Source organism: Dactylosporangium sp. NPDC000521, assembly GCF_042898305.1.
Lineage (GTDB): Bacteria > Actinomycetota > Actinomycetes > Mycobacteriales > Micromonosporaceae > Dactylosporangium.
In genome coordinates this window covers 1-57244 of the sequence record NZ_JBIAYW010000016.1, presented here as the reverse complement: position 1 = coordinate 57244, position 57244 = coordinate 1, and the positions used below count along the sequence as shown (strand labels likewise).

Annotated in this window: 51 protein-coding genes (1 of these 51 cut by a window edge); 26 read left to right on the top strand and 25 right to left on the bottom strand. The window is 73.4% G+C overall.

The annotated features are described in order from the left end of the window. Positions 1-374, bottom strand: the start of a protein-coding gene (locus ACFY3L_RS38760) for a hypothetical protein (RefSeq protein ID WP_389336168.1). The gene continues 970 nt to the left of window position 1, outside the view; the window shows 374 of its 1344 coding nt (coding positions 1-374); the start codon lies at positions 372-374; the stop codon falls past the left edge of the window. After that, positions 371-1636 (bottom strand): ROK family transcriptional regulator, encoded by a 1266-nt coding sequence (locus tag ACFY3L_RS38755; protein ID WP_389336166.1) that lies wholly within the window; start codon positions 1634-1636, stop codon positions 371-373. The genes ACFY3L_RS38760 and ACFY3L_RS38755 overlap by 4 nt, the downstream gene beginning before the upstream one ends. A gap of 294 nt (positions 1637-1930) precedes the next feature. On the opposite strand from ACFY3L_RS38755, the gene mmsA reads away from it, so the two are divergent. The 5 genes from mmsA to ACFY3L_RS38730 all read left to right on the top strand — a co-directional run bounded on the left by mmsA (position 1931) and on the right by ACFY3L_RS38730 (position 8704). Further along, positions 1931-3511 (top strand): multiple monosaccharide ABC transporter ATP-binding protein, encoded by a 1581-nt coding sequence (gene mmsA / locus ACFY3L_RS38750; protein ID WP_389336163.1) that lies wholly within the window; start codon positions 1931-1933, stop codon positions 3509-3511. Continuing rightward, positions 3508-4806 (top strand): multiple monosaccharide ABC transporter permease, encoded by a 1299-nt coding sequence (gene mmsB, locus ACFY3L_RS38745; RefSeq protein ID WP_389336160.1) that lies wholly within the window; start codon positions 3508-3510, stop codon positions 4804-4806. Before mmsA ends, mmsB begins: the two co-directional genes overlap by 4 nt. A gap of 55 nt (positions 4807-4861) precedes the next feature. Beyond that, positions 4862-5974, top strand: coding sequence for a substrate-binding domain-containing protein (locus ACFY3L_RS38740; protein ID WP_389336157.1), 1113 nt, complete (start codon positions 4862-4864; stop codon positions 5972-5974). A gap of 131 nt (positions 5975-6105) precedes the next feature. Next, on the top strand, positions 6106-7329 hold the full coding sequence (locus ACFY3L_RS38735; protein WP_389336154.1) for an ROK family protein: 1224 nt from the start codon (positions 6106-6108) through the stop codon (positions 7327-7329). Positions 7330-7489: 160 nt separating this feature from the next. Further along, complete coding sequence (locus ACFY3L_RS38730; RefSeq protein WP_389336151.1) at positions 7490-8704, top strand: M48 family metalloprotease; 1215 nt, start codon at positions 7490-7492, stop codon at positions 8702-8704. Positions 8705-8755: 51 nt separating this feature from the next. On the opposite strand, the gene ACFY3L_RS38725 is transcribed toward ACFY3L_RS38730, so the two are convergent. Beyond that, entirely contained in the window at positions 8756-9634 is an 879-nt protein-coding gene (locus ACFY3L_RS38725) for a hypothetical protein (protein ID WP_389336148.1), read from the bottom strand. Next, a complete protein-coding gene (locus ACFY3L_RS38720) occupies positions 9631-10023 on the bottom strand; it encodes a hypothetical protein (RefSeq protein ID WP_389336146.1) in 393 nt (130 codons plus the stop codon). Before ACFY3L_RS38720 ends, ACFY3L_RS38725 begins: the two co-directional genes overlap by 4 nt. A 143-nt stretch (positions 10024-10166) precedes the next feature. Here ACFY3L_RS38720 and ACFY3L_RS38715 point away from each other — a divergent pair, with 143 nt between their 5' ends. Then, positions 10167-10523 (top strand): YciI family protein, encoded by a 357-nt coding sequence (locus ACFY3L_RS38715; protein WP_389336143.1) that lies wholly within the window; start codon positions 10167-10169, stop codon positions 10521-10523. A gap of 71 nt (positions 10524-10594) precedes the next feature. After that, positions 10595-11746, top strand: coding sequence for an RNA polymerase sigma factor (locus tag ACFY3L_RS38710; protein WP_389336523.1), 1152 nt, complete (start codon positions 10595-10597; stop codon positions 11744-11746). A gap of 6 nt (positions 11747-11752) precedes the next feature. Here ACFY3L_RS38710 and ACFY3L_RS38705 read toward each other — a convergent pair whose 3' ends face one another. The 9 genes from ACFY3L_RS38705 to ACFY3L_RS38665 all read right to left on the bottom strand — a co-directional run bounded on the left by ACFY3L_RS38705 (position 11753) and on the right by ACFY3L_RS38665 (position 23508). Further along, complete coding sequence (locus tag ACFY3L_RS38705; RefSeq protein WP_389336140.1) at positions 11753-14302, bottom strand: glycoside hydrolase family 2 protein; 2550 nt, start codon at positions 14300-14302, stop codon at positions 11753-11755. 114 nt (positions 14303-14416) lie between these two features. Beyond that, entirely contained in the window at positions 14417-15493 is a 1077-nt protein-coding gene (locus ACFY3L_RS38700) for a LacI family DNA-binding transcriptional regulator (RefSeq protein ID WP_389336137.1), read from the bottom strand. A gap of 172 nt (positions 15494-15665) precedes the next feature. Beyond that, positions 15666-16937 carry an LLM class flavin-dependent oxidoreductase gene (locus ACFY3L_RS38695; RefSeq protein WP_389336134.1) on the bottom strand — a complete coding sequence of 424 codons (1272 nt, stop codon included), beginning with the start codon at positions 16935-16937 and terminating at the stop codon, positions 15666-15668. After that, positions 16934-17755: an LLM class flavin-dependent oxidoreductase gene (locus ACFY3L_RS38690; protein WP_389336131.1), complete on the bottom strand. Its 822-nt coding sequence runs from the start codon at positions 17753-17755 to the stop codon at positions 16934-16936. Before ACFY3L_RS38690 ends, ACFY3L_RS38695 begins: the two co-directional genes overlap by 4 nt. Then, positions 17755-18447, bottom strand: a complete 693-nt coding sequence (locus ACFY3L_RS38685) for a GNAT family N-acetyltransferase (protein ID WP_389336128.1) — start codon at positions 18445-18447, stop codon at positions 17755-17757. Before ACFY3L_RS38685 ends, ACFY3L_RS38690 begins: the two co-directional genes overlap by 1 nt. A gap of 22 nt (positions 18448-18469) precedes the next feature. Then, the gene (locus ACFY3L_RS38680) at positions 18470-20065 is read right to left on the bottom strand and encodes a dipeptide ABC transporter ATP-binding protein (RefSeq protein ID WP_389336125.1); all 1596 of its coding nucleotides are present in this window, start codon (positions 20063-20065) and stop codon (positions 18470-18472) included. A gap of 1 nt (position 20066) precedes the next feature. After that, positions 20067-20945: an ABC transporter permease gene (locus ACFY3L_RS38675; RefSeq protein WP_389336122.1), complete on the bottom strand. Its 879-nt coding sequence runs from the start codon at positions 20943-20945 to the stop codon at positions 20067-20069. 5 nt (positions 20946-20950) lie between these two features. Beyond that, the gene (locus tag ACFY3L_RS38670) at positions 20951-21871 is read right to left on the bottom strand and encodes an ABC transporter permease (RefSeq protein WP_389336119.1); all 921 of its coding nucleotides are present in this window, start codon (positions 21869-21871) and stop codon (positions 20951-20953) included. A 14-nt stretch (positions 21872-21885) separates the two neighbouring features. Beyond that, entirely contained in the window at positions 21886-23508 is a 1623-nt protein-coding gene (locus ACFY3L_RS38665) for an ABC transporter substrate-binding protein (RefSeq protein ID WP_389336116.1), read from the bottom strand. A gap of 237 nt (positions 23509-23745) precedes the next feature. On the opposite strand from ACFY3L_RS38665, the gene ACFY3L_RS38660 reads away from it, so the two are divergent. The 6 genes from ACFY3L_RS38660 to ACFY3L_RS38635 are packed head-to-tail and all read left to right on the top strand — an operon-like array spanning position 23746 to position 30298. Then, positions 23746-24588 carry a glutathione S-transferase C-terminal domain-containing protein gene (locus ACFY3L_RS38660; protein ID WP_389336113.1) on the top strand — a complete coding sequence of 281 codons (843 nt, stop codon included), beginning with the start codon at positions 23746-23748 and terminating at the stop codon, positions 24586-24588. After that, the gene (locus ACFY3L_RS38655; protein WP_389336110.1) at positions 24585-25742 is read left to right on the top strand and encodes an LLM class flavin-dependent oxidoreductase; all 1158 of its coding nucleotides are present in this window, start codon (positions 24585-24587) and stop codon (positions 25740-25742) included. The genes ACFY3L_RS38660 and ACFY3L_RS38655 overlap by 4 nt, the downstream gene beginning before the upstream one ends. Further along, complete coding sequence (locus tag ACFY3L_RS38650) at positions 25739-27064, top strand: NtaA/DmoA family FMN-dependent monooxygenase (RefSeq protein ID WP_389336107.1); 1326 nt, start codon at positions 25739-25741, stop codon at positions 27062-27064. Before ACFY3L_RS38655 ends, ACFY3L_RS38650 begins: the two co-directional genes overlap by 4 nt. 2 nt (positions 27065-27066) lie before the next feature. Then, positions 27067-28149, top strand: a complete 1083-nt coding sequence (locus ACFY3L_RS38645; RefSeq protein ID WP_389336104.1) for an LLM class flavin-dependent oxidoreductase — start codon at positions 27067-27069, stop codon at positions 28147-28149. Further along, the gene (locus tag ACFY3L_RS38640; RefSeq protein ID WP_389336101.1) at positions 28146-29186 is read left to right on the top strand and encodes an LLM class flavin-dependent oxidoreductase; all 1041 of its coding nucleotides are present in this window, start codon (positions 28146-28148) and stop codon (positions 29184-29186) included. The genes ACFY3L_RS38645 and ACFY3L_RS38640 overlap by 4 nt, the downstream gene beginning before the upstream one ends. Further along, the gene (locus ACFY3L_RS38635; RefSeq protein WP_389336098.1) at positions 29183-30298 is read left to right on the top strand and encodes an LLM class flavin-dependent oxidoreductase; all 1116 of its coding nucleotides are present in this window, start codon (positions 29183-29185) and stop codon (positions 30296-30298) included. Before ACFY3L_RS38640 ends, ACFY3L_RS38635 begins: the two co-directional genes overlap by 4 nt. 136 nt (positions 30299-30434) lie before the next feature. Here the strand turns inward: ACFY3L_RS38635 and ACFY3L_RS38630 are convergent, their stop codons facing one another. Beyond that, the gene (locus tag ACFY3L_RS38630; RefSeq protein ID WP_389336095.1) at positions 30435-31196 is read right to left on the bottom strand and encodes a sulfite exporter TauE/SafE family protein; all 762 of its coding nucleotides are present in this window, start codon (positions 31194-31196) and stop codon (positions 30435-30437) included. Positions 31197-31226: 30 nt separating this feature from the next. Between ACFY3L_RS38630 and ACFY3L_RS38625 the strand changes: the two genes are divergently transcribed. Both ACFY3L_RS38625 and ACFY3L_RS38620 read left to right on the top strand, forming a co-directional pair. Then, a complete protein-coding gene (locus tag ACFY3L_RS38625) occupies positions 31227-31550 on the top strand; it encodes a PadR family transcriptional regulator (RefSeq protein WP_389336092.1) in 324 nt (107 codons plus the stop codon). 9 nt (positions 31551-31559) lie between these two features. Then, entirely contained in the window at positions 31560-32264 is a 705-nt protein-coding gene (locus ACFY3L_RS38620) for a hypothetical protein (RefSeq protein WP_389336089.1), read from the top strand. 39 nt (positions 32265-32303) lie between these two features. Here the strand turns inward: ACFY3L_RS38620 and ACFY3L_RS38615 are convergent, their stop codons facing one another. The 8 genes from ACFY3L_RS38615 to ACFY3L_RS38580 form a co-directional block, all read right to left on the bottom strand. Continuing rightward, on the bottom strand, positions 32304-33062 hold the full coding sequence (locus tag ACFY3L_RS38615) for an SDR family NAD(P)-dependent oxidoreductase (protein WP_389336086.1): 759 nt from the start codon (positions 33060-33062) through the stop codon (positions 32304-32306). A gap of 58 nt (positions 33063-33120) precedes the next feature. Continuing rightward, entirely contained in the window at positions 33121-33972 is an 852-nt protein-coding gene (locus ACFY3L_RS38610; RefSeq protein WP_389336083.1) for an RNA polymerase subunit sigma-70, read from the bottom strand. A gap of 190 nt (positions 33973-34162) precedes the next feature. Then, a complete protein-coding gene (locus tag ACFY3L_RS38605) occupies positions 34163-34582 on the bottom strand; it encodes a glutaredoxin domain-containing protein (protein ID WP_389336080.1) in 420 nt (139 codons plus the stop codon). 10 nt (positions 34583-34592) lie between these two features. Further along, a complete protein-coding gene (locus tag ACFY3L_RS38600) occupies positions 34593-34865 on the bottom strand; it encodes an SCO0607 family lipoprotein (RefSeq protein ID WP_389336077.1) in 273 nt (90 codons plus the stop codon). Between the two features lie 4 nt (positions 34866-34869). Then, entirely contained in the window at positions 34870-35706 is an 837-nt protein-coding gene (locus ACFY3L_RS38595; RefSeq protein ID WP_389336074.1) for a TauD/TfdA dioxygenase family protein, read from the bottom strand. Beyond that, positions 35703-36494 (bottom strand): ABC transporter ATP-binding protein, encoded by a 792-nt coding sequence (locus ACFY3L_RS38590; RefSeq protein WP_389336071.1) that lies wholly within the window; start codon positions 36492-36494, stop codon positions 35703-35705. Before ACFY3L_RS38590 ends, ACFY3L_RS38595 begins: the two co-directional genes overlap by 4 nt. Further along, a complete protein-coding gene (locus ACFY3L_RS38585; protein WP_389336068.1) occupies positions 36478-37509 on the bottom strand; it encodes a glycine betaine ABC transporter substrate-binding protein in 1032 nt (343 codons plus the stop codon). The genes ACFY3L_RS38590 and ACFY3L_RS38585 overlap by 17 nt, the downstream gene beginning before the upstream one ends. 21 nt (positions 37510-37530) lie before the next feature. Beyond that, positions 37531-38319, bottom strand: coding sequence for an ABC transporter permease (locus tag ACFY3L_RS38580; RefSeq protein WP_389336065.1), 789 nt, complete (start codon positions 38317-38319; stop codon positions 37531-37533). Between the two features lie 1386 nt (positions 38320-39705). Here ACFY3L_RS38580 and ACFY3L_RS38575 point away from each other — a divergent pair. Further along, positions 39706-40101, top strand: a complete 396-nt coding sequence (locus tag ACFY3L_RS38575; protein WP_389336062.1) for a hypothetical protein — start codon at positions 39706-39708, stop codon at positions 40099-40101. Positions 40102-40426: 325 nt separating this feature from the next. Here the strand turns inward: ACFY3L_RS38575 and ACFY3L_RS38570 are convergent, their stop codons facing one another. Continuing rightward, positions 40427-42871 carry an Hsp70 family protein gene (locus tag ACFY3L_RS38570; RefSeq protein WP_389336059.1) on the bottom strand — a complete coding sequence of 815 codons (2445 nt, stop codon included), beginning with the start codon at positions 42869-42871 and terminating at the stop codon, positions 40427-40429. Between the two features lie 259 nt (positions 42872-43130). Between ACFY3L_RS38570 and ACFY3L_RS38565 the strand changes: the two genes are divergently transcribed. From ACFY3L_RS38565 to ACFY3L_RS38550, 4 genes are all read left to right on the top strand, one after another. After that, positions 43131-43661 carry a flavoprotein gene (locus ACFY3L_RS38565; RefSeq protein ID WP_389336056.1) on the top strand — a complete coding sequence of 177 codons (531 nt, stop codon included), beginning with the start codon at positions 43131-43133 and terminating at the stop codon, positions 43659-43661. Continuing rightward, complete coding sequence (locus tag ACFY3L_RS38560; protein WP_389336053.1) at positions 43658-44275, top strand: adenylate kinase family protein; 618 nt, start codon at positions 43658-43660, stop codon at positions 44273-44275. Before ACFY3L_RS38565 ends, ACFY3L_RS38560 begins: the two co-directional genes overlap by 4 nt. Then, positions 44269-45048 (top strand): alpha/beta fold hydrolase, encoded by a 780-nt coding sequence (locus ACFY3L_RS38555; RefSeq protein ID WP_389336050.1) that lies wholly within the window; start codon positions 44269-44271, stop codon positions 45046-45048. The genes ACFY3L_RS38560 and ACFY3L_RS38555 overlap by 7 nt, the downstream gene beginning before the upstream one ends. A gap of 77 nt (positions 45049-45125) precedes the next feature. Then, complete coding sequence (locus ACFY3L_RS38550; protein ID WP_389336047.1) at positions 45126-46277, top strand: serine hydrolase domain-containing protein; 1152 nt, start codon at positions 45126-45128, stop codon at positions 46275-46277. 70 nt (positions 46278-46347) lie between these two features. On the opposite strand, the gene ACFY3L_RS38545 is transcribed toward ACFY3L_RS38550, so the two are convergent. Beyond that, positions 46348-47013, bottom strand: a complete 666-nt coding sequence (locus ACFY3L_RS38545; protein WP_389336044.1) for a class I SAM-dependent methyltransferase — start codon at positions 47011-47013, stop codon at positions 46348-46350. Positions 47014-47146: 133 nt separating this feature from the next. On the opposite strand from ACFY3L_RS38545, the gene ACFY3L_RS38540 reads away from it, so the two are divergent. The 3 genes from ACFY3L_RS38540 to ACFY3L_RS38530 all read left to right on the top strand — a co-directional run bounded on the left by ACFY3L_RS38540 (position 47147) and on the right by ACFY3L_RS38530 (position 49661). Then, on the top strand, positions 47147-48046 hold the full coding sequence (locus ACFY3L_RS38540; protein WP_389336042.1) for an ADP-ribosylglycohydrolase family protein: 900 nt from the start codon (positions 47147-47149) through the stop codon (positions 48044-48046). A 119-nt stretch (positions 48047-48165) separates the two neighbouring features. Continuing rightward, entirely contained in the window at positions 48166-48621 is a 456-nt protein-coding gene (locus tag ACFY3L_RS38535; protein ID WP_389336520.1) for a SigE family RNA polymerase sigma factor, read from the top strand. Then, positions 48621-49661: a hypothetical protein gene (locus ACFY3L_RS38530; protein WP_389336039.1), complete on the top strand. Its 1041-nt coding sequence runs from the start codon at positions 48621-48623 to the stop codon at positions 49659-49661. Before ACFY3L_RS38535 ends, ACFY3L_RS38530 begins: the two co-directional genes overlap by 1 nt. Positions 49662-49668: 7 nt before the next feature. Here ACFY3L_RS38530 and ACFY3L_RS38525 read toward each other — a convergent pair whose 3' ends face one another. Beyond that, entirely contained in the window at positions 49669-49965 is a 297-nt protein-coding gene (locus ACFY3L_RS38525; protein ID WP_389336036.1) for a hypothetical protein, read from the bottom strand. A 122-nt stretch (positions 49966-50087) separates the two neighbouring features. On the opposite strand from ACFY3L_RS38525, the gene ACFY3L_RS38520 reads away from it, so the two are divergent. The 3 genes from ACFY3L_RS38520 to ACFY3L_RS38510 are packed head-to-tail and all read left to right on the top strand — an operon-like array spanning position 50088 to position 56934. After that, positions 50088-51602, top strand: a complete 1515-nt coding sequence (locus ACFY3L_RS38520; RefSeq protein WP_389336033.1) for a hypothetical protein — start codon at positions 50088-50090, stop codon at positions 51600-51602. Further along, on the top strand, positions 51599-52528 hold the full coding sequence (locus ACFY3L_RS38515) for a hypothetical protein (protein ID WP_389336030.1): 930 nt from the start codon (positions 51599-51601) through the stop codon (positions 52526-52528). The genes ACFY3L_RS38520 and ACFY3L_RS38515 overlap by 4 nt, the downstream gene beginning before the upstream one ends. Positions 52529-52554: 26 nt before the next feature. Continuing rightward, complete coding sequence (locus ACFY3L_RS38510; RefSeq protein WP_389336027.1) at positions 52555-56934, top strand: hypothetical protein; 4380 nt, start codon at positions 52555-52557, stop codon at positions 56932-56934. Positions 56935-57244 lie beyond the last annotated feature (310 nt).

Here is a 57244-nt window from a genome sequence, read left to right as displayed (position 1 = left end):
ACCAGATCCTCCAGCACGGCCCGGGCCTGCTCGGACGCGCCGTGGCGGATGAACGCGTCACCGGGCCAGGCGCCGCGCGGCCAGCGGGGGACCACCCGGCTCCATTCGGCCGGGAACTGCCGCTGCCACTGTACGAACAGCAGCGCGTACGGTTCGAGCGCGCGCAGCTCGCCGGCGGTCAGGCCGGTGGTGTACGCGGCGTACGCGGCGACCGGGTCGGCGAGGGTGCCCGTCGGGTGGGACTCGTAACGCCGCCAGAGCAGCGCGACGTGGCGCTCCACCGCGGCGGCCCGGGCGGCGGGGTCGGTGGAGACGAGGTCGAAGACCCACGCGTACGCGGGCAGGGTGCGCAGGTCGAACCGGCCCTCGGTCACTCCGACAGCAGGGCGGAGACCTGCGGGGAGAACGTCGCGTGCAGGACCAGCGCCGCACCGCCCACGACGGCGGCGTCGACGCCGAGGGGGGACAGGGCGACGTCGACGACACGGATGTGGCGGGCCAGGGGACGGGTGGCGAGGGCGCGGACGACGGCGTCGCGGAAGTGGTCCTCGACGTGGCGGATGCCGTGGCCGCCGAGGATGACCAGGTCGACGTCGATGATGTTGACGACGTTGACGACGACGGTGGCGAGGTGCTCGGCGGCGGCGTCGATGACGGAGGCGGCCAGGGGATCGCCCGCGGCGGCGGCGAGGCAGATCGCTGGATGGTCGACGGCGGACGGGTCGGCGCGGAACGCGGCGGCGAGCGACGACTCGGCCACCGAACCGACGGCGGGCGGCGCTCCGGCAACAGCACCAGCGGGCGACGACCCGGCAACAGCACCCGCAGCGGGCGATGACCCGGCGGCGAGGAGGCGGTGCGCGGCGGCGACGATCGCGGGCGGGTTGACCAGGCTCTCCAGGCAGCCGCGGTTGCCGCAGTAGCAGCCCGGCCCGTCGTCGGCGACGGTCGTGTGGCCGAACTCCGCGGCGTTCATCGAGCCGCCGCGGAAGACCTGGTGCCCGAGGACCAGGCCGCCGCCGACGCCGGTGCCGAGGTGGAAGTAGGCGAAGTTGGCGACGCCGCGGCCGGCGCCGGCCCAGCGTTCGCCGACGGCGGCGGCGGTCGCGTCGTTGTCGAGCGTGACGTCGAGCCCGGTGGCGGTCGCGAGCATCTCCTTGATGGGCACGCGGGTCCAGTTGGCCAGCTGCGGCGGTGAGATGACCATGCCGACGTGCTGGTCGATGGGGCCGGGGGCGGCGAGGCCGAGGCCGAGGACCTGGTCGCGCTCGACGCCGGCCTCCCGCAGGACCTCGTCGACGAGCTCGGCCATCGCGGCGGTCACCACGGCCGGCTCCGCGGGGCGCGGGGTGGGGCGGCGGGCCGTGACCAGGGGACGGCCGAGGAGGTCGACGACGACCGCGGCGAGCTCGACCGGGTCGAAGTGCAGGCCGACGGCGCGGCCGGCGTCGGCGTTGATGCGCAGGACGGTGCGGGGCTTGCCGCCGCTGGAGGAGCGGGCGCCGTCCTCGTGCACGATGCCCTCGTCGATCAGCCGGCGGACGATGCCGGAGACGGTCTGCGGAGTGAGCCCGGTGTGCTGTGCGATCTCCACGCGGCTGACGCCGTCGGCGAGCTGAATCTGATCCAGCACCACAGCCCGGTTGTATTGCCCTACTTTAGGGAGGTTGGTCCCTACCTGTCGCACCCGCTACCGCCTTCGCACCCGTTGCTGATCACATCCTCTCCCAGGACGTTGACTTTGTAAAACAATTTGATTTACGCTCGGACACACGCAGCTCACCGCCCAGACACGAGACCGTGCCTCGCGAGGCAGCGTCATTACCGGATTGTTACCAACCAGTCCAGCTGGCAGCTTTGCAAAGTCTGCGATCTGAAATAAGTTGGTCGCCACAACAAATGTGCCAACTGGCGTTCCCCCGGAGGCAACATGACGAGCAGCGCTCCGGTCTTGCTGGAGATGCGGTCGATCACCAAGGAGTTCCCCGGCGTCAAGGCGCTGTCCGACGTCAACCTGGTGGTCCGGTCCGGCGAGATCCACGCCATCTGCGGCGAGAACGGCGCCGGCAAGTCCACTCTGATGAAGGTGCTCAGCGGTGTCTACCCGTATGGCTCCTACACCGGAGACATCGTTTACCAGGGGCAGGAGACGCGCTTCTCGGACATCCGGGCCAGCGAGCACGCCGGCATCGTGATCATCCACCAGGAGCTCGCACTCGTCCCGGGGATGTCGATCACCGAGAACCTGTTCCTGGGCAACGAGCCCCGCAGGTTCGGCGCGATCGACTGGCAGGCCGCCAACAAGAAGGCCTACGAGCTCATGGCGCTGGTCGGCCTCAAGGAAGACCCCGACACCCTCATCAAGGACATCGGCGTCGGCAAGCAGCAGCTCGTGGAGATCGCCAAGGCGTTCGCCAAGGACGTGAAGCTGCTGATCCTCGACGAGCCGACCGCCGCGCTCAACGAGAACGACTCCCGCCACCTGCTGGACCTGCTGCTCGGGTTCAAGGAGCGGGGCATCACCTCGATCATGATCTCGCACAAGCTCAACGAGATCGAGGCGATCGCCGACACCATCACGATCCTGCGCGACGGCAAGACCATCGAGAGCCTCGACGTCAAGGGCGACGGGGTCAACGAGGACCGCATCGTGCGCGGGATGGTCGGCCGCGACCTGAGCAGCCGGTTCCCCGACCACACGCCCAACATCGGCGAGGTGTTCTTCGAGGTCCGCGACTGGACGGTCCGGCACCCGATCTCCGCCGACCGCCTCGTGTGCAAGGGCTCGAACTTCACCGTCCGGCGCGGCGAGATCGTCGGCTTCGCCGGCCTGATGGGCGCCGGCCGCACGGAGCTCGCGATGAGCATCTTCGGCCGTTCCTACGGGCAGTGGCTGTCCGGCCACATCTTCAAGGACGGCCAGGAGATCCAGCTCAAGTCGGTCGCCGACGCGATCAAGGCGGGCCTGGCCTACGTCAGCGAGGACCGCAAGGCGATCGGCCTCAACCTCCTCGACGACATCAAGACGTCGATGGTGGCGGCCAAGCTGTCGAAGATCTCCCGGCACGGCGTGCTCGACCAGGTCAAGGAGCACACCTACGCCGAGGAGTACCGCAAGAGCCTGCGGGTCAAGACGCCGACGGTGGACGAAGGCGTCACCAAGCTCTCCGGCGGCAACCAGCAGAAGGTCGTCCTGGCCAAGTGGATGTTCACCGACCCGGACCTGCTGATCCTCGACGAGCCGACCCGCGGCATCGACGTGGGCGCCAAGTACGAGATCTACGGCATCATCCAGCAGCTCGCCGACCAGGGTAAGGGCGTCATCGTCATCTCGTCCGAGCTGCCCGAGCTGATCGGCCTGTGCGACCGCATCTACACGGTGTTCGAAGGCGCCATCACCGGCAACATCGACCGCCGCGACGCCAACCCGGAACTCCTCATGAAGCAGATGACCTCCGCGAAGAACCAGCCGACCACGAAGCCGACCATGAAGAAGATGCCGACGTCATGAGCCGATTCAAAGACCTGCAGAAGAACCTCTTCGGGGGCACCACCTCCAACGCCCGGCAGTTCGGGATGATCTTCGCGCTCCTGGCGACCATCCTGTTCTTCCAGTTCAAGACCGACGGGCTGACGCTGACGTCCGGCAACCTCATCAACGTCGTCAGCCAGTACTCGTACATCCTGATCCTGGCCATCGGCATGCTGATGGTCATCGTCGCCGGCCACATCGACCTGTCCGTCGGGTCGGTCGCCGCCTTCGTCGGGATCATCGTGGCCAAGGTCATGAAGGAATGGGACCTGCCCTGGTGGGCGGCCATCCTCTTCGGCCTCGGCGTCGGCGCGCTGGTCGGGGCGTGGCACGGCTTCTGGGTCGCCTACATCGGCGTGCCCGCATTCATCGTGACCCTGGCCGGCATGCTGCTCTTCCGGGGCGCCAACCAGTACATCGGCAACGCCGACTCGGTGCCGGTGCCGGAGGCGTTCAAGAAGATCGGCGCCGGCTACCTGAGCGAGATCGGGCCCGACACCGGCTACAACAACCCGACACTGCTCCTGGGTTTGGCCGCCTGCCTCGCCGTGGCCTACCGGGAGTACCGGTCCCGGCAGGTCCGCCTCGCGATGGGCGCCGAGCCGACCCCGGTGTGGGTGTCGCTGATCCGCCTGGCCGTCATGCTCGGTGTGATCGTCTTCGCCACGCTGCGCTTCGCCGGCGGCCGGGTGGGCACCAGCTTCCCGATCTCCGGCATCATCCTGGCGGCGCTGGTCCTCGCGTACTCCTTCTACACCCGCAACACGGCCGGCGGCCGCTACATCTACGCGGTCGGCGGCAACTCCCGCGCCGCCGAGCTGTCCGGCGTGAAGCTCAAGCGGGTCAACTTCTTCGTCATGATGAACATGTCGGTGCTCGCCGCACTCGCCGGCATGATCTTCGTGGCCCGTTCCGGGGCCTCCGGCCCGCAGGACGGTCTCAGCTGGGAGCTGGACGCCATCGCGGCCGTCTTCATCGGCGGCGCGGCGGTCTCCGGCGGCCTCGGCACCATCAGCGGCTCGATCGTCGGCGGTCTGGTCATGGCCCTGCTCACCAACGGCCTCCAGCTGCTCGGCACCGGTGCGGACAAGACCCAGATCATCAAGGGTCTGTTCCTGCTCGCCGCCGTCGCGTTCGACGTCTACAACAAGAGCCAGGGTCGCTTCTCGATCATCGGATCGCTGAGCAAACCCTTCCGCCGGGAGTCAACCGGAGGTCCGTCCGCACCATCCGGAACCGGACAAGAGGCCGCCAAGACCCCGGTGGCCGGCTGACGCCCTGTCCCGCCCCAACACCCGCACCTCCATCCGAAGAAAGGCAATCCAGAACATGCGCAAGTTCCTCACCAGGAGCCTCGCCGTCAGCGCGGTCGCTCTGCTCGCACTCGGCACCGCCGCCTGTGGCGACTCGGAGCGCGAGGGCAGCAGCAGCCCGAGCGGTGCCGCCGCCAAGGGCTTCGCCGCCGACTCGCTGATCGGTGTCGCGCTGCCGTCGAAGACGTCGGAGAACTGGGTGCTCGCCGGTGACCTGTTCACCAACGGCCTCAAGGACGCCGGCTTCAAGTCCGACGTGCAGTACGCCGGTGCCTCGACCACGGTCGCGGACCAGCAGGCGCAGATCTCCGCCATGGTCACCAAGGGCGCGAAGGTCATCGTCATCGGCGCGACCGACGCCGCGCAGCTCTCGACCCAGGTCAAGGCGGCCAAGGACGCGGGCGCCAAGGTCATCGCCTACGACCGGCTCATCACCCAGACGCCGGACCTGGACTACTACATCGCGTTCGACAACTTCAAGGTCGGCCAGCTTCAGGGCCAGGCCCTGCTGGACGGCATGAAGGCCAAGAAGGCGACCGGCCCGTGGACCATCGAGCTGTTCTCCGGCTCGCCGGACGACAACAACGCCGGGGTGTTCTTCAACGGCGCGATGGACGTGCTCAAGCCGCTCATCGACAAGGGTGACGTCATCGTCGGCTCCGGCCAGAAGGACGTCAAGCAGACCGCGATCCAGGGCTGGAAGGCCGAGGGTGCGCAGCAGCGCATGGACTCCCTGCTGACCTCGACCTACACCGCCGGCAAGACCCTCGACGGCGTGCTCTCCCCGAACGACACCCTGGCCCGCGCGATCATCACCTCGGTGAAGGCCGCCAACAAGCCGATCCCGGTCGTCACCGGCCAGGACTCCGAGGTCGAGTCGGTCAAGTCGATCATGGCTGGCGAGCAGTACTCCACGATCAACAAGGACACCCGCAAGCTGGTCGCCGAGACGATCAACATGGTCAAGGCGCTGCAGGCCGGTAACGAGCCGACCATCAACGACACCAAGTCGTACAACAACGGCGTCAAGATCGTCCCGTCCTACCTGCTCCCGCCGGTCATCGTGACGAAGGCCAACGCCGCCGAGGCGTACGCCAACGACCCGAAGCTGTCCCCGCTCACCAAGTAAACCGAGCGATCCGGTAACACAGCGATCGCTGTACACGGCGATCAGGTAACACGAGGCAACTCACCGTCGTGGGCCCCCGGAACACGGTTCCGGGGGCCTGCGGCCGCTCTAGGGAGCGAAGGGAGCGATCCGTGTCCACGAGCCCCCAGCGAAGCACCCCGACCCAGGAATCGGTCCGGCGACAGAACCTGGGCGCGCTGCTGCGATACGTCCACGTCAGCGGCGACACGTCCCGCGCCGAGCTGACCAACCAGCTCGGCCTCAACCGCAGCACCATCGGCGCGCTCACCGCGGACCTCGCCGGCGCCGGGCTCATCGACGAGGGCGCCCCGCAGGAGACCGGCCGGGCCGGTCGGCCGTCGCTGGTCGTGCGGCCGAGGTCGTCGCGGGTGTACGGCTACGCGATGAGCATCGAGGTCGACCGGCTGCGCGCGGCGCGGGTCGGGCTCGGCGGCAAGGTCCTCGACAGCCGCGAGCTGCCCCGCCCGCACGGCACGGCGGTCCGGGACACCGTCGCGACGCTCGCCGGGTTCGTCCGCGACATGCAGCGCACCGTGTCCGCGTCAGGGTCCGCGTCAGGGTCCGCGTCAGGGTCCGAGGCCGCGTCTGGGTCCGGCGACGCGGTCTTCGTCGGCAGCGGCATCGCCGTGTCCCGCATGATGCGCCACACCGACGGCACCGTCCGCATGCTGCCCGCCGGGGCGCGGCTGGGGTCCGATCCCGACCAGTGGTCGGAGCTGGGTCTGGGCAGGGCGCCGCTCGTCGGCAACGTGGCGGACCTCGCCGCGCTCGCCGAGCACACCCGGGGCGCCGCCGCAGGCCTCGACAACGTCGTGTACCTGCACGGCGACGCCGGGATCAGCGCCGGGATCATCGCCGGCGGCCGGCGCGTCACCGGGCACGGCGGTCACGGCGGCGAGGTCGGGCACATGGTCGTCAACCCGCAGGGCCGCGACTGCGGCTGCGGATCGCGGGGCTGCTGGGAGACGGAGATCGCCCGGCACGTGCCGCTGGACCGCGACAGCGTCCGCGCGGCGGTCGAGGCGGCCCGGCGCGGTGACCCGCCCGCGCGTGCCGCGGTGCGCCAGGCCGCGGACTGGCTCGGCTTCGGGGTCGCCAACCTGGTCAACATCTTCAACCCGACGGCGGTCGTCTTCGGGGGCGCGCTGCGGGAGCTGTACCTGACGGGCGCCGCCCACGTCCGGGGCCGCCTCTCGACGATGGCGCTGCCCGCCTGCCGGGAGCACGTCCGGCTGCGGACGCCGCTGCTCGGGGACGACGCCCCGCTGGTCGGCGCGGCCGAGCTCGCCTTCGAGCGCCTCCTCGCCGACCCCCTGGAAACCGCCGACAACTGACCCGGAAACCGCCGACCGCGGACCTGGAAGCCGCCGACTGCCGACCCGGAAGGCGTCGGCAGCCGACCCGGAAGCCGCCGACCGCTGACCTCTGGAATCGGGCTACGGTGGCCGTCCGGGGGGCAACAGGATCGTCGCCGCTGCCGCAGAATGATCCGCCGTGACCCTCGAACGGTGCCCGCACTGCGACCACGACCTCGTCACGACCGGCACGGCGCCCGTGTGGTGCCCCGCGTGCGAGTGGAACCTCGGCGCGTTCGACGGGCGCCGGGCGCCGCGGACATGGGGGCTGCGGGCCGGCGACCGGGCCGACCACTGGCTGGCGTTCCGTCTCAACCGCCGCCTGTACGACTCCCTCGCCGGCCACGACGTCGGCGGGCGCGGCAACCCGGTGGCCCGCATCGCGATGCTCCTGCTCGCCGCCCCCCTCGCGCTGGTCCCGCCGCTGGTGCTCGTCGCCGGCGTCTACCTCACGGTCGGCGGCGTCCCGTTCGGCCCGATCATCGGCCCGGTCCTGCTCATCGGCCTGATCTCGGCGGCCTGGCCGCACCGCCGCGACCAGCATTGGCAGCCGTGGATCGTCGACCGGGCCTCGGCACCGGCGCTGTTCGGCCTCCTCGACCGGGTCGCCGCGGCGGCCGGCGCGCCGATGCCGCACGAGGTGCGACTGGACCACGACCTCAACGCGTACGTCAGCGTGCGCGGACTCCGCAGGCGCCGGACGCTGTGCATCGGGCTGCCGCTGTGGGCGTCCCTCGAGCCGCAGGAGCGGATCGGGCTGCTCGCGCACGAGTTCGGGCACTTCGTGAACCACGACGCCCGCCGGGGGCTGGTCGTCCGCACCGCCATCCGGGTCCTGCGGAACCTGCTCGACACGCTCGCCGCCGCCCTCCGGATGAGCATCTGGACGCTGCCGCTGGTCGTCGTCGTGAGCCCGGTGCTGTGGCTGCTGTCCACGGCGCTGCTGGTCCTGTCCGGCCGGGACAGCCAGCGCGCCGAGTACCTCGCCGACCAGATCGCCACCCGGGTCGCCGGCTCCGCGGCGATGGAGGGCCTGTTCGACGGCCAGGTCGTCGCCGGCGGCCTGCCGGCCGCGATGACGGCCGGGCACCACCGCCACGCCGACCCCCACGCCTGGCAGGCCGCCGCCGGCCGGCTGCGCGGCGCGGCGACCCTGGACACCGAGCGGACGCTCACCCTCAGGCACCAGGCGGCGCTGCTGTACTCGCACCCGCCGACCGGGCTGCGCCGGCGGATGGTCCGGTCCTGGGCCGTCCAGGAGCCGCGGGTCGCGCCGTCCGAAGCGGAGTGGACGGCGATCGACCGCGACCTGAGCCCGTGGTACGCGAAGCTGGCCGCCCGCATCCGCGGCTGAGGTCATGCGTGACCGGACGGCGGTGGCCCGGCCGGACGAAGCGGCAGGGGACTAGGTGACCACCGCGGTCAGGGAGTCGAAGTCGTCGGCGTCGGCGGCGTCCATGTCCGCGGGTTCGGTGGTGAAGAGGGTGACGGTGGCGCCGGCCGTCAGTGACTCCCGCAGCGCCGTCAGGTCCTCCCCGGGCTGGACGCGGTGCCAGCGGCGCTGCCCGCCCGAGCGCTCCAGCAGCGGCAGCGCCGTGCCCGCCGCGGCCACCCGGTCGGCCACCTCCGACCACCACGCGTCGCCCGCGACGGGCCGCGGCGGCACGACGGGGACGGCGCGTTTCGACATCTCGAGCAGGCTCGCCCGCTCCTGCGGCCGGCTCCGCCGCGGCGCCAGGCCGGAGCGCAGCAGCGCGGCGTACATCCGGCGGCGGACCCCGAACACGGCCACGCCGAGCAGCACCACCAGCGCCAGCCGGGCCACCAGGATCGGGATCATCCACCGCAGGCGCACCTCGAAGTCGTGCGGGGTCAGGAGATACGCCCGGGGCAGCGTCGCCCCCGCCACGAGGGTGGCCGCGGCGCCGACCTGGAACGCGGTCAGCGTGCTGGTGCGCAGGACCGCGGCGGGCTCCTCGCCGAGCTCTCGCACGGTGGCGGCGCCGAGCAGGAACCAGCCGACGACGGCGGCGAGCAGGACGAAGAACAGCACCATCTCGGCCGTGCCGAGCCTCTGCCCGGCCACCAGCGTGTGCAGGTCGGGCGCCGGCAGCGCGGCGCGGATCCGCAGCACGTAGGCCAGGTCGTCCGCGGCCACGGCGGCGAAGACCCCCGCGACGGCGAGCAGGGCCCACGTGGCCCACTCGACCCGCGCGCCCGCCCCGCCCGCGGCGAGCCGGAACGGCGGCGGGACCGCCGCGCCCGCGTCAGCGTCCTGCGTCATACCCGCCACCCTCCCGCCACCGCGTGGAGCCGGTCGGCCGCGGCCACGTCACTGGTCCTGACCGCCCAGTGGTCACCGGAGACCAGCGCCGCCGGCAGGCCCGCGAAGCCGTCGGCGATCACGGTCAGCCGCTCCGACTCGACCCAGGCGTCGCGCTGGGCGTCGTCGTCGAACGTCGCCACCGTGACGTCGAAACCGTCCTCTTCGCAGACGACCTTCTCCCGCGTCCCGGAGGAGTGCTTCGGCTCCGACGGCGGGCAGCCGAGGAACGTGGCCAGGGTGGCCGCCGACGGCACGTCGGCCGCGTCGGACTCACGGCCGGACGCGATGCCGTAGGCCGCGATGACCGCGACGGCGACCAGCGACCACAGGAAGCGTTGGAAAGACACGCGCGCACTGTACCGGCGCAAGGTCCTCTACGGTGGCCCTCGGGTTGGCCGACCCGCTCGGCTGTGGTTTCGCCGCCACCTGTCGATTTCGGTATCGCGTGGATCGTCGTACAGGGAAACGGCCGCACGGAAAGGGACCGCACATGGCGAAGTATCTGGTGCTCATCTACGGCGACGAGCAGCGCTGGGACGCCGAGAGCCCGCAGGAGCGTCGCGCCAAGGACGAGGGGCACCGGGCGTTCGCCGCCACCGGCGGCGCCCGCGTCCTCGGCGGGCACGAGCTGGAGTCGTCCTCGACGGCGACGACGCTGCGCGGCAACGACGGCGGCGGGCTGCTGACGACCGACGGCCCGTTCCTGGAGGCGAAGGAGGCCCTCGGCGGCTTCTACGTCATCGAGGCCGCCGACCTCGACGCCGCGATCTCCCTGGCGGCGCTGCTGCCGGAGCTCTCCTCCGGCCACGGCGGCGTCGAGATCCGCCCGATCGTGGACCACGGGTGAGCGACCCGGAGCACGGCGATACGGCCGCTCACCGCGCCGTCGCCGACGCGCACCGTCGCGAGTGGGCCCGCGTGCTCGCCGCGACGGTGCGGGTCACCCGCGATCTCGACCTCGCCGAGGAGTGTGTCCAGGAGGCGTACGCGCAGGCCCTGCGCTCGTGGCCCGCCGACGGCGTCCCGGCCCGCCCCGGCGCGTGGCTCACGACCGTCGCCCGCAACCGCGCCCTCGACGCGCTGCGCCGCGAGTCGGCCCTGCGCCGCGCGCTGCCGCTGCTGGTGCCGGCGGTCGAGGAGCCCGCGCCCGACGGCCGGCTCGAGCTCATCTTCACCTGCTGCCACCCGGCGCTGTCGCGGGAGGCGCAGGTCGCGCTGACGCTGCGGCTCGTCTGCGGGCTGACGACCGCCGAGGTGGCGCGGGCGTTCCTCGTGCCGGAGGCGACGATGGCCGCCCGGGTGACCCGCGCCAAGCGGAAGATCAGCGCCGCTCGCATCCCGTTCCGCGTGCCGTCGCCGGACGAGCTGCCCGTGCGGGTCGGCGCCGTGCTCGACGTCGTCCATCTCGTCTTCACCACCGGCCACACCGCGCCCGTCGGTGACCAGCTGGTCCGGCAGGACCTGGTCGACGCCGCGATCGGCCTGGCCCGGGTCCTGCGGCTGCTGGTGCCGGGCGACGCCTCGGTCGCCGGCCTGCTGGCGCTGATGCTGCTGATCGACGCCCGCCGGGCCACCCGCAGCGCCGGCGGCCGGCTGCTCCTGCTGTCCGAGCAGGACCGCGCCCGCTGGGACACCGCCCAGATCCGCGAGGGCACCGACCTGCTGACCTTCGCGCTGCGCCGCCACCCCCCGACCCGCTACGCCGTGGAGGCCGCGATCGCTGCCGTCCACGCCGAGGCACCCTCGTGGGAGGCGACCGACTGGCAGGAGATCGTCGCGCTGTACGACGTGCTGCTGCGCCTCTGGCCGTCCCCGGTCGGCGCGCTGAACCGCGCGGTCGCCGTCGGCCTGCGCGACGGTCCCGAGGCGGGGCTGTCCGCGCTCGCGCCGCTGCTCGGCTCGCCGTCGCTGGCGACGTACGCCTACCTCAGCGCCGCCCGCGCCGACTTCCTCCGGCGCCTCGGCCGCCTGCCCGAGGCCGCCGCGGCGTACACGGAAGCCCTGGCCCTCGCGGGCAACGACGTCGAGCGCGCCTTTCTCGAAGCACGCCTCGCCGCACTCACACCGTGACCGGGGTCAGGGGGTGACGAGGTCGTTCGCGGTGCGCAGGACCGGGGCGGTGCGCCAGGCGGGGTCGTCCGGAGCGGGCAGGTCCGGGCCGGTGACGCGCAGGGTCACAGAGGCGCCGGGCAGCAGGGTCACGAGCTGGTCGTCGACCGTTGCCGCGGGGGAGAGGCGGTCGGCGAACAGGGTGAGGTCACGCACCAGCGTCCGGGCGGTGATCTCCACGTCGGCGCCGCCGTCGAAGGGCCGGACGGCCACGTCGACAGCCGCCGCCGGGTACGCCAGGTCCACGTCCTCGGCGAAGAACCACACCGCGCGGTCGGCGGTGATGAGCTCCGCCGACGGCGAGTCCGGCGTGGCCACGTCCGCCGGCAGCGGCAGCGTCACCGACCCGTGGGCCGGCACGTCCAGCGTGACCGTGGTCTTCGCGATGATGTCGCCGGCGAAGGAGACGCGCTGCACGTCCAGCTGGGCCTGCCAGGGGAGCGCCGAGTCGTTGACGGCCACCAGCGCGGGCGCGCCGTCGCGCGGCTGGAAGGTGAGGAGACGGTCGGCGTACACCCGCCGCAGCGCGAACCACAGCGGCTTGCGGCGACCGTCGCCGTCCACGGCGGACCACGACGTGACGGGCCAGTTGTCGTTGAGCTGCCACAGGATCGTGCCCATGCACAGGGGGCGCAGCGAGCGGAAGTGTTCGATCCCGAACGTGATGGCGCGGGCCTGGTTGAGCTGCGTCGCCCAGTGCCAGTCGGCGAAGTCCGGGAAGGGGAGGTCCGCGGGCACGGGGAAGTGGCCGGCGAGGCCGCGGGCGAGCTTGCCGTTGCCGTCGGCGGCCTTCTGGTGGTGCAGGACACCCGGCGAGGAAGGGGTCAGGGGGTCGTCGGACACGGCGCGGCGGAGGGTGGCGTAGGTGGGCGGCGCCTGGAACCCGAACTCGGCCACGAACCGCGGCCGGTAGGTGCCGTAGTGCCGGTAGTCGTGGGTGTTCCACACGTCCCAGATGTGGGTGGTGCCGTGCGCGGGGTCGTTCGGGTGCACGCCGGAGTCCCCGGAGTAGGGGCTGCCCGGCCAGTACGGGCGGGACGGGTCCAACGCGTGCACGATCCCCGGCAGCACGTCCAGGTAGTAGCCGGCGCCCCAGGTGCGGCCCTCCAGCGCGGCCTGCCAGTCCCAGTCGTGCCAGCCCCAGATGTTCTCGTTGTTGCCGACCCACATGACCAGGCTCGGGTGCGGCATCAGGCGGACCACCTGCTCGCGCGCCTCCGCGGCGACCTCCGACGCCAGGGGCTCCTCCTCGGGGTACGCGGCGCACGCGAACAGGAAGTCCTGCCCGACGAGCAGCCCGAGGGAGTCGGCGAGCTCGTAGAAGTCCTCGCTCTCGTACCGGCCGCCGCCCCACACCCGCAGGTAGTTGACCCCGGCGTCGACGGCCTGGGTGAACCGCGCCTCGTAGCGGGCCCGGTCGACGCGGGTGACGAACGCGTCGTCGGGGATCCAGTTCACGCCTCGCACGAACACCGGCACCCCGTTGACGACCAGCGTGAAGGCCGTCCCGTCGGCGTCGGCGGCGGTGTCCAGCACCACCGTGCGGAAGCCGATCCGGCGCTGCCACGCGTCGAGCGGATCGGGGCCGGCGGACAGGGTCACCGACAGGTCGTACAGCGAGGGATCGCCGTATCCGCGGGGCCACCACAGCCGCACGTCCGGCACCCGCACCCGCACCGACGCCTCGGTGGCCCCGGCCGGGACCTCCGCCGACGCCGTGACGCCGGCGACCGTGGCGGTCACGGTCAGCGGGTCGCCGGCCGCGCGCTCGACCGTCACGTGCACGTCCACGACGCCGTCGGCGCCGTCGACGCTCACCACCGGCCGCACCGAGTCCAGGCGCGCCACCGACCACGACGCGAGGCCGATCGGCTGCCAGATGCCGGCGGTGACGAGGGTCGGACCCCAGTCCCAGCCGAAGTTCGAGGCCATCTTGCGGATGTACTGGAAGGGCTCGTCGTACGCGTTGGGGCGGGCTCCCAGCGCGTCCCGGACGCCCAGCGCGTACTCGTACGCCGAGTCGAAGTGCACCTCGAGCACGTTGCCGGTGGGCCGCAGCAGGGAGCGCACGTCGAACCGGTAGCCGCGGTGCATGTTCGCCGTCCGGCCCAGCCGCACCCCGTTGAGCGTCACCGTCGCCACCGTGTCCAGGCCGTCGGCGACCAGGTCCACCCGGTCGGCGGCGGCCGCGTCGGCCGCGTCGGCCGCGTTGCCCTGGTCGCCGCCGGCGACCGCGTTGCCCTGGTCGCCGCCGGCGACCGCGTTGCCCTGGTCGCCGCCGGCGACCGCGTCGGCCTGGTCGCCGCCGGCGACCGCGTCGAACGTCGTCGAGTAGACCCACGACGACCGGCCGATCCACGCCAGGTCGAGCTCGTTCGCGTCCAGGTACGGATCGGGGATCAGCCCGGCGGCGAGCAGGTCCGTGTGCACGCAGCCCGGCACGGTCGCCGGCACCGGGCCGTCGATGGAGGGTGCGCGCAGGGTCCATCCCGAGTGGAGGGGACGCAGGACAAGCATGTGGTGTGCTCCCGTGGTCACTGCCGGACTGAACCGGATAAGTACGCGAAGCATGACCTTAAGTTGGTGGTGTAAGGAGTGTCAACAGTAGCGCGCTGAACCGGTTGCGGACGGTCAGGCGGTGCGGCCGGGGCGCAGCGGCCGGGTCGACTGACGGGCGGTGAGGGTGCCCGGGGGCAGCGTGACGTGGCTGACCCCACCGCCGTTGATGGTCGTGAGCAGGGCACGGGCGGCGAGCTCCGCCTGCTCCGCCGGGGTCTGCTGCACGGCGGTGATCGCCGGGACGGTGATCTGGCACAGGTCGGAGTCGTCCCAGGCGACGACCGACACGTCCTCCGGCACGGACAGGCCCATCTCGTGCGCCACCTTCAGCGACGCGGCGGCCATCACGTCGTTGTCGAACACGACGGCGGTCGGCGGCTCCGCGCCGCTCATCAGCTCGCGCATCGCCCGCATGCCGTCGACGGCGCTGTAGTTGGTGTAGACGACCCGGTACCGGCCGGTGTCGAGCCCGGAGTCGGCGAGCGCCGCCAGGTACGCGGCGTCGCGCTGGCCGGTGTGGAAGAGCTCCTCGGTGCCGGCGACGCGGGCGATCGTGCGGTGCCCGAGGGCCCGCAGGTAGCCGACGATGGCGCGGGCGGTGCCGGCCGTGTCGGCGTCGACGGTGCTGCAGCCGTCGATCCCGGGCTTGCCGCCGATGACGGCGGCGGGCAGGCCGATCTCGACGAGCGCGTCGAGCCGCGGGTCGTCCTTGCGCAGGTCGGTCAGGATGACGCCGTCGACGTGCCGGCCCGCCCACCACTTGCGGTACACGTCGATGGTGTCCTCGATCCGGTCGACGAGGTGCAGCACCAGCGCGATGTCGTTGCGGTTGAGCTCGGCCTCGACGCCGCTGAGCATCTGCGTGAACCAGGAGTCGACGATCATCACCCGCGGCGGCCGGACGAGCACCAGCCCGACCGCGTTGGCGCGGGCGGTGCCCAGCGAGCGGGCGGCGATGTTAGGCGCCCAGCCGAGGTCCCGGGCGGCGGCGAGCACCCGCGCCCGGGTCTGCTCCGAGACGCCGGGCCGGTTGTTGAGCGCGTAGGACACGGCCGCCTCGGACACCCCGGCGTGGACGGCGACCTGGCGGATCGTGACCCGCGCCGGCCCGCTCGCCTCACCGCCGGTGTCCTTCGCTGCTGCGGCCACCTGTGCTCCCGCCTGCTCGCCCTGCACTGTCCGTGAGGGTACATCCCCGCAGGGGGGTCACGCCGCCGCCTCCGCTGCGCTCCGGCGTCGGCCTGAGCTGAACTGCAATGCTGGTTCGCGGCCCGAGACGCTTCGCCGGCCGCTCACACCGGCGGCCGCACCGCGAGCATCGTCAGGCCGGCGGCAGCCCCAGGTGCGAGCGCAGCGTGGTGCCCTCGTACGCGGTGCGGTACACGCCGCGCTCCTGCAGCTGCGGCACGAGCCGGTCCACGATGTCCTCCACGGTGCCCGGCAGCAGCTGCGGCAGCAGGTTGAACCCGTCGACGACCCGGTCCCGCACGTAGCGGGACCACTCGTCGGCGACCTGCCCGGGCGTGCCGACGAACGTGTTGTGCCGCGGCGTCACCTCGATCACCAGGTCCCGGATCGACAGCCCGCGCTCCGCCGCGAGGGACCGCCACACGGCGATCCGCTGCAGCTTGCCGGTGCGCAGCTCGATCGGGATGGTGCCGCGGGACGGGTCCAGTTCGCCCTCGGCCGGGTCGATGTCCGGCAGCGGCCCGTCGGGGTCGTAGCCGGAGAGGTCCTTGCCCCAGTACTGCTCCAGGAACGCGATCGCGCGTGGCCCGGTGGTCTGTTCCCGGGTGATCCAGTGGGCGCGCTCCTGCGCCTCCTGGAGAGTGTCGCCGAGCACGACCGACGCGCCGGGCAGGATCCGCAGCGAGTCCGCGGCCCGGCCGTGCCGGGCGAGCCGCGCCCGCAGGTCCGCGGCGTAGGCGGCGGCCTTGTCGTAGTCGGTGTTCGCGGAGAAGACCACGTCGGCGTGGCGGGCGGCGAGCTCGCGGCCGCCGTCGGAGTCGCCGGCCTGGAAGAGCACCGGCCGCCCCTGCGGGCTCGGCGGGACCGCGCCGGTCGCGTCGAGCGTGACGAGGTCGGTGTCGCGGACGACGTGCTCGTTGCGCCACAACGCCTTCGCGGTCTCGACGAACGCCGTCGCCCGCTCGTAGCGGCGCTCGTGCGGCAGCCAGCCGCCGTGCCGGAAGTTCGCGCCGGTCCACGCGTTGTCGGTGGTCACGATGTTCCAGCCGGCCCGGCCGCCGGAGACGGCGTCGAGACTCGCCAGCCGGCGGGCCAGGTCCGCGGGGTAGTTGTAGGTGGTGTTCTGCGTGGCGACCAGCCCGATGTGGGTCGTCTCGGCGGCGAGCGCGGCGAGCTGCGTGATCGCGTCGGGCCGTCCGGCGACGTCGAGGTCGTACACGGTGCCGCGGTTCTCCCGCACGCGCAGGCCCTCGCCGAGGAAGAACGCGTCGAACAGCCCCCGCTCCATGGTGCGCACGACGTCGACGAACGTGTCGATGTGGGTGTGCTCGGCGAAGTCCGGCTCGGTCCACAGCAGGTTGGGCCCGACGCCGGTGAAGAACACACCGAGATGCAACTGGGTCATGCCGTGCTCCTCGCGGTCGCGTAACGGTTTCCGGGCCGGGGGAGGCCGAGCCTCTCCCGCAGGGTCGCGCCGGGTGCGCCCGCGGCGATGGCGGGTGGTGTACCGCCGTGGAAGTGCACCCCGTCGACCACGCCCTCCAGCGCGGCGGCGTCGAAGCCGGCGGGCACGTCGGCGAAGACCAGCGGCACCCCGGTCGCGCGGGCCGCGGCGGCGCGCCCGGCGATGTCCGCGACGCCGGCGCCCCGCACCAGCGCGACGTCCAGCTCCGCCGCGATCGCGGCGGCGCCGATGACGACGACCTGCCCCTGCGGCGGGCGGGGAGTGATGAGCGGGCCGGCGACGGAGAACCCGGGGCCCTCGAAGTCGACGTGGTGCACCTTCCGCGGGTCGAGGAACCGGCCGGTCGGCACGTCCCGGATGACCGCGTCGTCCTCCCACGAGTCCCACAGCCGGCGGGCGACCTCGACGACGGCGGCGACCTCGCCGGCGTCGACCTGAAGACGGCCGACGGTGGCGAGGTCCGGTGGTGCCGTGGTGGCGCCGACGACCCAGCCGGCCCGCCCCAGCGACGCGTGGTCGAGGCTGGCGAGCTGGGTGGCGAGGTGGAACGGCTCGGTGGTGGTGGCGTGCAGGGTGGGCGCGAGCCCGATCGTCGTGGTGCGCCGCGCCAGGTAGGCGGCCAGGACCCCCGCCTCGATGCCGGCCCGCCGCGGCGCGTCGGGGAACGTCACGAACGCGTAGCCGGCCTGCTCGGCGTCGAGCACGGCCCGCTCCAGGGCGGCGAGCGACGGCGCCTGGACCTCGGTGGCGTAGAGCATCAGGCCGGCCCTCCCACGAGCGACGGGACCCGGACCGCCCGGAACGTGGTGCGGCGGCGCAGCTGGAAGCCGATCGACTCGTACAGGCGGATCGCGCCGGTGTTCGTCGCGGCGGCGTGCAGGAACGGCTGCTCGCCGCGGGCGCGGATGCCGTGCGCGACGGCCCGCACGAGCCGGGTCGCGAGGCCCTGCCCGCGGTGCGCGGGGTCGGTGCAGACGGCGGAGATCTCGGTCCAGCCGGGCGGGTGCAGCCGCTCCCCGGCGAGCGCGACCAGCTTCCCGTCGCGGCGGATGCCGAGGTACGTGCCGAGCTCGATCGTGCGCCGCCGGAACGGTCCCGGCTGGGTCCGTTCGACGAGGTCGAGGATCTCGGGCACGTCGGCGGTGGTCAGGACGGCGGCCTCCGGGTCGGGGCGCGCCTCGAGAGCGACGTCGATCAGCTGCACGCCGCCGGCCTCGAGGACGACCTCCCAGTGCGCCGGCGGGGGCGGCGCCGTGCCGGTGATCGTGACGACCTCGCCGGCGCCGGCGAGCGCGGCCACGTCGTCCCAGACGTCCGGGCCGGAGCCGGGCGCGACGGTGATGAACGGGGTGACGTCGGTCTGGTAGCGGATGGCGTCGCCGCTGCGCTCGGCGAAGCGGGCGTGCGGGCCGGTGAGCGCGGCCCAGGCTGGGTTGTCCAGAATGTGCATGGTTGTCCCTGGTGGAGAGCGGTCAGCTGGTCAGCGCCGGCAGGGCGGCGAGAAGGGTCCGGGTGTAGGCGTGCCCGGGCCGGGCGAAGACGTCCTCGACCGGGCCGTGCTCGACGACGCGGCCGTCGTGCATGACGAGCACACGGTCGGCCAGGTGGTGGATGACGCCGAGGTCGTGGGAGATGAACAGCAGCGCCGTGCCGTCGGCGGCGCGCAGGTCCGCGAGCAGGTCGAGGACCTGCGCCTGGACCGACACGTCCAGCGCCGACACCGGTTCGTCGCAGACGAGGACGTCAGGGCGGGGACCGACGGCGCGGGCGATCGCGACCCGCTGCCGCTGCCCGCCGGACAGGGCCCGCGGGTGGCGGCGCAGGTGTGCGGCGCTCAGACCGACCCGCTCCAGGAGCTCCACGACCCGGTCCCGGCGGGCCGCGCCGCGCAGCCCGAGGGGTTCCGCGACGAGCTTCTCCACCGTGTACCGCGGGTCGAACGAGCTGAGCGGATCCTGCGAGACGACCTGCAGGCGGCGACGGTCGGGCCGGCGCCGCCGCTCGGGTACCCCCGTCCAGGGCTTGCCGGCGAGGTGCACGGTGCCCTGGTCGGGTTCGAGGAGCCCGAGCGCGATCCGCGCCACGGTGGTCTTGCCGGAGCCGGACTCGCCGACGACGCCGAGGATCTCGCCCCGGGCGAGCGTGAAGCTGACGTCGTCGACGGCGTGCCGGGCGCCGTAGCGCTTGTGCAGCCCCTCGGCGCGCAGCACGACCCGGTCCGGCTCGACCGCCGGCGGCGGCAGCGGCTCACGGCCGGCGGTGCTGAGCCGGTGGCCGCGCGACGCGGCGGTCGGCACCGCGGCGAGGAGCATGCGGGTGTAGGCGTGCTCGGGGGCGGTGAGGATCCGCCCGGTCGGGCCCTGCTCGACGATGACGCCGTCGTGCATGACGAGGACGCGGTCGGCGATGCCGGCGACGACGGCGAGGTCGTGGCTGATGAGCAGCAGCGTCGAGCCGGCCGCGCGGCGCTCCGCGAGCAGCCGCAGCAGCTGCGCCTGCACGGTGACGTCCAGCGCCGTGGTCGGCTCGTCGGCGATGAGCAGCGGCGGGTCGGCGGCGATCGCCGAGGCGATCAGCGCGCGCTGGCGCAGCCCGCCGGACAGCTGGTGCGGGTACTGCTTCGCGCGGACCGCGGGCTCCGGCACGTGCACCGCGTCGAGCAGCGCGGTGATCCGCGCGTCGCGGGTGGCGGCGGTGCCGACGCCGTGGGTGCGCAGCACCTCGCCGATCTCCTGGCCGACGGTGTTGAGCGGGTCGAGGGAGACGAGCGCGTCCTGCAGCACGAGCCCGGCGACCCGGCCGCGCAGGCGGCGCCAGTCCCGGTCGGTGTACCGGGTCGTGTCGCGCCCGTCGATGTCCAGTGTGGACGCCCGGACGTCGGCGCCGGGACCGGCGAGGCCGACGAGGCTGCGGGCGGTGACGCTCTTGCCGGAGCCGCTCTCCCCGACGATCGCGACGCACTCGCCGCGCTCGACGGTGAAGCTGACGCCGCGCACGGCGTGCACGGGCCCCGTGCCGTGCCCGGGGAACGTGACCCGCAGGTCGGTGACGGTCACCAGGGGCGCCATGTCAGCGCCTCCCTTCGAAGCGGCGCTGGAGCCGGCGGCCCACCGCGGTCAGCGAGATGACGGTGATCGTGAGCGTCGCGCCCGGCAGGATCGCCGCCCACCACGCGACCCGCAGGTAGTTGCGGCTCTCGGCGAGCATCGCGCCCCACTCCGGCGACGGCGGCTGCGGCCCCAAGCCGAGGAACGACAGCGCGGACGCGTTGACGATCGACGTGCCCAGGCCGATCGTGGCGAGGATCGGCAGCGGGCCGAGCACGTTGGGCAGGATGTGCCGCCACACGAGCCGGGCCCGGGACAGGCCGAACGTGACGGCCTGCTCGACGTAGCCGGAGCGGCGCACCAGCAGCGTCTGGGCGCGCACGATCCGGCCGTACCGGGGCGCGAACGCCAGGGCGATGGCCATGATGAGGCTCGGGGTGCCCGGCTCGGTGAACGCGATGAACAGCAGCGCCAGCAGGACCTCGGGGAACGCGGACAGGACGTCCAGCGCGCGGCTGACCACTTCGTCGACGGCGCGCGGGGCGAGCCCGGCGATCAGGCCGAGGAGCCCGCCGAGCAGCACCGACAGCGCAGTCGCGGCCGCGCCGATGCTCAGCGAGTAGCGGGCGCCGTGCACGACCCGGGTGAAGACGTCCCGGCCGAGCTGGTCGGTGCCGAACCAGTGCGCGCCGCTGGGCGCCTGGAGGGCGGCGAACGGGTCGGCGGCGAGGGGGTCGGTGCCGGTCAGCAGCTTCGGTGCGACGGCCGCGACGGCGACGGACAGCAGCACGAGCGCCGCGGCGACGACGCCCGGCGCGATCCTGCGGCCGCGGCCGGGCGCGGCCGGCCCGGTGTCGCCGGCGGCGACCGGCGCGGTCTTCTCGGGCAGTGCGATCGACATGACGGTCAGCCTTTCCGCAGGCGCGGGTCGACGAGCAGGTACGCCAGGTCGGCGAGCGTGCTCAGCGCCACGTAGATGAAGGCGGCGAGCATCACCACGGCGAGCACCACGGGGATGTCCTTGTTGCCGACCGCCTCGGTGGCGACCTCGCCGAGGCCGGGCCGGCCGAAGACCCGCTCGACCACGACGGCGGCGCTGAGCAGGAAGCCGATCAGCGTGCCGGCGAGGGTCACCGCGGGCAGCAGCGCGTGCCGCAGGGCGTGCCGCCACAGCAGCGCGAGCCGGGTCAGCCCGCGGGCCCTGGCGGTCACCGCGAACGGCTCCTCCAGGGCCCGTTCGAGGCCTTCGCGGATGACCTGGCTGAGCAGCCCGCCGATCGGCAGCGCGAGCGACACCGCGGGCAGCACCAGCGCGGAGGCGTCCCGGTCGCCGGAGACGGGGAACCAGCCGAGCTGGAAGGAGAACACGCTCAGCAGCAGGATGCCGATGAGGAAGCCGGGCGCGGACACCAGCGACAGCTCCAGGCCCGAGACGAGGCCGCGCAGCCAGCGGGCCCGCCCGGCGGTGACGATGGCGAGCCCGACGGCGATGACGGCGCTGAACGCCGACGCGAGCAGGGTCAGCTTCACCGTCGGCCAGACCTGGCTGCCGATGATGTCCACGACGGGCCGTTGCAGCACGTAGGAGCGGCCGAAGTCACCGTGCAGCAGGCGCCACAGGTAGTCCAGGTACTGCACCACCGCGGGCCGGTCGAGGCCGAGGTCCTGGGCGATCTGGGCGCGGATCTGCGGCGTGTCGGGGCCGTCGCCGACGAGGGTGTCGACGGTGTCGCCGGGGGCGAGCCGCAGCGCGAGGTAGGCCGCGGAGGCGGCGGCCCAGAGGACCACCGCCCCACTGCCGAGCCGCCGCAGGATCGGCTTCAGCATCGGCTGTGCCATCGCTACTTGCCGATCCACACGTTGTACGCGCTGGCGGGCACGCCCGCCGTCGGCTCGAAGCCCACCCCGCCGACCTTCTTCTGCGACGCGATCTGGTCCGCCGGCGCGTACAGCGGCAGCAGCACCGCCTGCTCGGTCAGGACCTTCTGCACCTTGGCGTAGGCCTCCTTGCGCTTGGCCGTGTCGCCGGCCCCCGCCGCCTCGGTGATCAGCTTCTCCAGCTCCGGGTCGGTGAACCCGTGCCGGTTGATCGGGGCGCCCTTCGGCACGATCAGGTTGATGGCGGCGCCGGCGTCGGTGTCGGCGCGGGAGTTGTCGAAGACCTCGAACTCGTTCTTCGCGAGGGCGTCGGTGGCGGTGCCCTGGTCGACGACCTTGACCTGCAGGTCGATGCCGGCGGTCTGCTTCACCGCGGCCTGCACGGCCTGGGCGAGGATGTCGCGCTTGTCGCGGACGAACGGCGCCGACAGCACGATCCTCGCCGTCAGCCGCTTGCCGTCCTTGGTGCGGAAGCCCTCGCCGTCCTTGGCGGTCCAGCCGGCCTCGTCGAGCAGCTTGTTGGCCTCGGTGGGGTTGTTGCCGTACGTCTTCTCGACCGACGCCTCGTAGAACGGGCCGGACGGGCTCAGCAGGCTCCAGGCGCGGGTCGCGGTGCCCCGGTAGACGCCCTGCAGCACGGCGTCGACGTCGACGGCGTCGCGGAACGCCTTGCGGACCCGGATGTCGTCGAACGGCGCGTGCGTGAGGTTGAAGTAGAGGTTGTACGCGGTGCCGCTGTTGAGCTGCTTGGCGAAGTTCAGGTTCGGGTCGCTCTTGACCAGTTCCTGCTCGGTGGCGGGCACGCCCTCGATGACGTCGACCTGGCCGGAGGTCAGCGCGCCGACGCGGACGCTGGACTCCTTCAGGAACCGGTAGGTGATCTCGTCGAGGTAGGCGGGGCCTTGGTGGCCGGCGTTGGACGGCGCCCACGCGTAGGCCGGGTTCTTCTTGTAGTGGACCTCCTGGCCCTTGGTGTAACGGTCGAGGATGAACGGCCCGGTGCCGACGACCGACGGCCCGCCCGCCTTCAGGTCGGGGCTCTTGAGCGATTTCGGGGACACCTGCGCGCCCTGCGGCGAGGCGAAGAAGTCGAGGATGACCACGTCCGGCTGCTTGAGGTGCACGGCGATCGTCGAGGCGTCGACGACCTGGGCGTCCTTGAAGTTCTTCAGCTGGGTGCCGGCGACGCCGGGCGCGTAGCCGGCGACGAGCAGCTGGTCGAGGTTGGCCTTGACGGCGGCCGCGTCGAACTTCTCGCCGTCGTGGAACGTGACGCCGTCACGCAGCTTGAACGTGTAGGTGAGCCCGTCGGCGGACACGTCCCACTTCGTCGCCAGCCACGGCAGGTAGCCGCCCTTGTCGTCGTGGGTGAGCAGCGCCTCGAAGCTGTTCCACACCAGCAGGCGGGCCTTGGCCTGGGCGTACTGGTGCGGGTTGAAGGTGATGGGTTCGGTCTCGATCGCCCAGGTGAGCTTGCCGCCCTGGACGGGTGCGCCGGTGGCCCCGGCGGCCGGGTCCCCGGCGGCGCCGTTGCAGCCGCCGAGCAGTAAGGCCACGACGGCAAGGGACGCAAGGTATCTACGCATGGGACATCCTCAATGGGGTTTCGCGACGGGTGCGACGGGTGCGACTGCGCGACGAAGCGACGGGCCGGCACCGTGATCGGTCAGCGGCCTCTCGTCGGGTCAGTGCAGCAGTGGCTGTGCGTGACTGTCAACGGTCGATGGGCCGTCCTGTCGGGCATGTCACGTACCTCTGGATTAATTCCTAGTATCCACGTAGGATTGGTCGGCTATGAAGCTCCGGATCGACGGAGGACGACCATGTCGAAACTGCCCCGCTCAAGCCGTCTGGCCAGCCCGGTCGACACCACGGCCCACGGCGAGTACCGCATTTCCCAGGACCCGGGCGACCCCCGGCCCTTGTACCGCTTCAGCGGCCGGGTGCCGGAGGGTACCCAACCGGGCCGCTACCACATCTATGCCGGCTGGTTCTGCCCGTGGTCGCAGCGCGTGACGATCGCCCACGCGCTCGCCGGCCTGCGGGACGTCGTCGGCGTCTCGTACGTCGACAACGCCCGCGACGGGCGCGGCTGGGCCTTCCGGGAGCGCTACGGCCCGGACCCGGTCAACGGCTTCACCCTGCTGCGCCAGGCCTACGAGGCGACCGAGCCGGGCTTCGACGGGCACATCTCCGTCCCGACGCTCTGGGACCGCACGGACGGCGTGGTGCTCAGCAACGACTTCAAGGGCATCGGCATCGACCTCGCGACCCGGTTCCGGCACCTGGCGACGCCGGTGATCGACACCTACCCGGAGGCGCACCGCGAGGAAATCGAGCAGCTCGACGAGTGGCTCAACCCGGCCGTGAACCGCGCGGCCCGGGGCAGCACCGAGCTGCTGGACGCCTTCGGCACCCTCGACGAGCGGCTCGCCAGCCGGCGCTACCTGCTCGGCCCTGAGATCACCGAGGCCGACATCCGGCTGTACGTGACGCTCGCGCGCCACGGCGCCGGGCTCGCCGACTTCCCGCATCTGTGGGCCTACGCCCGCGACCTCTACACGGTGCCGGCCTTCCGCGACACCACCGACTTCACCACGTACGCCGAACCCGTCGTCCTGGACTGGGACGAGCCGGTGCACCGTGCGGAAGGGATCCCCGCGTGACCTCGCAGCTCCATCTGGCGGTCGCGCTGGACGGTGCCGGGTGGCACCCCGCCGCCTGGCGCGACCCGTCCACGCACCCGGATTCGCTGTTCGCGCCGGAGTACTGGCTGGACCTCGTCCGCCTGGCCGAGCGCGGCAAGCTGGACTTCGTCACCATCGAGGACTCCCTGGGCCTGCAGTCCGGCCGGTACGACGGCCTCGACGGGCGGGCCGACCACGTGAAGGGCCGCCTCGACGCGCTGCTCATCGCGGCCAGGGTGGCGCCGGTGACGACCCACATCGGGCTCGTGCCGACGGTGACCGTGACCCACACCGAGCCGTTCCACGTCTCGACCCAGCTCGCCACCCTCGACTACCTGAGCACCGGCCGGGCCGGCTGGCGGGCGCAGGTGTCGGGCCGGCCCGCCGAGGCCGCGCACTTCGGCCATCGCGAGTTCCCGTCGTTCGACCCGGCGGCCCACGCCGAGCCGGCCGCGCAGGCGTTCGTCGCGGAGCTGTTCGCCGAGGCCGCCGACCACATCGAGGTGGTCCGCCGGCTGTGGGACAGCTGGGAGGACGACGCCGAGATCCGCGACGTCGCCACCGGCCGGTTCATCGACCGCGACAAGCTGCACTACATCGACTTCACCGGGCGGCACTTCAGCGTCAAGGGCCCGTCGATCACGCCGCGCCCGCCGCAGGGCCAGCCGGTCGTCACCGCCCTCACCCACTCCAGCCTCGGCTACGGGCTCGGCGCCGACATCCTGTACGTGACGCCGTCCGACGCGGCGAACGCCGCCGAGATCGTCGCCGAGGTCCGCGCCACCGGGCCGGTGAAGGTGTTCGCCGACGTGGTGGTGTTCCTGGACGCCGACCGCAAGGCCCGCCTCGACGAGCTCGACGGCAGCCAGTACACCAGCGACGCCCACATCCACGTCGGTGACGCCGCCGGGCTGGCCGCGCTGCTGCTGTCGTGGCGCGACGCCGGCATCGACGGCTTCCGGCTGCGCCCCGGGGTGCTGCCCGCCGACCTGACGGCCATCGTCGACGAGCTGCTGCCGCTGCTGCGGGCCGAGGGCGCGTTCCGCACCGACTACACGAGCACCACCCTGCGCGGGCACCTCGGGCTGCCCGCCGCGCGGAACCGTTACGCCCGCACGGAGGTCGCCGCATGAAACAGGTCATCCTCGCGGCGCACTTCCCGGGCGTGAACAACACGACGGTGTGGAGCGACCCGGCGGCCGGCAGCCAGATCGCGTTCGAGTCGTTCCGGCACCTGGCGCAGACCGCGGAGCGCGGCCGGTTCGACTTCTTCTTCCTCGCCGAAGGGCTGCGGCTGCGCGAGCAGCGGGGCCGCATCCACGACCTGGACGTCGTCGGCCGGCCCGACGCGCTCACCGTCCTCGCCGGGCTCGCCGCCGTCACCACCCACCTCGGGCTGACCGGCACCGTCAACGCCACCTTCAACGAGCCCTACGAGCTGGCCCGCAAGCTCGCGTCGCTGGACCACCTGTCCGGCGGCCGGGCCGGCTGGAACGTCGTCACGTCCTCCGACGCGTTCACCGGCGAGAACTTCCGCCGCGGCGGCTACCTCGACCGCGCGGACCGCTACACCCGCGCCGCCGAGGTCCTGCACACCGCGCGCGAGCTGTGGGACACCTGGCCGCCCGACGAGGTGGTCGCGGACCGCGTCGCCGGGCTGTTCACCCGCACCGCGGACCCCGGCGCGTTCGTCCACAGTGGACAACACGTCGACATCCGCGGCCACTTCACGGTGCCGCGCACGCCGCAGGGCCGGCCGCTCATCATCCAGGCCGGCGACTCGGACCCCGGCCGCGAGTTCGCCGCCCGCGACGCCGACGCCATCTTCTCCCGGCACGGCACCCTGGAGGCCGGCAAGGCGTTCTACGCCGACGTGAAGGGCCGCATGGCTCGGCACGGCCGGCACCCCGACGAGCTGAAGATCCTCCCAGCCAGTACGTTCGTCCTGGGCTCCTCGTTGGCTGACGCCACCGAGAAGGCGCACCACATCCGGCGGCAGCAGGTCAGCCCGCAGACCGCGATCCTGCTCCTCGAACAACTGTGGAACAAGGACCTCAGCGACCACGACCCCGAAGGGCCGCTGCCCGTCTTCGACCCCGTCGTGGAGGACGACTCCATCATCAAGGGCCGCGCCCGCCTCTTCGACGACCCCCTGGCCACCGCCCGGCAGTGGCGTTCGCTGGCGGACGAGAAAGGGCTCGGCATCCGTGACCTCATCATCGAGGTCACGGGCCGGCAGACCTTCATCGGCACCCCTTCGAGCGTCGCGGCCACCATCGACGAGTTCGTGCAGAGCGACGCCGCCGACGGGTTCATCCTCGTGCCGCACATCGTGCCGGGCGGCCTCGACGAGTTCGTCGACACCGTCGTGCCGCTGCTGCAGGAGCGCGGCGCCTTCCGCACCGACTACACCACCACGACGCTGCGCGGGCACCTCGGGCTCCGGCATGAGTGACCATGAGTGACCCCGTGTTCCACTGGTTCCTGCCGACCGGCGGCGACGACCACGCCGTCGGCGCCGGCACCCACGGCGGCATCATCGGCGCGCAGGACGCCGCCCCGCTGCCGCGCTCCGCGACGCACCGCGCCCCGACCCTGGACTACCTGACCCAGATCGCCCGCGCCGCCGACCAGCTCGGCTACGCCGGCGTCCTCACCCCGACCGGGGCGCACTGCGAGGACGCGTGGCTCACCACGGCCGCGCTGATCGCCGCGACGCGGCGGCTCAAGTTCCTCGTCGCGTTCCGGCCCGGGCTCATCACCCCGGTCCTCGCCGCGCAGATGGCCGCGAGCTTCCAGCGGCTGTCCGAGGGGCGGCTGCTGCTCAACGTCGTCATCGGCAGCAGCGCCGCCGAGCAGCGCGGCTACGGCGACCCGCTCGACCACGACGCCCGCTACGAGCGCGCCGGCGAGTTCCTCGACGTGGTCCGCGCCGCCTGGACCGGGTCCCGCTTCGACCACCACGGCCTTCATTACGACGTCGAGGGCGGGCTGCTGCGCGAGCCGCCTCCGGTCACTCCGACGGTGTACCTCGGCGGGTCGTCGCCGGCCGCGATCAAGCTCGCCGCCCGGCACGCCGACGTGTACCTCACCTGGGGCGAGCCCGTCGCGCTCGTGGCGGAGAAGATCGCGGCGGTCCGCGCGGCCGCCGAACGACCGATTCGTTTCGGGATCCGGCTGCACGTCATCACCCGGGCCACCGCCGGCCAGGCGTGGGACGCCGCCGACCGGCTCATCGCGGGCGTGTCCGACGAGACGATCCGGCAGCGGCAGGAGAGCCTGCGCGGCCTCGACTCCGTCGGCCAGCGCCGGATGCTCGACCTGCACGGCGGCGACCGCGACCGGCTCGTCGTCGCCCCCAACCTGTGGGCCGGCATCGGCCTGGTCCGCGGCGGCGCCGGCACCGCCCTCGTCGGCAGCCACGCGGAGGTCGCCGCCCGCATCGCCGAGTACCGGGACGCCGGGATCGACGAGTTCATCCTCTCCGGCTACCCGCACCTGGAAGAGGCGTACACGTTCGCTGAAGGAGTGCTGCGGTGAAGTTCCTCGCCATCACGCTCATCGTCACCGACGGCCGGAAGCCGGCCCACGAACGGCTGCGCGAGGTCGTCGACAACGCGATCCTCGCCGAAGAGCTCGGCTTCGACGGCTTCGGCGTCGGCGAACGCCACGAGCGGCCCTTCATCTCCTCCTCGCCGCCGGTCGTGCTCAGCCACATCGCCGCCCGCACCAGCGTCATCCGGCTCTTCACCGCCGTGACGACGCTGAGCCTGCTCGACCCGGTGCGGGCGTTCGAGGACTACTCCACGCTGGACAACCTGTCCGGCGGGCGCCTGGAGCTCATCGTCGGCAAGGGCAACGGCGCCGCGCAGGCCAAGCTCTTCCACGTCACCGCCGACGACCAGTGGGACCGCAACCGCGAGGGCTACGAGCTCTTCACCAGGCTGTGGCGGGAGGACAAGGTCACCTGGTCCGGTCGCTTCCGGCCCTCCTTGGAGGACGCCGAGGCGTGGCCGCGGCCGCTGCAGCGCGACATCCGCATCTGGCACGGCAGCGCCACCAGCAAGGCGTCCGTCGAGCTGGCCGCCCTGCACGGCGACCCGCTCTTCTCCGCCAACGTCACCAACCCCGTCGAGCCGTACGCCGAACTCGTCGCGCACTACCGGGAGCGGCTGGCGTTCCACGGCCACGACCCGGGCAAGGCGCTGGTCGGCGCGGGGTCCGCCGGGTTGTACGTGGCCGAACGGTCCCAGGACGCCGTGGACACCTACCGGCCGATCTTCAACGCCCGCCTGGAGACCTTCAAGCGCGTCGGCGTCGAGCCGGTCTTCCACACGATCGAGGACGCGATCGAACGCAGCTCGATCCTCGTCGGCAGCCCGCAGCAGATCATCGACAAGGTCCACCGGTACCACGCCCGTCTCGGCCATGAGGTCATGCACGTCCAGGCCGACGCCGACGGGCTCACCGACAAGCAACACCGCGGATCCCTGGAGCTCTTCCAGGCCGAGGTCGCTCCTGTACTGCGACGCGAGATCCCGAGTCGCCCGTTCCCCACCCTGGCGGTGCCGTCATGACCGTGCCTCTGTCCATCCTCGACCTGTCCCCGATCAGCTCCGGCAGCGACGCGGGCGCCGCGCTGCGCAACACGATCGACCTCGCCCGGCGCGCCGAGTCGTTCGGCTACCACCGCTTCTGGGTCGCCGAGCACCACTTCGCCCCCGGCGTCGCCAGCGCCGCGCCGGCCGTCCTCATCGGGCTCATCGCCGCCGCCACCGACCGGATCCGGGTCGGCTCGGGCGCCGTGCAGGTCGGCCACCAGACCGCGCTGTCCGTGGTGGAGCAGTTCGGCCTCATCGACGCCGTGCACCCCGGCCGGCTCGACCTCGGCCTGGGCCGCTCTGGCCGGCGGGGCTCCTTCGCCCCCACGCCTGTCGCCGCCCGGCCCGCACGTGTCGTGGACGGATTGCTCATCCCGCCGCCGTTCGACTTCTCGCGGCTGCTGACCCAGCCGCGGTTCGCGCTGTTCGCGCAGCTGCTGCAGCAGCCGGGCGCGCAGTCGCCGGACTTCGCCGAGGTGGTCGACGACATCCGTGCCCTCATCGCAGGCACGTACACCCGCGACGGCCTCGACGTGCACGCCACCCCCGGCGAGGGGGCGAAGGTCGAGCTGTGGATCCTCGGCTCCAGCGCCGGCCAGAGCGCCACGGTGGCGGGGGAGCGGGGCCTGCCGTTCGCCGCCAACTACCACGTCGCCCCGGCGAGCGTCCTCGAGGCGGTGTCGGCCTACCGCGCCGCCTTCCGCCCCGGTGTCCTCGACCGGCCGTACGTCGTCGTCTCCGCCGACGTGGTCGTGGCCCCCTCGGCGGCGGCGGCGAAGCACCTGGCGTCGCCGTACCGGCACTGGGTCCGCAGCATCCGCACCGGCGCGGGCGCGATCCCGTTCCCGACCCCGGCGGAGGCGGCCGCGGCCCCCTGGACCGACGAGGACCAGGCGCTCGTCCAGGACCGCCTCGACACCCAGTTCGTCGGGGATCCCGCGTCGGTCGCCGCGCAGCTGCGCACCCTGCGGCGGGCCACCGGCGCCGACGAGCTCCTCGTCACCACGATCACCCACGACCACGCCGACCGGGTCCGCTCCTTCGAGCTCCTCGCCCGCGAATGGCACGGCGCGCCCTCCGAGGTGTGACCCTCCCCGTGGCGACGGTCCGCCGGGCGGCGCTTGATCAGCGTGCGCCCGCAGTGCCTGGTGGCGGCTCGCCGGGCGGCGCTTGATCAGCGTGCGGCCCGCAGTGTCCGGTGGCGGCCCGCCGGGCGGCGCTTGATCAGCGTGCGGCCCGCAGGGCAAGCCATGCGGCGAGGGTGAACCCCATGAGGGCCGCGATGGCGCGCAGGACCCGAGGGTCGAGACGCCGGGTGACGGCGGGGCCGACCGCCCCGCCGATCGCCGTCCCGGCGGCCAGGGGCACCACCGTCCACCAGGCGACGTCGGCGACGAGCGCGAACACCACGGCGGGCAGCACGCCGGCGCAGGCGGTCAGCGCGTTCTTCACCGCGTTGGCGCGGACCAGCTCGGCATCGACCAGGTGCAGCACGGCGGCGAGCGTGAGGATGCCCGCCCCGGCGCCGAAGTACCCGCTGTAGACGCCGACCGCGAAGACGGCCGCGAAGACGGCCGCCGGCCACGCCCTGCTGTCCGGCCGCGTCGGCCTCCCGCTCGTGGGCGGCGACCCGGCGAATGGGCGGACGAGGATCAACACCGCGGCGAACGCGACCAGCAACGGCACGATCCACGCGAACACGTCCGCCGGCGTCACCAGCAGCAGCACCGCACCGGCGGTGCCGCCGGCCGCTGCGGGCGCGGCCCACCCGGGCAGCCCCCGCCGGTGCGTCCGCAGCTCCCGCCGTGACGCCACCGACGCCGCGACCGCCCCGCTGATCAGCGCCACCGTGTTCGCGATGTTGGCCTGCACCGGCGCCAGCCCGGCGGCGAGTAGCGCCGGGTACGCGACCAGCGACGCGATCCCGCCCGCGGTGCCGATCACCCCGCCGATCACCCCGGCGGTGAGGAGGAGTGCCGTTGACATTCACCGATCTTATACCTAGTGTATCTAGGTATGGATGTGCGGGGGCACCTCGACCTGTTGCTGCTGACCGTGCTGGCCGACGCCGGCCCTGTGCACGGCTATGCGCTGATCGCCACCCTGCGAGAGCGGTCGGGCGGCGCGTTCGACCTGCCGGAGGGCACCGTCTACCCGGCGCTGCACCGGCTGGAACGCGACGGTCTCGTCGTCAGCCACTGGGAGCACGCCGTCCCGCGTCGCCGCCGCGTCTACTCCCTCACCCCCGACGGCCTCCACGCCCGGGCGACGAAGCAGGCCGAGTGGCGCACCTTCCTCACCGGCGTCGAGTCCGTCCTCGCCCGCACCGCGTCGCCGTAGGCCGGCGCCGTGGGCTTCGACGTCGGCGTCGGGCTGTTCCTCTGCGCCGACACCTGCCGGCCGCTCGAGGAACGGCGGCGGCTGCTGGACGCCGTCAACGCCACGCTGGAGCGGCACGGGCTGCCCCCGCACCGGGAGCCGCGGTCCGTCGCGGAGATCGAACCGCCGCTGCCGCCGGGGACGGACCCGTGCCTGCTCGGCGCCTCCATGGGCGCCTACTCGTCGCATGCCCGGCGCTCCGACCGGCTCGACTGGTTCGCCCGGCACGTGGCGGTCCGCGGCACCGCACCGGCCGCTGCCCCGCCGTACGGGCCGGAGCTGTACCAGGCCTATGAGCGCCTGCCAGACCGCGCGACGGCGTTCGACCACCTGCTCACCGCGTGCGGCCAGGGGGTCGTCGTGCTGCCCCGGCGGCTGGACCGGGTCCTCGCCGGTGACCACGGCTGCCTGGTCTCCGCCGACCGGCTGCGGGCCGAGGCCGTGGCGCTGGGGTTCGCCCTGCGCGCTGCCGATCCGGCCGTCGGCGACGCCCCGGTGGTGGACTGGATCACCGGGACCCCGGTGCCGGACCGCTCGTTCGAGCGGCTCGACGCCCGGATCCCCGATGACGACGACGTCCGGCAGGACTGGGCCGAGGAGGCCGACCTGTGCCACCGCCTCCTGCGGAGCGCGGTCGACGTGCTGCGCACCGGAGCGCTGGGCTGCACGAGCTGACGCCCGCCCGCCGGTCGCTCCGTGCGCCGCGGCTCACCGTCAGTCGAGCATGGCGCCGCAGGTGATGTTGACGGCGGTGCCCGTCATGGTGCGAGCGAGGTCCGAGGCGGCGAAGACCGCGACGTTGCCGACATCCTCCAGGGTGGCGGCGCGGCCGAGGAGGGTCTGGCCGGTGATGGACCGCTCGATGGCCTCGCGGCCAGGAACGCCCGCCGGGATCGAGTCGGGCAGGCCGCCGGTGCGCAGCGTCAGGACCCGGACGCCGTGCGGGCCGAGCTCCGTGGCGAGCTGCCGGCGCAGGTGCTCGACGGCCTGGAAGCCGGCCTGCAGGCCGCCGAGGTGGAAGTCGCGCGGAGGGTCGCCGGCGCCGCCGAAGAACAGCAGGACGCCGCCGCGGCCGTCGCGGACCATGTGGCGGGCGGCGGCGCGGGACGTGATGAACTTCGAGCGGACCGGCTGCACGACCGGGGCCAGGTAGTCCTCGACGGTCATGTCGATCATCGGGGTGCCCTGGACGTCGGCGTCGGCGATGACGTTCACGGCGATGTCGATCCGGCCCGCCTCGGCCACGACCGCCGCCGCGTGGGCGTCGACGGCGTGCTCGTCGAGCGCGTCGACGGCGGCGGTGTCCGCGGCCCCGCCCGAGGCGCGGACGTCGGCGGCGACCGCGTCCAGGGTGGCGAGGGTGCGGCCGGTGAGGAACACCCGGGCGCCCGCCCGGCCGAACGCCCGCGCGACGGCGCCGCCGACCGAGCCTCCGCCGCCGTAGACGATCGCGTTTCTGCCTGCGAGGAGCATGCTGGTTCCTTCCCGTGGGTGTACCCGTCACCGGTACAACCCCGCGGGCCGGCGAAACTCATCGGCCGGCGAGCGAAGAAGGCAGCTCGAAGGCGGGGAACAGGGTGGGATCGAGGAACGACACCACTTCGGTCAGGCGGCCGCCGCGGACCGTCACCACGTCGACGCTCGCCGCGACGAAGGTGTCGTCCCGCAGCAGGTACGTGCCGAACGCCGGCCGCCCGTTCGCCCGGGTCGGCAGGAACCGCCAGCGGTGGTGGCTCGGACCGGCGAGGAGGAACGTGCGGATGGCGGCTCCGCGGTACACCTCGGGCAACGGCGGCATCGAATACTTCGCGTCGTCGGCGAGCATGCCAACGATCGCGTCCACGTCGCCGTGCTCCCAGGCCGCGCGGTATGCCTCGGCGGCCGCCGCGACCTCCCCGGCCGCGGCCATCGGGACGGGTGCGGGCAGGGCCGCCCGCGCCCGCTGGACGGCGCTGTTGACGGCGGCGACCGTGGTGCCGAGCAGGCCGGCGGTCTCCGCGGCGGAGAAGCCGAGCACGTCGCGCAGCAGGACCGCGGCCCGCGGGCGCGGCGCCAGGTGCTGCAGCGCGGCGACGAACGCGAGCTCGACCGAGACCCCGGTGAGCGCGTCGGGCAGCGGCTGCAACCACAGCGGCTCGCCCTCGGCGTCGGTGGGCAGCTCGCGGCGGCCGCGCCGCCGTAGGGCGGTGAGGCAGCGGTTGGTGGCGATGCGGAACAGCCAGGGCCGCACCCCGCCGTGGCCGGCGAGCCGCTCGAACGCCTGCCACGCCCGCAGGTACGTCTCCTGCACCGCGTCCTCGGCGTCGTGCAGCGAGCCCAGCATGCGGTAGCAGTGCGCGAGCACCTCACCACGCAGCGGGCCGGTCAGCGCCTCGAACGTCACCCGCCAAGTCTAGGATCGCCCGTAAATCATGTATTTCCCATTACATTAATGGGGTAAATTCTGCCGGATGGTTGACGGAAAATCCTGCCCGTCCTACGGTGGTCGACGTGTCCGTTGAAGGTGTTCACGCGCTGGTCAGGCGCACGCATGACCTACGGATTCCTCCGTCGAGAGACCGCCATATTTGAATTCATGATTGCAATCGGCGGCGCACCGTGGCGGGGGACGGGTTCACCTGCGCGTGGCCGCCGATGACGACGGTCGGCACGGTCTCGTTGCCGTCGGCGACCGCCCGCACCGCCGCGGCGCCGTCCGGGTCCCGCCAGATGTTGACCCACGCCGCGTGCCGCGCCCGGCCCAGCAGGCTCAGCCGCAGCCGCAGGCAGTACTGGCAGCCCGGCCGCCAGTAGATGACCGGCTTCCCCGACGCCTGCGCCTCGGCCGCCGGGACGTGCCGCGGGAAGGCGAGCGGCGAGAAGGCGGCGCCGAGCGCGACGAAGACCAGCCCGAAGACCACCGCGCCGGTCGTGGACCCGCTCCGGAGCTGGTTGGCGGCGACCGCCACGCCGATCGCCACGAACGCGAGGGGCACCAGCCAGATCCGGGTCACGGCACACACCTTAACCCGTCACGACGGCCCCGTGCTCGTCGACGATCTTGTCGCGCCAGTAGCGGTCCCACTCGTCGTCGACGTACTTGGGGACCTTGCCTTCCGGGTACCGGACGTAGCCGGCCGGCGGGTCGGTGCCGTCGCGGACGCAGGTGCGGCCGGTGGTGTTGCCGACGGCCTTCACCGGGTGCTCGCCGGAGCCGCAGACGCGCTCCTTGAACGAGCACCCGCCGCCGGTGAGCAGGACCACTGCGAGCAGGGGGACGAGCACGCGCTGGGGCATGCTCTCAGTGTGGCCCCACCGGGACGTCGCCGCGCAGCGTGATGCGGTGCATGACGCGGTGGGCGGTGCCGTAGTCGCGGTTGGCGTAGTGGGCGGTGCTGCGGTTGTCCCACATGGCGACGTCGCCGGGCCGCCAGCGGTGCCGCACGATGTGCTCCGGCTTCGTCAGGTGCGCGTACAGCAGGTCGAGGATGCCGCGGCTCTCCGCCTCCGAGACGCCGGCGATGTGCGACGTGAACCCCGGGTTGACGAACAGGCCCTTCCGGCCGGTCTCCGGGTGGACCCGCACGACCGGGTGCTCGACCGGGTCGAGGCGGGTGACGACCTCACCGTCCCAGACGCTGCCCTTGCCGCCGCGGCGCTGCGCCAGGTAGTAGCCGAACTCCCGGTTGCCGTCGTGCACGGCGGTCAGCTGGTCGGCGAGGGCTCGTACAGGAGCGGACAACGACTCATAGGCCAGCTGGCTGTCCGCCCAGTTGGTGTCGCCACCGGACGGCGGCAGCACGACCGCGCGCAGGATCGAGCCGAGCGGCGGGCGGGGCATGAACGTGACGTCGGTGTGCCACACGTCGGCGAAGCCGTTGTCGGCGCTGTCGAGGGCGTACACCTCGGGGTGGGCCTCGTCGACGCCGCCCACGACGGGGTGCGACGCGGTCAGCTCGCCGAGCCGCCGGCCGAGCCGCACCTGGCCGTCGTCGTCGAGCTGCTGCCCCTCGAAGAACAGCACCTTGTGCTCGACGAGCGCGGCCCGCACCTCGGCGAGCTCGTCGTCGGTGGCCCGGTCGAGGTCGATGTCGTGCACGTTGGCCCCGAAGTGCGGGCCGAGGTGGTCGAGCTTCACGCTGTGCTCCTCTCACTTGCTTTTTCGTGGGCCGCATCCCGTACGGCGTGGCCGATGGTGGCCCGCAGCGACGCGTACTCCGGCAGCCCCCGCAGCTCGTCCGGCTCGACGCCGGTGCGGGGCAGGTCGATGTCCAGGTCCAGGGCGACGCGGCCCGGGCGGCTGGTCAGCACGACCACCCGGCTGCCCAGGAACACCGCCTCGTCGACGCTGTGCGTGACGAACACGCAGGTCCGGCCGGTCTCCGCGGTGACCCGCCGCAGGTCCTCCTGCAGCCGCTCCCGGGTGAGCGCGTCCAGAGCCGCGAACGGCTCGTCGAGCAGCAGCAGCGGATTCGGTACGGCCAGCGCACGGGCGATCGCGACGCGCTGCTGCTGCCCGCCGGAGATCTGCCAGACCCGGCGCTCGGCGACGTCGTGCAGGCCGACCCGCTCGAGCAGCTCCGGCACCCGTTCGGCACGTTCCTTCTGCGGTACGCCGGCATACCGCAGCGCCAGCTCGACGTTGCCCCCGACCGTCTTCCACGGCAGCAGCCGCGGCTGCTGGAACACCAGCCCGGCGCCGCGGCCCGGCTCCGGGACCTGGCCGCCGGTGCGCACGGTCCCCGTCGTGGGCCGCTCGAAGCCCGCGATCAGGCGCAGCAGCGTGCTCTTGCCGCAGCCGGACGCGCCGACCAGCACCAGGAAGGCGCCGGCCGGCACGTGCAGGTCGATCGGGCCGACGGCGGTGACGGCGCCGTAGCGGTGCTCGACGTTCTGTACATCAACCGCTTCAGGACTGGAGGACACCTGGGAGGCCCTTGGTGTAGATGGCCTTCTCGACCGTGGCGAGGTCCGGCACGGCGTCGATCTTCTTCTGGCCCTTGAGGAACTCGGCCGCGGCGAGCAGGTTCTTCGCCAGGTCGCCGACCTTGCCCTCGGTGCCGAGCCAGGTGCTGCTGGAGATGTCGGCCGGCTTGAGGAACACGCCCTGGCTCAGCTGGTGCTTGGCGTCGTCGGCGCTGATGTTGAGCTCCTTGCCCACGGCGGCGGCCGCGGCGGCCGGGTCGCCGGCGATGATGTCGAGGGCCTTCGCCTCCGCCTTGCGCCACGCGTCGACGGCGTCGGGGTGCGCGGTCGCGAACGCGGTCGACACCACGCCGAGGTCGAGCGTCGGCTTGCCGGCGGTGGCCAGCTCGCGGCTGGTGATGAGGACCTTGCCGGTCTTCTTCAGCTCGTCCAGCGACGGCAGCCAGGTGTACGCGGCGTCGAGGTCACCACGGGTCCACGCGGCCTGGATGTCCTGCGGCTCCAGGTCGACGATGGTCAGCTCGGACTCCTTGATGCCGGCCTTGTCCAGCGCGGCGAGCAGGCTGAAGTGCGCGGTGGACGCGAACGGCGTGCCGACCTTCTTGCCCTTCAGGTCGGCGATCGTGTTGACGTTGGAGCCGTTGCGGGCGACGAGCGCCTCGTTGTCGCCGGCGACGTCGAGGACGAACGCGACCTGGTACGGGATGTTCAGCGGCGCCGACAGCCCCCGGGCGACGGGGCTGGACCCGATGGCGGCGATGTCGACGCTCTTGGCGACGAACGCGGTGTTGATGCTCGCCCCGGAGTCGAACTTCGTCCAGGTGATCTTGTAGTCGGGCAGCGCCTTCTCCAGCAGCCCCTGGTTCTTGACGATGAGGTCGCCGCTGGGGAACGCCTGGTACGCGATCCGGATGGTCTTCTGCTCGGCACTCGTGTTGCCGCTGGCGGCACCGTCGCCGCAGGCGGCGACCAGGGACAGCGCGGCGGCGGCGGCGAGCAGGCTTCGGATTCTCAAAGGGTCGTCCTTATCGTGTTCTCAGGCGCGTCCGCGCCAGGGGATGAGGCGGTTCTCGGCCTGACGCAGCACCGCGTCGATGGCCAGTCCGGACAGTCCGATGGCGAAGAGGCCGAGCACGACGACGTCGGTCTGCGAGTACCGCTGCGCGTCGCGCACCATGCCGCCGATGCCGGGCACGCCGTTGATGGTCTCGGCGGCCACGACGGATGAGTACGCGATGCCGACCGCGAGCCGGATCCCCGTGAAGATCTCGGGCAGCGCGTTGGGCAGCACCACGTCACGGGTCACCTGCCAGCGCTTCGCCCCCAGCGCCCGCGTCGCCTCGACCAGCGCCGTCGGCGCACCGTGCACGGCCGCGGCGGTCGCCACCGCGACGGGCGGCATGGCGGCGATCGACAGCAGCCACAGCTTGGGCGTCTCGTCGATGCCGAACCAGATGATGAAGAGGCTGAAGTACGCCAGCGGCGGCAGCGCCCGCACGAACGTCACGACCGGCTCGGTGACGACCCGGATCCAGCCGACGGTCCCCATCACCACACCGGCGACGAGCCCTCCCGCCACCCCGATCGCCGACCCGATGAGGATGCGGCGCAGGCTCACGCCGAGGTGCTCGATGAGCAGGTGGCCGCTGTACCCCCTGCTCCCGTCGTGCGTGGTCGAGGTCTGCACCAGCCGGTCCCACACCGCAGCAGGCGAGGGAATGAACGTCGGGTTGTCCATGACAACCGCCGTCACCTGCCACAACACCCCGAGCACAACCACGGCGAGCACCCGCAACCCCACCCGACGGCCATACTCGGCACTCACAGCACTCTCCGCTTCAGCCCTCGTCTAGTAGAAGTATGCAATTCCTATCGTATAAGTAGAGAAGAATCAAGCGCCCTTTCCTCCGCGCGACAACGATCACAACGCCCTTCGCCGGCTTGGGAAGCCCACGTCGACGCTTCGGACCTCGCCCTGCCGGCCCACCCCGTCCGACGTGGACAGTTGGTGATCGACGGACCCGGCGGGACGCGCTGCCGGTGATGACAGGTGCCGCACGGCGGCCGACGGGCGAGGGCGTGCCGGTGGTGGCGGCGATCCCGACGTCGAGCGGCGGCCCGGCACGTGGATGGTGCACTGGTCGTACCTCTGATGCCGGTGGCAGCAGCCGGTGTGGCGGCAGCGTCGATCGACCGCCGGCCGTAGCTGCCCGGGTGCTATCGCGCCGCGGCGCCGACGGCCGTCGCGGCGATGCCGGAGCACCGGCGCGGTTCGCTACGCCGAAAGACCATCGCGGCAGCGGCTCGCCGAGGCAGCGGCTCGCCGAGGCCGACTCGATGGCGCCACGGCGAACAGCCGACGCCGCTGAACAGGACGGCGGCGAATCAGTGGGCACCAGCGGATCAGGCGACGGTGAAGCAGTGGCGACACCCCGGACCACCTTCGACGGCGCCCGAACTGAACAGTCGTGGACGGCCTTTCGCGGCAGCCGCAGGCGAACCCAGCCCGCCGCCAAGCGACGGTCGATGCGAGGCAGAGCCTGCGGCCGCGGCTGATGAACATTGCTCGGCGGCCGGTCTGGGCCGATGTGGACGGACGGCACCCCGTGGCCGAGCCCGCGGCCGACCGGTGACCGGTGCCGCTGCGAGTGGCGATGACGGTGGCGCCGGTGCAGCAGCTGGTCCGGGCGCCTGTGTGCTGCCCTCGACCGGCGGCCGCTTGCTTGCGGCTGCGCTGCGGCTGCGGCTGCGGTTGCGACGGCCGGCGGCGGGCGTGCTGCGGTTGCCGGTGCGGCCGCCTGTGGGTCGGTGATGGCCGGCGGTTCGGGTAGCGAGTCGATGGCCGGGACCGTCGTAGGTGCTTGTGGGTCTGGCATGGCCGGTGATCGCGACGGCGGCGGTCTACCTATGGCCGCAACGTTCGGCGGTGGCCGTGTTGCGGTGGCTGGTGCGCGTGTCTGCGGCCCGGCGGTGGTTGATGGTTGGGCTGGTGCATCGGCGTCTGAGGCCCGGTCGGGTACTGCCGGACGCGTCAGGGCTCGCGGCTGGGATGGTGACTCGATCGCTGTGGTTCGGTTCGGTGGCGATGGACGAGCTGTCGCCAGTGACCTAGGTCCATGTGCATCGGCGGTGGTGGGCGGCCCGAGCAGTAGCGGGCCGGCGGTGGTCGCCGGTCCCGATGGTCGTGGGCCGCCGGCCGGCCTGGGTGGTGATGAGGTTCGAGCGACGGATGGTGCCGGTGGGCGCGGCTGCGGTGGTGCGGCGGTGGTGGCCGGCCCTGGCGGTGGTGTGCAGGTGGGCGGTCCCGATGGTGGTGGGTCGGCGGCTGGTCTGGGTGGTGGTGGGGTTCGAGCGGCGGATGGTTCAGGTGGGCGGCTGTGGTGGCGCGGCTGCGGTGGTGCGGCGGTGGTGGCTGGTTCTGGCGGTGGTGGGCAGGTGGACGGTTCCAGTGGCGGCGAGCAGGCAGCAGCTTTGTGCGGTGGTGGGCAGGTGGCCGGTCCCGATGGTGGTGGGTCGGCGGCTGGTCTGGGTGGTGGTGGGGTTCGAGCGGCGGATGGCTCAGGTGGGCGGCTGCGGTGGCGCGGCTGCGGGGGTGCGGGATGGTTGAGCTCGCGCAGAATCTGGGCGTTGCGGAGGCGGGTCAGCTTGGTCGCGTGGCGGGCGGCGAGGCCGTGCGCGCGGGCTTCTGCGAACTCTGCCCTTGCTTGCTGCTTCGCATCGCGGCGGCGTTGCCACTCGGCGGCGGATGCGGCGCGGCGGGCTTCCCAGCTGACCGGGTCCAGCGTCGCCAGTGGGCTTGAATCTGGTGCTGACAAAGAAAAGTACAGTCGTGGCATGCGCCGCCTTCCCCGATAGGCGCCACCCACATTCTCCCAACCCCCACACCCACCGTCCAGTCCGATGACGCACAGCGAGCGTCACCGCACCAACAGTCAGGCAGTGACTTCGAGGGTGGCTTTTGTGGGACGCTTGGAGCGGGAGCCGGTCAGTTCGACGGTGGTCTTGCCCTCGTTGAGGGCTGCCGTCGGCATGGTCCATTCGACGGTGCCAGTGGGGGTGGCGGTCTTGACGATCTTCTGGGTGCCGTTGACCTTGATGGTGACCTGTTCGCCCTTGTCGAAGCCCGTGCCGGTGACCTTGACCGAGGGGGTGCCGACCTTGACGGAGGCGGGGGTGAGCTTGGCGGCCGGGCCGGTGGCGGTGGCAGTGGTGGACGCTGCGGCAGAGGCGGTGGCCTTCGTCGGGGTGGTCGAGGCGGGTGCGCTCGCAGGCGGCTTACCGGTCCACTGCTCGATCTTGTCGCGGCCGGCGCTGAGCAGGCCGCGGCCCCACGGGGTCAGGGCGAGGACGATGATGAGCGGCACGGCCATGAGACGGAGGCGCCAGAAGAAGCGGGAGATGGAGAACCCTGAGCCGCTCCGGCGAGGACGGGCGGGCGGCGGCGACGACGGCGGGTCTGCGGGAGGCTCCGGTGGGTCCTCGCGGGCGTACTGCGGCATGAGGTCCTCGTCGCCGTAGATCGCGACGTTGCCCTGCATGGTGACGCCCGGGCCGATGATGACCGAGGGGCGCTGTGGGCGTTGTTGCTGCGGTACGACGGGAGCCTGCGACACGGCCGGAGTCTGCGGGACGGCGACGTGCGCGGACGGGTAGGCCGGTGCGGGGGATGCGTACGCCCCGGGCCCGGAGGTTTGATACGCCGCGGGAGGTGCGGACGCAGGGAAGCTCGCTGAGGGTGGATAGCCCGCCGGGGCCGCAGGGTAGGCGGCCTGCTGCGGGTGACCGGCCTGCTGCGGATGGCTGGCCTGCTGCGGAAAGCTGGTCGGGTGCTGCGCGAACGCGGCAGGCTGCGCAAAGGTCTCGTAGGCCGCCGGTTGCCCGGCACCCGGATGGGCCCCGAAGGCACCAGAAGCCGGGTATCCCGCAGACGCCGGGTAGCCCCCGGGTGGCGCGGAGGTCTGGTGCCCAGCGGGCGGCGCGGAAGCTGGGTGGCCCCCGGGTGGCGCGGAAGTCTGGTACCCAGCGGGTGTGGAAGCCGGGTAACCAGCAGGCGGCGCGGAAGCTGGGTAGCCCGCAGGTGGCGCGGAGGTCTGGTGCCCAGTGGGTGTGGAAGCCGGGTAAACGGCGGGCGGCGCGGAAGCTGGGTGGCCTGCGGGTGGTGCGGAGGTCTGGTACCCAGCGGGTGTGGAAGTCGGGTAACCAGCAGGCGGCGTGGAAGTCTGGTAACCCGCGGGCGGGTCGGAGGCCGGGTAGCCGGCAGGCGGCGTGGAAGCGTACGACGCGGCGGCAGGTGAAGCAGTGACGGTGTTGCCGAGCAGGAGCGCGCCGAAGGCGACCGGCAGCTCGGGCTGCTCCGGCACGACGGGGGCCAGGCCGAAGCGGGCGTGCAGGCGGCTTGCCACCAAGGGTAGCCGGCTGGAGCCGCCGACCAGGAGGATCGCGTCCAGCTGGGAGGCGGGGACACCCGAGCGTTGCAGGACGCGGCGGGTCTCGTCGACCGCGCGGTCGACCAAGGGGCCCGCGACCCGGTCCAGCTCCTCCCGCGTCAGGTGGGTGGCCTGGTCGACGCCCGGCACGTGGACCGGGGCGGAGGCCGCTCTGGAGAGCATCTCCTTCGCCGCGCGTACCTCCGACCAGAACGCCATCCGGTCGCGGAAGTCGGCGCCTGTACGCGGCTGCTGCAGGCGGCGCCACAGGTCGGGGTCGTGGGCGGCGATCTGCTGGCCGAGGTGGCCGACCAGGGCGGCGTCGATGTCAGTGCCGCCCAGGTCGTCGAGGCCGCCGGTCGCCAGGACGCGCAGGGCGTCGGAGCCCCCCGAAGAAGCCACGGTGACGTCGAGGGTGCCGCCGCCGAAGTCGAACACGGCGACCGCACGGCCGGGGGCGACGCGGGCGCCAAGGACCCGCATGCAGTACGTGGCGGCGGCGACCGGCTCGTCCAGCAGCGTCACCCGGCCCAACCCGGCGAGGTCGGCCGCCGAGGACAGCACGGCGCGGCGGCGCGGGCCCCAGTCGGCGGGGCAGGTGAGGACCGTGGTGCCGCCGGCCAGGACGCCGGTCTGCGCGGCCTCGCCCGCGACGCGGCGCAGGATCGCGGCGAGCAGGTCGACGACGGGCACCTCGCGGTCGCCCAGCAGGATGAGGCCCTCGTCGATGTGACCTTTGGGGTTCGGCTCGTAGCGCGCCGCGTCGGTCGCCATGTGCCGCTCGGCGTCGCGCCCCACGAACACGGTGCCGGAGGCGTCGGCGAACACGGCCGACGGCAGCAGCGGGTTGCCGTCGAAGAGCAGCGGGCGCGGCGTGCCGTCGCCCCGGTCGACGACCGCGACCGTGTTGGAGGTGCCGAGGTCGACGGCGAAGCGGACCTGACCCTGCACGAAGCACCCCCACAAGCGGACCGGACGCCGAATGGTACGCCACCACGGAAGGTGCTCAGGACGTGACTGAGTACGAACGCCGATGCCCCGGCCGCCCCGGCGACGAGGATCGCGAGCATGGGGAGGGCGTACGAGGCGAGTGTGCGTCGCGGGCATCGGCGCGAGCAGGCCGCTGATCGGGCACGTGCCGCACGACCTCGGGACGCCGTCGCCGGTCACGGCCTGCGCCTGCGAGTGCCCTGGAGGTTAGGGTTGGCGGATGCCGGTGCTGTACGTCGTAGCCTGCGGCGGGCGCCCAGCCGCCGACCTGCCCGACTTCGTCGCCTCCGCCCAGCGCGACGGCTGGACCGTCTGCGTGGTCGCGACCCCCGACGGCCTCAAGTTCATCGACGCCGACACCCTCCGGGAGCTGACCGGGTTTCCGGTGCGCTCGCAGTACAAGGACCCGGACGAGCCCGACGTCCTGCCGCCCGCCGACGCGTTCGTGGTCGCACCGGCCACCTTCAACACGGTCAACAAGCTCGCCGCCGGGATCAGCGACACCCTCGCCCTCGGCCTGCTCAACGAGGGTATCGGCCTGGGCCGCCCCGTCATCGCCGTCCCGACCCCCAACGCCGGCCTGTCCAGGCACCCCGCGTTCCTGGCGAGCGTGCGAACGTTGCGCGAATGGGGCGTCACGGTCCTGTTCGACCCGGCCGCCGTCCCACCCCTGGACAGCGACCCGACGACCCCGGTGCCCCCGTTCCCGTGGCCGGCCGCCACCGCCGCGCTGCGGGCCCTGCCCCGGTGAACATCGTCGTCTTCGGACCTCCGGACCCGGGCCGCGAGGACGTCGTGGAGCGCATCGGTGCGCGGCTCGGCACACCGGCGGTGACCGTGGCGAGCGTCTTCCAGGCTGAGGTCGGCCGGCAGACCCCGGCCGGGGCCGTCATCCTGCGGTTCGCGAACGCCGAGGAGATGGTGCCGCCCGCGGTGCTGCTGCCGATCGTGCTGGCGCACCTGGACCCGGCGGGCTTCGTCCTGCTCGGCGTCGCGACCTCGTGGGTGCCGGCGGAGTTCGACGCCGCGCTCGCCGGGCGGGGTGCCCGGGTCGACCGGGTGGTCGACCTGGTGCTGCCCGACGCCGAGATCGCGCGCCGCTGCTGCGGGCGGCGGACGTGCCGCGGCTGCGGCCGGATCTGGCACGTCGAGCTCGACCCGCCGGCCGAGCCGGACCGCTGTGACCGGTGCGGCGGCGACCTGTTCCAGCGCGATGACGACACCCCCGAGGCCCTGATGGCGCGCCTGCGCTCCTACCGGTCCGGCGTCGCGCCGGTGCTGGAGCACTACCGGGCGCTGGGGGTCCTGCGGCCGGTCGACGCGACCATGACCCAGGAGCGGATCGTCGAGGCGGCGCTGTGCTGACCCGCGACGGGTGTCGACTGTGGACGGAGGCCGGCGGGGACGGGCCTCCGCTGGTGTTCTGCCACGGCGGGCCCGGGCTGTGGGACATGGCCGGCGGCCTCGCCGCGACGTTCGGCGGCCACTACCGGACCGTCCGCTGGGACCAGCGCGGTTGCGGCAGGTCGGAGCGGCGCGGCCCGTACACCCTGGACCGCAGCCTCCAGGATCTCGACGACGTCATCGAGGAGCACGCCGGCGGCAGGGCCACGCTGCTCGGGCACTCGTGGGGTGCGCACCTCGCCCTCGAATACGCGCTGCGGCACCCGGATCGCGTCCTGCGGCTGGTGTACGTGGCGGGCACCGGCATCGACGACGAGGACACGTGGAAGCCGGCCTTCCGCCGCAACCTCGGCGGCGTGGCGGGCGGCTGGGACCGCGCGTCGGTGGTGCGGCTGTGGACCGCCGAGTTCCCCGACCGGGAGCGGGCCGCGGAGCACGCCGAGGCGATGGCGACGCCGTGGTTCGACATCAACCGCGAGTGCAGCGTCACCATCAACGCCGAGATCGCGCGGCGGCTGCGGGAGACGGACCTGGCCGGGCGGTGCCGGGAGCTGCGCGTGCCGGTGCTGGTCGTCGACGGCAGCGAGGACCTGCGGCCGCGGTCCGCGGTCGACTCCCTGGTGGCGGCGCTGCCCGACGTCCGCAGGGTGGTGCTGCGCGGGGCGAGCCACCTGCCGTGGGTGGAGGACCCCGACGGCTTCTCGGGGGCGGTTCTCGGGGACCCGCGGAGGTAAATCCCGGATGCCCGTGCGGCGGCTCCAGCGATTGGGTGGGAGGGACAGATTTCCACCTATCGTTGGAGGTGACCGCTATGCGCGCACTCGGTGCCGCCCTCGTCGCGGCGGCGCTCGTCGCCGGGGCGGCCGCGCCCGCTCAGGCACACGACACGCACGGGGAGCGGTGCACGCCGGTGGCCGCCGGCACGCCGCTGGGGGAGGCCATTGCGGGGCTGCCGGACGCGGAGGCGTCCGGGGCGCTCCTGCTGCTGCACGACGCCGGCGGCTGCCGGCAGGGCACCGCCGGGGTCGCGGACGTGCGCACCGGACGGACGGTGCCGGTCGACGGCAGGTTCCGGATCGGCAGCATGACGAAGACGTTCACGGCCGTCGTCACGCTGCAGCTGGTCGCCGAGGGGCGGCTCGACCTGGACGAGACCGTGCAGCACTACCTGCCGGACCTCCTGCCCGCGGGCACCGCACCGGTGACGGTGCGGCAGGTCCTCACGTACACCAGCGGCATCAACCACGTCGAGGTCCCCAACAAACAGGCGGCGTGGTTCCTGGAGCACCGCTACGACCGGTGGGCGAAGGGCAGCCAGATCGACACCGCGAAGCCCCTGGCGTTCACGCCCGGCACGAAGCAGCGGTACGGCAACGTCGACTACATCGTCGCCGGGCTGCTCATCGAGAAGGTCACCGGCCGCACCTGGGAGTCGCAGATCCAGCGCCGGATCGTCGAGCCGCTCGGCCTGCGCGGCACCACCGCGCCCGGCCGCGACGTCGAGATCCGTGGCTCGCACGCCCACGGCTACGAGGCGACCGCCGCCGGCTGGGTCGACGTGACCCGCGCCGACACGTCGCTGCAGTGGTCCGCCGCGTCGATCGTCTCGACCGCGCCGGACCTGGACAGGTTCATGGTGGCCCTGTTCAGCGGCCGGCTCGTGCCGGAGCCGCAGCTGTCGGAGATGTTCACCGTGCCCGCGGGGATCACGCTGTACGACGGGAACGACGACCCCTCGGACGACAGGGACGCGGTGTACAGCGCGGGCCTGACGAGGCTGCCCGTGGGCCCGCTGACGCTGTGGGGCAAGAGCGGCGACCGCCCCGGCTACAACAACGGTATGGCCGCGACCCGGGACCTGTCCTCCCGCCTGGTCTTCTCCGTCAACACCCTGCACATGGGCGGCAGCGACCAGCCGATCCGCTCCCAGCGCATCATCGCCGCCGCGCTCCTCGGGCTGTAGCACCACGTGCGACCTGGTCTCCGCGAAGATGATCTCTGCGGAGACCAAGTCGCCGCGGTCGTCCGGACGCTCAAGCCTCTGGCGGGTCGCTGACGGGCACGGCGGAGAAGAACTGGCGGCCGCCGCGCAGGTGCCGCTCGAAGCGCAGCCCGGCGGCGACGAGGGCGGCGCGCATGTCGGCGTTGCTGAGGCGGCGGGCCGAGTTGCGCTGCTCCCAGGTGGTGCGGCCGAGACGGTAGGTGCTGCGACTGTTCAGGACCGTGCCGTCGAAGGACTCGATCTCGAACGTGATCTCCATTCGCTTGAGCCGGCCGCTGAACATCACCGCCGTGTCGAACCACGACGGCGGCAGCCAGCGCAGCACGACCAGGCCGTCGGGGGTGACGTGCCGGCGGCACGCGGCGAGCAGCTCGTCGCGCAGCGTGACGTCGACGGCGTTGGTGCGGGCGCTCGCCGCCAGCACCACCGGGAAGCGCTCGCCGAGGTCCAGGCCGCCGAGGTCCGCCTGCACGGTGCGGGCGTCCCGGACCTGAGCCAGCATGGCGGCCGAGTCGTCGACGACCACCACCGGATGGCCCAGGCCGGCGAGGGGATCCGCGAAGCGGCCGCCCGAGTGGCTGAGGTCGAGGATCGCCGCACCCGGGGGCACCTTGGAGTGGAGAAAGACCGGATCGCCGCCGTCGGGCAGCACCTCGTAGAGACCGACGGGGCGTCCGTCGGCCGTGACCTCGGACATCAGGCAACAATGCCATGCACAGACGCTCGTCGTGCGCCGCTTGCGGCGCATGGGGGGCCGCAGGGTGGGAACCCTCCGCGCGGGACCCGCCGCTTGCGGTGGGGCAGCTGGTGACAGCATCATTGCCCGCGACATGACCTCACTCGACCTCTGTTACGAAAGCCTCGACGGGTTGTCCGTCGGCGACGCGGTCGGCGCCCAGTTCTTCGTGCCGGGCACCACGCTGTCCCACATCACCGAGGCCAACGAGCCGCCCGGCGCCCGGCCGTGGACCGACGACACGGAGATGGCCTGCTCGATCGTCGACGAGCTCGCCGTGCACGGGCGCATCGACCGGGACAGGCTCGCGTCGGCGTTCTCCCGCCGGTACGAGCCGTACCGCGGCTACGGTGGCGGTGCCGTCGTCGTCCTGCACCAGATCCGCGACGGCGTGCCGTGGCGGGACGCGGCCCGGGACGCGTTCGACGGCCTCGGCTCGATGGGCAACGGCGCCGCGATGCGGGTCGCGCCGCTCGGGGCGTTCCACGCCGGGGACTCGCGCAGCGCCGCGCTCGACGCGATGCGCAGCGCCGAGGTCACCCACGCGCACAGCGAAGGCATCCTCGGCGCGGTCGCCGTCGCCGTCGCGGCCGCCGAGGCGGGCTGGGGACGGCTGGTCGACGCGCCGCTGGAGCCCGCCGAGCTGTTCGACGCCGTCCTCGCGTACCAGGTGGACAGCAAGGTCAAGAGCGGCCTGGAGCGCGCCCGTCGGCTCCTCGACGAGGGCGCGGGCGTGGCGGAGGCCGCGTACGTCCTGGGCAACGGCTCGCAGGTGCTCGCCCAGGACACGGTGCCGTTCGCGCTGTGGGCCGCCGCGACCCACCTCGCCGACTACCGCGCGGCGATCCTGGCGTGCGTGGAGGCCGGCGGCGACGTCGACACGACGGCCGCGATCACCGGTGGTGTCGTCGCCGCGGCGGTCGGCCGCGACGGCATCCCGCAGGACTGGCTCACCCATCGCGAGCAGCTGCCGGGCTGGGTCGCGGCACCCTGAGAGCCGCGATGCAAACTTTCCGGCACCGCCGGCGTCAATGGCGGTGAAGGAGGTGCCACGTCGTAGAGACACCCGAGGAGGCCGAGTTCTCGGCCTTCGTCGAGCAACGCGCGCACGCGCTGCTCAAGACGGCGTACGTGCTGACCGGCGACCGGCACGCCGCCGAGGACCTCGTGCAGAACGCCCTCGCGAAGGCGTTCGCCCGGTGGCGGCGCATCGACGAGCCTGAGCCGTACCTCCGGCGGATGATCTACAACGAGTTCGCGTCGGGCTGGCGCAGCCGGCGCCGGCAGGCGGAGGTGACGGTCGCGGAGCCGCCGGACCGCGCCGGCACCCGGCACCTCGACTCCGACACCGCGCTGCGGCTGCTGCTGCGCGACGCGTTGCGGGCGCTGCCGCCCCGGCAGCGGGCGGTGCTGATCCTGCGGTACTTCGAGGACATGAGCGTCGAGGAGACCGCGGCGATCCTGTCCTGCCGCGCGGGCACGGTCGCCAGCCAGGCGTCCCGCGGCCTGGCGAAACTGCGCGAGCTCGTGCCGCAGCTCGACTGGGTGGAGATGGAAGGGCGGCACTGATGCGCTTCGAGCGGCTGCTCCACGAGACGATCGACGAGATGGCCGGCGAGGTCCATGCCCCCGGGCCCGGCCTCGCCGCCCGCAGCATGGCCAAGGGCCGGCGCATCCGCCGGACCCGCCGCCTGGCCGCCGGCGCGGCCGCTGTGGTGGCCGCCGTGGCCGTCGCCGTGCCGTGGCTGGTCCTGCCGCACCGCAACGGCGCGGCACCCGCGGTGCCGGCCGCGTCGACGTCGCCGGCGGCGACCCCCACAACGTGGGGGTCGGGCCTGCCCGGCGGATGGGTCGTGACCAAGATGGGCGACCGCGTGCTCGACCGGGCGACCGGCGAGTACGTCACCATGTCCGGGGTGGTGTGGCCGGCGCCGGCCGGCAAACGGGTCCTCACGGTCGTCGCCCCCGAGAAGATCCGGATCAGCGACGTCCGCGGCACGAACCCGGTCACCGTCGACACCGCCGGCTTCGTCGGCGACTACAGCTGGAACGCGGCCGGTGACCGCCTCGTCGGCGCGATCAACGTGAAGGAACGGGGCGTCGGGTTCGCCGTCATCGACGCCCAGACCGGTGAGGTGCGCCGGCACTGGATCGACCACGACCGGTTCGACTGCAGCCAGTGTTCCTTCGCCTGGACGCGGGACGGCGGCAGCGTCGTGCTGCCCATCGCCGACCGCTCCGGCGGCGAGGCGGAGGCGGAGGAACGGGTCGCCCGGCTCCAGTACTTCGACGCCACGACCGGCGAGGCCAGAAGCACTGCGCAGGTCACGGCGATGCCGTCCGGCGCGTTCTCCTGGTCGCCGGGCGGCCGCTACGTCGTGGCCGGCCCCCCGGGGTTCGCGACACCTTCGGGCTGGCGGTGCTTCGACACCACCACCGGGCAGAGCGTGCCCTTCCCGGCGAGCGCCGTGTGGGTGACCGCCGACGTGCTGCTCGCCGTCCAGGACGGCAAGGTGCTCGTGGTGACCCCCGACGGCGCCGTCACCGCCACGCTCGACGTGCCCGGCGCCGGCCCGAACGACGCGATCAGCCTCGGGCCACCCGGATGAGGAACCGCTAGCGCGGGACTCGGAGGGGCCGTTCGACGGCGTCCTGGGCCGCCAGCAGCGCCATCAGCGCGCGGTACTCCGCCGGGTCCAGGTCGCCGATCAGCAGCCGGTCGAAGGCCTTCGCCTCCCGGCGGGCCAGGACGGTGCCGGCCGGGCGGGGCGGGGGGAGCGGGCCGAAGCGGGCGGCGAGCCACCTGGCCGCCCGCGGCTCGTACGCGCCCTCGAGACGGTGGTGCCGGATCGTCCACGCGTGGAGGGCGATCAGTACCGCGTACGCCACGGCGACGAACAGCAGGACGAGCACAACCAGCAGGGTATCCCCCCGACGTGCGGGGGCGGTGGATTGGCCGCCGCCCGAATCCGCCGATAGTGTTGCGGACCGCGGCAAAACAGCGGCAGCAGTGCACAGGGAAGGAGCAGGACCGCGTGGTGCAGGAGTGGCAGCCGGACCTCTTCGACAGCGGCCCGGTCACCAGCTCCGACCAGCCCGAGGTCCGTTCACCGGCCGCCGACGCGTCGATGCGGGCCCGCTGGCGGGCGCTGATCCTCACCGACCCGGTCGCCCGGCTCGTCCGCAACGCCGCCCACGCCACCGTCCACCAGGCCTACGACCTGCGCCAGCTCGCCCTCGCCGCCGTCGACATCGCGGTCGCGTCGATGGGGTTCGCCAGGCAGATCACGCTCGCCGAGCTGATCGAGTCGACCGCCGAGCTCGCCGCCGTCATGCACCCCGGGGGCGCGGCCGGCGACCACCAGGACGCCGCCCGCTGGGTCGTGAAAGGCCTGCTCAACGACGCCGACAACCAGGGCGCGTTCGTCTACTCGTTCGTCGACGCGCACGCGTCCCCGCCGCGCCGCGAGGAGTACGCGTTCAAGCTCCTGCAACTGCAGGACGGCCCCGACGGCGCGGTCGTGCTCGCGTCCCACCAGGCGGTCATGCTGTACCTCAACGGCCTCGACCTGGACGTCGACGACGCCGAGGCCGCGTTCTCCGTCGTGCTGCAGCGCCAGCTGCGGGACCGGCGCTTCGAGGCCGCCGCCCGCACCGCCACGCAGGCCGAGCGCGTGTCGGTGGCCATGTCCGCGTCCCTCGCCGACGTGCTCGACGCGACCCGCCGGGACGTGCGCGCGTTCGACTGGATCACCGACGTGCCGCACCGCCTCGCGCGGGCCCGCGAGCACGTCGAGGCCCGCATCGCCGCCGACGCGGAGGTCCTCAACCACGTCGCGGCGGGCATCGACACCGAGACCGACAGCGCCGTGCGGCAGGCGTCCGGCGACCTGGTGGAGACCCTGCGCCGCATCCGCCGGGTGCACCTGGACCTCGCGGAGCGGGTCGCCGGCGCCCGGGGCGTGTTCCTGCAGGCCCAGCTCAGCCAGGTCTTCGCCCGCCGGGTCCACCTGCGGCTGCTCAACATCGAGCCGGAGCTGTTCCACCCGGTGCTCGACGCGCCGGCTGAGCAGGCCCGGGTCGTGGCCGAGACGTTCGCGGACCGGGTGCTCGGGCTGCGCGTACCGCGGCTGCTGCACCTCGACGGGCTCGTCGACATGCTGCTCGCCCCGCCCCGCGCGGCCGAACCGGCCGACCAGGAGCCCGAGACGCCCGGCGACGTCCAGGGCGTCGACCTGCAGGCCTACCCGCCCGCGGTCGTCGCCGAGGCCACCCGCATCCTGCGCCGCGCCTCGGACCGGCCGGTCGCGCTGTCGGCGCTGCTGGGCGAGGCCACCGAGGTCGCCGGCGGCGGCGACGACCTGCGGGAGCTGGTGCTGCTGACCGCGCTGTGGTCCTACGCGCCCGACGTCGGGGACCCCGACGCCAAGTCCGACCTCACGGCCCTCACCGAGGCGCTGTCCGCGGAGCGCTCCGGCGACCGCCTCGACCACCCCCTCGCCTGGGGCGACGACCTGCTGGTGCGGTACGAAGGAGGCCTGGACTCGTGACGGTCCCGATCGAGGACGTGTGGTCGGCGGCCGAGCTCGTCGCGTTCGGCCTGCGCACCGGCGCCCGGCCGACCGACGGCAACACCTACGGGCAGCTGCTGGAGCGGTACCGCACCAACACGGCCTTCCGTGACGCCGTCGACACCGTCGCCGGAGGGCTCGGCCTTGTCGTGCTCGGCGCGCCCGCCCGCACCGGACTGGTCCTGAGCACCCAGCCGGGCAGCGTGTTCGCGCTGCGCATGGCCGACCTGCGTGGCGGCAGCATGAGCGCCGACGACAAGCTCATCGCCGGCCTCGTCGTGCTGGGCATCGCCGCGTACGCGTTCCCGCACGACGTCGACCTCGACACCACCGACGTGAAGATCGTGGAGGTCGCGGCGCTGGACCGGTTCGTCCGCGACGCCGCTGACCGGGTCCTCGCCCTGCCCGGCGACCCCGACACCGTCGACGGGCAGGCCCGCAGGGCGGCCGAGGTGTACCGGCGGACCGCCGCGTTCAAGCCGAAGGACCGGCTGCCGGGGCCGGCGCGGGGGTGCACGCAGTTCGCGGTCCTCGAGGTCCTGGGCTGGCTCGTCGAGCGGGGCGCCGCGCGGCAGGTGCCGCAGATGGGGGCGACGTCGTTCCAGCTGACGGACCGCTTCCGGCTGCTGGTCGCGGACGTGGCCGGCGGCGAGGCCCTGGAGGCGCTCCGCTCGGTGCGCCGCGCCGCGACCACCGCCGCCACCGCGACCACCGCCGCCACCGCCGCCACCGCGACCACCGCCGGCGCCGCGACCACCGCCGGCATCGCGACCGGTCCCGGCGCGGCGACCGCCGATCGGGCTTCCGGCGCGGACACCGTTTCGGGCGCGGGCACCGTTTCGGACGTGACCACCGCTTCGGGCGCGACCACCGCCTCCGGCGGGTCCACTGTGGAGGGTGTGTGATGGCGGCGCCGGCGAGACTGTGGCAGATGCGGCGGGTGTACCTCGACCGGGTGGGCTCACCGGCGGCGCGCTTCCGCGACGTGTGGCTCGACCTGACCGGCAAGGACGGCACACCGCTCGACACGATCCTGTGGATGCGCAACGGCGGCGGCAAGTCGACGCTGATCGCCCTCATCTGCGCCCTGATCCGGCCCGACCGGCGGGACTTCCTCGCCACCGCCACGACCGGCCGGCACCTGGAGGACTGCATCCTCGGCGCGGACACCGGCCACGTCGTCGTCGAGTGGACCGACCCGACCGGGCGGCGCCTCGTCACCGGCGCCGTCTACGAGTGGACCGACCGCGTCCAGCCAGCCGACCCCAACGCCGGGCACGACCGGCTGAAGCAGACCTGGTACGCCTTCACCCCGGTCGTCGAGATCGAGAGCCTGCCGTTCGCGACCGCGGACTTCAAGGAGTTCGTGCGGGCGGTGGAGGCGCTGCCCGCCGCCGCGGAGCCCGTCGTCACCACCAAGCAGGACCGGTGGGCGCAGGCGCTGCACGACCGTGGCCTCGACCCGGGCCTGTTCACCGCCATCCTGCGGATCAACGCCTCCGAGGGCGGCATCGAGCACCACTTCAAGTTCAAGACGTCCGACGACTTCGTGCAGTACCTGCTGAGCCTCGTCACCGAGCCCACCTCGGCGACGAAGGTCGCCACCATCCTGCGCGGCACCCGCGAACGGCTCGCCCGCCAGCCGCGCCTGCGCGCCGAGGTCGCGTTCTGCGACGAGGCCGTCGACCTCCTCGACGTGCTCGACCGCTCCCGGGCCGCCGTCACCACCGCCACCACCGAGGCCGCCGCCACCCGGCAGGCGGCGGTGCGCCTCGCCGCGTCGTTCACCGGCGCCGCCGCGCTCGCCGCTGCCGCCGCCGGCGAGCACGAGGCCGCGGCCGGCGCCGCCGCGCTCGCGGCCACCGACGCGGAGACCCGGGCGGCGGCCCTCGACGTGCTGCTGCGCGAGGAGCAGTGGCAGGCCGCGTCCCGCCGGCACACCGACGCCCTCGCCGCCGTGGACGCCGCCGCCGCCACCGTCCTCGCCCGGCGCCGCGTGCACCGCGCCTGGCAGCTCGTGCCGCTCATCGTCGACCGCGACCAGCTCAACTCCCGTCTCACCACCGCCCGGGGCCGGCAGCTGGCGGCGGAGGCCGGCGCCGCCCCGCTGCGGCAGGCCAGGTCGGAGGCCGCCGCGGTGTACCTGTCGGCCCTGCGCGACGCGTGCGCGGAGCTCGACGACACCGTCGCCACGCTCACCGCCCAGGCCGCCGAGGCCGCCGAGCAGCAGGCGAAGTCCCGCGGCCTCGCCGACGGTCTCCGCGCCGACCTGGGCGGGCTCACCGGACGGCAGCGCGCGATCGAGCAGTACCTCGCCGCCTTCGACCACGACGTGCACACCGCCGCCACCGCCGGCCACCTCACCGCGACCTCCGCCGTGGCTCCGGGTGACGCCACCGACGAAGCTGCCCCGGGTGACGCCACGGACGGACCAGCGGGAGCGGGGACGGCCGAGCGGCTGGCCCGGGCCCTCGACGCCGCTCGCAGCGACGACGAGGAGGCGGCGCGGCGGCTGGTGGAGGAGCTGCCGGCCGAGGCGGAGCGGCTCGACGCGGACCGGGCCGCGCACGAGCGGGAACGCGCCTCGGTGCACGCCGCCGTCACCGAGCTGACCCGGCAGCTGGCCACCCTCGACAGCGTCCGCACGCCGCTGCTCGCCGAGATCGACGCCCTGGCCACCGATCCGCGGCTGACGGCGCTCACCGAACGCGACACCGTCGACCCCGTCGGCGAGCACCGGCTCCTCGTCGACCAGCTGTCGGAGGCGATCGTCGGCGCCGACCGGCAGCGCATCCAGCTCGCCGTCGCCGACGCCGAGGACGACCGGGCCGTGCAGGCGCTCGCCTCGCCGCGCGGGCTGCTGCCCGCCGCGCTCGACCTGGCCCGCGCCGCCGACGTCCTCGCCGCCGAGCGCATCCCCGCCAGCACCGGCTGGCACCACCTCGCCGACCGGGTCCCGCAGGACCGCTGGGCCGCGCTCGTCGACCGGGTCCCGCACCTCGTCGGCGGCCTCCTCCTGCACGACGAGGCCGACCTCGCCCGTGCCCGCGAGGCCCTGCACGCCGCCCGGCTCTTCCCCACCAGCGCCGTCCAGGTCTCCACGACGGCCCACCTCGACGCCGCCGTGGCCGAGCCGGTGCCGGGGTTCGTCCTGGAGCCGGCGCCCGCCATGTACGACCGGACCGCGGCCGCACGGGAGGCGGACCGCCGGGCGGAGAGCCGGCGGGACCGGGGCGAGCGGGTCCAGGAGCTGCTCGACGCCCGCGACCAGGACCTGCGGCTCAAGGACCAGCTGCGGCAGCTCGCCGACCGGTGCCCGCCCGGGCACCGCGAGCACCTCGACGCCGAGCACCGGCGGGTCGGCGACCTGCTGCACGCCGCCCGGGACCGGGCGGTCCAGCTCGACGACGCCCGCGGGGAGCTCGACGCGCGGGCCGGCCGGCTGCGCGAGACCCAGCAGCGGCTGGCCGAGCGGCGGCGGGTCCTCGCCACCCGCCTCGGCGTGCTGCAGGACCTGGCCCGCCGCGCGCCCGAGGCCGACCGCCAGCGCACCGAGCTGCGCGGCCTGCCCGCCGCCCGGACCGATCTGGAGGGGCAGCTGGAGCGGGCGGAGGAGCAGGAGCGCGGCTTCTCCGTCGTCGCCGCCCGCTGCACCTCGGACGCCGAACAGCACCGGGTCACCGCCAGGGGGCACCGCGCCAGGATGGACGAGCTGCGCCGCGTCGCCGAAGGCATGGCCGGCACGGGCGCGGCGGTGAGCCTCGCGGCGGCGATGAGCGCGTACCAGGCGGCCGACGAGGCGTACACGCGCCGCTCGTCCGGCGACGCCCTCGAGGCCACGATCAGCGAGATCGGCCGGCGGCTCGACGCGCTCGACCGGCAGGCGCGGCAGTTCAGCGCCGAGGAGCACGAGACCGCCGCCCGGCTCGCCGCCACGCCCGAGGCCGCCGACCCGGCGCTCGTCGCCCGCGACACCGAGCTCGCGGAGCAGGAGCACTTCGCGGCCCGGGCGGCCGCGACCCGGGCGGAGGCCGAGCGTGACGCCGCCCGCCGGGACCTCGCGGAACGCGGCGCGAGCCGCCCGGCGCCGGAGGAGCTGTCGCCGGCCGTACCGGTGCCGCACAACCTGCGGGAGCACCTTGACGCCGCCGGTGAGACCGTGCGGGTGGCCCGCGAACGGCAGGCGGCGGCCCTGCGGGCGGCCGAGGCGCAGCACCGCCGCGCCGCCGACTTCCAAGGGCTCGCCGGCGACCTGGAGGCCGACCTCGGCGAGCACGAACCCGTTGCCGCGCAACCGTTCGACGGCGACGTCGACGCGGCGCGGGAGACGGGCCGCGCCGCGCGGCGGGCGCTGCAGGCGGCCGAGAAGGCGGTCGTCGCCGCCCGCAACCAGCTCGCCGCCGAGGCGCACCGCGTCGACCGCTGGGCCGGCGAGGAGCGCTTCGCCGCCGTCACCGCCGAGGTGCGGGACCGGTTCCGCGGCGAGCGCACCGCCGACCTGCCGCCGGAGCTGGCGGGGGAGCTGCGCACGTACCGGCACGCGCTCGCCGGTGAGCTCGAGGCCGTCGACAAGGACAAGCACCTCGTGGTGACCGCGCTGTGCGCCGAGGTCCGCGAGGGCCTCAAGACGCTGCAGCGCGCCCAGCACCACGCGCAGCTGCCGCCCGGCCTCGCCGACCACCTGCGCAACCGCCGCTTCCTCGACGTCGGCCCGCGTTCCACGGTGGACACCACCGACGCGACGCTGCGCAGCCGGGTCGAGCGGCTCGTGGAGCGGCTCGTCGCCCGCCAGGAGACCATCCCCGACGGGCTGACCCTGGTGTGGGAGGCGACCACCGCGGTCGTCGGCCGGGGCAACTTCACCGCCCGCGTGCTGAAGCCGTCGACCGAGCTCGGCGAGGACCGCCAGCCGGTCGAGCTGATGAGCAAGTGGTCCGGCGGGGAGAAGGTCACGATCAGCCTGCTGCTGTTCTGCATGCTCGCCCGCCTGCGCGCCGCCAACCGCGGCGGCGACGTGCCCGGCCTCGGCGTGCTGCCCATGGACAACCCGCTCGGCACCGCGAACTACGTCGCGTTCCTGGACCTGCAGCGCCGCGTCGCCGCCGCGAACGGCATCCAGCTCGTGTTCCTGTCAGGCCTCGGCGACATGCGCGCCGTCGGCCGCTTCCCCAACGTGGTCCGGATGCGCAACACCCACCACCGCGGCCGCAACTACGCCCAGGTGCAGGAGCGCGAGCTGAACGAAGACCAGGTCCTCGAGAGCATCACCACGGCCCGGCTCACGTTCCCGCACCAGGAGACCCTGCTGTAGCGGGACGACGTGCAATCCCATCGACAGAAGTTGTGGACATCGAGCAGAAGTCTTCCAGCGTGACGTGCACATCGAGGATCGCTGATCGCGATCCCCCGGTGCCCAGGTCGCCCTTCGGCGAGCGCGCGAGAGTTCTCAGCGACCCGGGCGCCGACGTCCGCTACCGCAACATCTGGATCGAACCGGGCTGACAAGCCGGCGGGGGGGGGGGGGGGGCCCGGGGCGGGGGGCGGCCCCGGGGGGCGCCCCGGGGGGGGGCCCCGCGACTCTCAGGTGTGAGGTAGGGTGCGCACCCGCCGGGCGGTGGAGA

Bases quoted from the DNA above. Each gene is read 5' to 3' on its own strand.
- ACFY3L_RS38635 (WP_389336098.1), top strand. From the start codon at position 29,183: ATGACCGTGCCTCTGTCCATCCTCGACCTGTCCCCGATCAGCTCCGGC.
- ACFY3L_RS38675 (WP_389336122.1), bottom strand. From the start codon at position 20,945: ATGTCGATCGCACTGCCCGAGAAGACCGCGCCGGTCGCCGCCGGCGAC.
- ACFY3L_RS38545 (WP_389336044.1), bottom strand. From the start codon at position 47,013: ATGTCCGAGGTCACGGCCGACGGACGCCCCGTCGGTCTCTACGAGGTG.
- ACFY3L_RS38685 (WP_389336128.1), bottom strand. From the start codon at position 18,447: ATGCACATTCTGGACAACCCAGCCTGGGCCGCGCTCACCGGCCCGCAC.
- ACFY3L_RS38725 (WP_389336148.1), bottom strand. From the start codon at position 9,634: ATGACGCAGGACGCTGACGCGGGCGCGGCGGTCCCGCCGCCGTTCCGG.
- ACFY3L_RS38510 (WP_389336027.1), top strand. From the start codon at position 52,555: ATGCGGCGGGTGTACCTCGACCGGGTGGGCTCACCGGCGGCGCGCTTC.
- ACFY3L_RS38705 (WP_389336140.1), bottom strand. From the start codon at position 14,302: ATGCTTGTCCTGCGTCCCCTCCACTCGGGATGGACCCTGCGCGCACCC.
- ACFY3L_RS38615 (WP_389336086.1), bottom strand. From the start codon at position 33,062: ATGCTCCTCGCAGGCAGAAACGCGATCGTCTACGGCGGCGGAGGCTCG.
- ACFY3L_RS38600 (WP_389336077.1), bottom strand. From the start codon at position 34,865: ATGCCCCAGCGCGTGCTCGTCCCCCTGCTCGCAGTGGTCCTGCTCACC.
- ACFY3L_RS38680 (WP_389336125.1), bottom strand. From the start codon at position 20,065: ATGGCGCCCCTGGTGACCGTCACCGACCTGCGGGTCACGTTCCCCGGG.
- ACFY3L_RS38670 (WP_389336119.1), bottom strand. From the start codon at position 21,871: ATGCTGAAGCCGATCCTGCGGCGGCTCGGCAGTGGGGCGGTGGTCCTC.
- ACFY3L_RS38650 (WP_389336107.1), top strand. From the start codon at position 25,739: ATGAAACAGGTCATCCTCGCGGCGCACTTCCCGGGCGTGAACAACACG.
- ACFY3L_RS38625 (WP_389336092.1), top strand. From the start codon at position 31,227: ATGGATGTGCGGGGGCACCTCGACCTGTTGCTGCTGACCGTGCTGGCC.
- mmsB (WP_389336160.1), top strand. From the start codon at position 3,508: ATGAGCCGATTCAAAGACCTGCAGAAGAACCTCTTCGGGGGCACCACC.
- ACFY3L_RS38695 (WP_389336134.1), bottom strand. From the start codon at position 16,937: ATGACCCAGTTGCATCTCGGTGTGTTCTTCACCGGCGTCGGGCCCAAC.
- ACFY3L_RS38575 (WP_389336062.1), top strand. From the start codon at position 39,706: ATGAGGTTCGAGCGACGGATGGTGCCGGTGGGCGCGGCTGCGGTGGTG.
- ACFY3L_RS38690 (WP_389336131.1), bottom strand. From the start codon at position 17,755: ATGCTCTACGCCACCGAGGTCCAGGCGCCGTCGCTCGCCGCCCTGGAG.
- ACFY3L_RS38565 (WP_389336056.1), top strand. From the start codon at position 43,131: ATGCCGGTGCTGTACGTCGTAGCCTGCGGCGGGCGCCCAGCCGCCGAC.
- ACFY3L_RS38645 (WP_389336104.1), top strand. From the start codon at position 27,067: ATGAGTGACCCCGTGTTCCACTGGTTCCTGCCGACCGGCGGCGACGAC.
- mmsA (WP_389336163.1), top strand. From the start codon at position 1,931: ATGACGAGCAGCGCTCCGGTCTTGCTGGAGATGCGGTCGATCACCAAG.
- ACFY3L_RS38715 (WP_389336143.1), top strand. From the start codon at position 10,167: ATGGCGAAGTATCTGGTGCTCATCTACGGCGACGAGCAGCGCTGGGAC.
- ACFY3L_RS38550 (WP_389336047.1), top strand. From the start codon at position 45,126: ATGCGCGCACTCGGTGCCGCCCTCGTCGCGGCGGCGCTCGTCGCCGGG.
- ACFY3L_RS38530 (WP_389336039.1), top strand. From the start codon at position 48,621: ATGCGCTTCGAGCGGCTGCTCCACGAGACGATCGACGAGATGGCCGGC.
- ACFY3L_RS38630 (WP_389336095.1), bottom strand. From the start codon at position 31,196: ATGTCAACGGCACTCCTCCTCACCGCCGGGGTGATCGGCGGGGTGATC.
- ACFY3L_RS38740 (WP_389336157.1), top strand. From the start codon at position 4,862: ATGCGCAAGTTCCTCACCAGGAGCCTCGCCGTCAGCGCGGTCGCTCTG.
- ACFY3L_RS38660 (WP_389336113.1), top strand. From the start codon at position 23,746: ATGTCGAAACTGCCCCGCTCAAGCCGTCTGGCCAGCCCGGTCGACACC.
- ACFY3L_RS38540 (WP_389336042.1), top strand. From the start codon at position 47,147: ATGACCTCACTCGACCTCTGTTACGAAAGCCTCGACGGGTTGTCCGTC.
- ACFY3L_RS38665 (WP_389336116.1), bottom strand. From the start codon at position 23,508: ATGCGTAGATACCTTGCGTCCCTTGCCGTCGTGGCCTTACTGCTCGGC.